The 55,779-nt window shown below is 61.2% G+C and carries 57 protein-coding genes and 2 tRNA genes (1 of these 59 only partly in view); 36 read left to right on the plus strand and 23 right to left on the minus strand.

All coding sequences use genetic code 11. From position 1 onward, the window contains the following. Window positions 1-125 precede the first annotated feature (125 nt). The 4 genes from SPR01S_RS08245 (at window position 126) to SPR01S_RS08260 (ending at window position 4,205) form a co-directional block, all read left to right on the plus strand. Window positions 126-1,130 (plus strand): alpha-ketoacid dehydrogenase subunit beta, encoded by a 1,005-nt coding sequence (locus SPR01S_RS08245; RefSeq protein WP_066587952.1) that lies wholly within the window; start codon window positions 126-128, stop codon window positions 1,128-1,130. Window positions 1,131-1,135: 5 nt separating this feature from the next. After that, window positions 1,136-2,458, plus strand: a complete 1,323-nt coding sequence (locus SPR01S_RS08250; protein WP_066587804.1) for a dihydrolipoamide acetyltransferase family protein — start codon at window positions 1,136-1,138, stop codon at window positions 2,456-2,458. Between the two features lie 61 nt (window positions 2,459-2,519). After that, complete coding sequence (locus SPR01S_RS08255) at window positions 2,520-3,170, plus strand: sulfotransferase family protein (RefSeq protein WP_066587955.1); 651 nt, start codon at window positions 2,520-2,522, stop codon at window positions 3,168-3,170. A gap of 198 nt (window positions 3,171-3,368) precedes the next feature. Further along, on the plus strand, window positions 3,369-4,205 hold the full coding sequence (locus SPR01S_RS08260) for an EF-hand domain-containing protein (protein ID WP_084251039.1): 837 nt from the start codon (window positions 3,369-3,371) through the stop codon (window positions 4,203-4,205). A gap of 28 nt (window positions 4,206-4,233) precedes the next feature. Here SPR01S_RS08260 and SPR01S_RS08265 read toward each other — a convergent pair whose 3' ends face one another. After that, entirely contained in the window at window positions 4,234-5,199 is a 966-nt protein-coding gene (locus SPR01S_RS08265; RefSeq protein ID WP_066587808.1) for a hypothetical protein, read from the minus strand. Window positions 5,200-5,318: 119 nt separating this feature from the next. On the opposite strand from SPR01S_RS08265, the gene dapF reads away from it, so the two are divergent. Continuing rightward, a complete protein-coding gene (dapF, locus tag SPR01S_RS08270; protein ID WP_066587958.1) occupies window positions 5,319-6,269 on the plus strand; it encodes a diaminopimelate epimerase in 951 nt (316 codons plus the stop codon). Between the two features lie 25 nt (window positions 6,270-6,294). On the opposite strand, the gene SPR01S_RS08275 is transcribed toward dapF, so the two are convergent. Continuing rightward, a complete protein-coding gene (locus SPR01S_RS08275; RefSeq protein ID WP_066587810.1) occupies window positions 6,295-7,131 on the minus strand; it encodes a DnaJ domain-containing protein in 837 nt (278 codons plus the stop codon). Window positions 7,132-7,419: 288 nt separating this feature from the next. Between SPR01S_RS08275 and SPR01S_RS08280 the strand changes: the two genes are divergently transcribed. Both SPR01S_RS08280 and SPR01S_RS08285 read left to right on the plus strand, forming a co-directional pair. Further along, window positions 7,420-8,550 carry an OmpA family protein gene (locus SPR01S_RS08280; RefSeq protein WP_066587811.1) on the plus strand — a complete coding sequence of 377 codons (1,131 nt, stop codon included), beginning with the start codon at window positions 7,420-7,422 and terminating at the stop codon, window positions 8,548-8,550. A gap of 482 nt (window positions 8,551-9,032) precedes the next feature. Then, window positions 9,033-10,334 carry a UDP-glucose dehydrogenase family protein gene (locus tag SPR01S_RS08285; RefSeq protein ID WP_066587812.1) on the plus strand — a complete coding sequence of 434 codons (1,302 nt, stop codon included), beginning with the start codon at window positions 9,033-9,035 and terminating at the stop codon, window positions 10,332-10,334. Between the two features lie 220 nt (window positions 10,335-10,554). Here the strand turns inward: SPR01S_RS08285 and ygfZ are convergent, their stop codons facing one another. Then, window positions 10,555-11,277: a CAF17-like 4Fe-4S cluster assembly/insertion protein YgfZ gene (ygfZ, locus tag SPR01S_RS08290; protein WP_066587813.1), complete on the minus strand. Its 723-nt coding sequence runs from the start codon at window positions 11,275-11,277 to the stop codon at window positions 10,555-10,557. 77 nt (window positions 11,278-11,354) lie between these two features. On the opposite strand from ygfZ, the gene pyrC reads away from it, so the two are divergent. Continuing rightward, a complete protein-coding gene (gene pyrC / locus SPR01S_RS08295) occupies window positions 11,355-12,380 on the plus strand; it encodes a dihydroorotase (RefSeq protein ID WP_066587815.1) in 1,026 nt (341 codons plus the stop codon). Window positions 12,381-12,532: 152 nt separating this feature from the next. Here the strand turns inward: pyrC and SPR01S_RS08300 are convergent, their stop codons facing one another. After that, window positions 12,533-13,282 (minus strand): DUF1134 domain-containing protein, encoded by a 750-nt coding sequence (locus SPR01S_RS08300; RefSeq protein WP_066587961.1) that lies wholly within the window; start codon window positions 13,280-13,282, stop codon window positions 12,533-12,535. 162 nt (window positions 13,283-13,444) lie between these two features. Between SPR01S_RS08300 and SPR01S_RS08305 the strand changes: the two genes are divergently transcribed. The 4 genes from SPR01S_RS08305 (at window position 13,445) to SPR01S_RS08320 (ending at window position 17,049) form a co-directional block, all read left to right on the plus strand. Further along, window positions 13,445-13,534, plus strand: a tRNA-Ser gene (locus tag SPR01S_RS08305). Window positions 13,535-13,686: 152 nt separating this feature from the next. Then, window positions 13,687-14,700 carry an HNH endonuclease gene (locus tag SPR01S_RS08310; RefSeq protein ID WP_245661920.1) on the plus strand — a complete coding sequence of 338 codons (1,014 nt, stop codon included), beginning with the start codon at window positions 13,687-13,689 and terminating at the stop codon, window positions 14,698-14,700. Beyond that, window positions 14,700-16,337: an RNA-directed DNA polymerase gene (locus SPR01S_RS21160; protein ID WP_084251041.1), complete on the plus strand. Its 1,638-nt coding sequence runs from the start codon at window positions 14,700-14,702 to the stop codon at window positions 16,335-16,337. The genes SPR01S_RS08310 and SPR01S_RS21160 overlap by 1 nt, the downstream gene beginning before the upstream one ends. 169 nt (window positions 16,338-16,506) lie before the next feature. Beyond that, complete coding sequence (locus tag SPR01S_RS08320) at window positions 16,507-17,049, plus strand: recombinase family protein (protein ID WP_066587819.1); 543 nt, start codon at window positions 16,507-16,509, stop codon at window positions 17,047-17,049. Here the strand turns inward: SPR01S_RS08320 and SPR01S_RS22165 are convergent. Next, window positions 17,046-17,300: a helix-turn-helix domain-containing protein gene (locus SPR01S_RS22165; RefSeq protein WP_066587824.1), complete on the minus strand. Its 255-nt coding sequence runs from the start codon at window positions 17,298-17,300 to the stop codon at window positions 17,046-17,048. The two genes, SPR01S_RS08320 and SPR01S_RS22165, sit on opposite strands and share 4 nt — an antisense overlap. 55 nt (window positions 17,301-17,355) lie before the next feature. On the opposite strand from SPR01S_RS22165, the gene SPR01S_RS08330 reads away from it, so the two are divergent. Then, window positions 17,356-17,769: a hypothetical protein gene (locus tag SPR01S_RS08330; protein WP_066587828.1), complete on the plus strand. Its 414-nt coding sequence runs from the start codon at window positions 17,356-17,358 to the stop codon at window positions 17,767-17,769. Window positions 17,770-17,879: 110 nt separating this feature from the next. Here SPR01S_RS08330 and SPR01S_RS08335 read toward each other — a convergent pair whose 3' ends face one another. Then, window positions 17,880-18,536 (minus strand): hypothetical protein, encoded by a 657-nt coding sequence (locus SPR01S_RS08335; protein WP_169803399.1) that lies wholly within the window; start codon window positions 18,534-18,536, stop codon window positions 17,880-17,882. Next, entirely contained in the window at window positions 18,475-18,753 is a 279-nt protein-coding gene (locus tag SPR01S_RS21495) for a hypothetical protein (RefSeq protein WP_157082068.1), read from the minus strand. Before SPR01S_RS21495 ends, SPR01S_RS08335 begins: the two co-directional genes overlap by 62 nt. A gap of 521 nt (window positions 18,754-19,274) precedes the next feature. Here SPR01S_RS21495 and SPR01S_RS21500 point away from each other — a divergent pair. The 5 genes from SPR01S_RS21500 to SPR01S_RS22215 all read left to right on the plus strand — a co-directional run bounded on the left by SPR01S_RS21500 (window position 19,275) and on the right by SPR01S_RS22215 (window position 24,972). Beyond that, window positions 19,275-19,502: a hypothetical protein gene (locus tag SPR01S_RS21500; RefSeq protein ID WP_157082069.1), complete on the plus strand. Its 228-nt coding sequence runs from the start codon at window positions 19,275-19,277 to the stop codon at window positions 19,500-19,502. A 50-nt stretch (window positions 19,503-19,552) separates the two neighbouring features. After that, window positions 19,553-21,310, plus strand: a complete 1,758-nt coding sequence (locus SPR01S_RS21505) for a hypothetical protein (protein ID WP_157082071.1) — start codon at window positions 19,553-19,555, stop codon at window positions 21,308-21,310. 218 nt (window positions 21,311-21,528) lie between these two features. Next, entirely contained in the window at window positions 21,529-24,039 is a 2,511-nt protein-coding gene (locus SPR01S_RS08340) for an RHS repeat-associated core domain-containing protein (protein WP_169803400.1), read from the plus strand. A 46-nt stretch (window positions 24,040-24,085) separates the two neighbouring features. Continuing rightward, entirely contained in the window at window positions 24,086-24,682 is a 597-nt protein-coding gene (locus tag SPR01S_RS21510) for a hypothetical protein (protein WP_157082073.1), read from the plus strand. A gap of 149 nt (window positions 24,683-24,831) precedes the next feature. Next, on the plus strand, window positions 24,832-24,972 hold the full coding sequence (locus SPR01S_RS22215) for a DUF6961 family protein (protein ID WP_439646729.1): 141 nt from the start codon (window positions 24,832-24,834) through the stop codon (window positions 24,970-24,972). A 14-nt stretch (window positions 24,973-24,986) separates the two neighbouring features. Here the strand turns inward: SPR01S_RS22215 and SPR01S_RS22170 are convergent, their stop codons facing one another. The 5 genes from SPR01S_RS22170 to SPR01S_RS08355 form a co-directional block, all read right to left on the minus strand. After that, entirely contained in the window at window positions 24,987-25,190 is a 204-nt protein-coding gene (locus tag SPR01S_RS22170) for a DUF2188 domain-containing protein (RefSeq protein WP_084251044.1), read from the minus strand. A 1,123-nt stretch (window positions 25,191-26,313) separates the two neighbouring features. Further along, on the minus strand, window positions 26,314-26,616 hold the full coding sequence (locus SPR01S_RS08345) for a hypothetical protein (RefSeq protein ID WP_066587840.1): 303 nt from the start codon (window positions 26,614-26,616) through the stop codon (window positions 26,314-26,316). Then, window positions 26,591-26,833 (minus strand): helix-turn-helix transcriptional regulator, encoded by a 243-nt coding sequence (locus SPR01S_RS21175; protein WP_084251046.1) that lies wholly within the window; start codon window positions 26,831-26,833, stop codon window positions 26,591-26,593. Before SPR01S_RS21175 ends, SPR01S_RS08345 begins: the two co-directional genes overlap by 26 nt. Before the next feature lie 144 nt (window positions 26,834-26,977). After that, window positions 26,978-28,153 (minus strand): tyrosine-type recombinase/integrase, encoded by a 1,176-nt coding sequence (locus SPR01S_RS08350; protein ID WP_066587842.1) that lies wholly within the window; start codon window positions 28,151-28,153, stop codon window positions 26,978-26,980. A gap of 230 nt (window positions 28,154-28,383) precedes the next feature. Next, window positions 28,384-29,307 (minus strand): LysR family transcriptional regulator, encoded by a 924-nt coding sequence (locus SPR01S_RS08355; protein ID WP_066587844.1) that lies wholly within the window; start codon window positions 29,305-29,307, stop codon window positions 28,384-28,386. Between the two features lie 105 nt (window positions 29,308-29,412). Between SPR01S_RS08355 and SPR01S_RS08360 the strand changes: the two genes are divergently transcribed. Further along, on the plus strand, window positions 29,413-30,111 hold the full coding sequence (locus SPR01S_RS08360; RefSeq protein ID WP_066587862.1) for a pirin family protein: 699 nt from the start codon (window positions 29,413-29,415) through the stop codon (window positions 30,109-30,111). Between the two features lie 50 nt (window positions 30,112-30,161). Then, entirely contained in the window at window positions 30,162-30,989 is an 828-nt protein-coding gene (locus SPR01S_RS08365) for an alpha/beta fold hydrolase (RefSeq protein WP_066587868.1), read from the plus strand. A 218-nt stretch (window positions 30,990-31,207) separates the two neighbouring features. On the opposite strand, the gene SPR01S_RS08370 is transcribed toward SPR01S_RS08365, so the two are convergent. Further along, window positions 31,208-31,627 (minus strand): response regulator, encoded by a 420-nt coding sequence (locus SPR01S_RS08370; RefSeq protein WP_084251052.1) that lies wholly within the window; start codon window positions 31,625-31,627, stop codon window positions 31,208-31,210. A gap of 363 nt (window positions 31,628-31,990) precedes the next feature. On the opposite strand from SPR01S_RS08370, the gene SPR01S_RS08375 reads away from it, so the two are divergent. Continuing rightward, complete coding sequence (locus SPR01S_RS08375) at window positions 31,991-32,221, plus strand: HIG1 domain-containing protein (protein ID WP_066587874.1); 231 nt, start codon at window positions 31,991-31,993, stop codon at window positions 32,219-32,221. A 130-nt stretch (window positions 32,222-32,351) separates the two neighbouring features. On the opposite strand, the gene SPR01S_RS08380 is transcribed toward SPR01S_RS08375, so the two are convergent. Continuing rightward, window positions 32,352-32,942: a LuxR C-terminal-related transcriptional regulator gene (locus SPR01S_RS08380; RefSeq protein WP_066587876.1), complete on the minus strand. Its 591-nt coding sequence runs from the start codon at window positions 32,940-32,942 to the stop codon at window positions 32,352-32,354. A 367-nt stretch (window positions 32,943-33,309) separates the two neighbouring features. Between SPR01S_RS08380 and SPR01S_RS08385 the strand changes: the two genes are divergently transcribed. The 3 genes from SPR01S_RS08385 to SPR01S_RS08395 all read left to right on the plus strand — a co-directional run bounded on the left by SPR01S_RS08385 (window position 33,310) and on the right by SPR01S_RS08395 (window position 35,499). Next, window positions 33,310-33,669 carry a thiol-disulfide oxidoreductase DCC family protein gene (locus SPR01S_RS08385; RefSeq protein ID WP_066587879.1) on the plus strand — a complete coding sequence of 120 codons (360 nt, stop codon included), beginning with the start codon at window positions 33,310-33,312 and terminating at the stop codon, window positions 33,667-33,669. Beyond that, complete coding sequence (locus SPR01S_RS08390) at window positions 33,666-34,160, plus strand: DUF427 domain-containing protein (protein ID WP_066587882.1); 495 nt, start codon at window positions 33,666-33,668, stop codon at window positions 34,158-34,160. The genes SPR01S_RS08385 and SPR01S_RS08390 overlap by 4 nt, the downstream gene beginning before the upstream one ends. Before the next feature lie 115 nt (window positions 34,161-34,275). Beyond that, window positions 34,276-35,499, plus strand: coding sequence for an ABC1 kinase family protein (locus SPR01S_RS08395; protein WP_157082075.1), 1,224 nt, complete (start codon window positions 34,276-34,278; stop codon window positions 35,497-35,499). Between the two features lie 99 nt (window positions 35,500-35,598). Here SPR01S_RS08395 and SPR01S_RS08400 read toward each other — a convergent pair whose 3' ends face one another. The 4 genes from SPR01S_RS08400 to SPR01S_RS08415 all read right to left on the minus strand — a co-directional run bounded on the left by SPR01S_RS08400 (window position 35,599) and on the right by SPR01S_RS08415 (window position 39,397). Continuing rightward, complete coding sequence (locus SPR01S_RS08400; protein WP_066587887.1) at window positions 35,599-36,324, minus strand: SDR family NAD(P)-dependent oxidoreductase; 726 nt, start codon at window positions 36,322-36,324, stop codon at window positions 35,599-35,601. Window positions 36,325-36,469: 145 nt separating this feature from the next. Next, on the minus strand, window positions 36,470-38,020 hold the full coding sequence (locus tag SPR01S_RS08405; protein WP_066587890.1) for a cryptochrome/photolyase family protein: 1,551 nt from the start codon (window positions 38,018-38,020) through the stop codon (window positions 36,470-36,472). After that, window positions 38,017-38,388 (minus strand): hypothetical protein, encoded by a 372-nt coding sequence (locus tag SPR01S_RS08410; RefSeq protein WP_157082077.1) that lies wholly within the window; start codon window positions 38,386-38,388, stop codon window positions 38,017-38,019. Before SPR01S_RS08410 ends, SPR01S_RS08405 begins: the two co-directional genes overlap by 4 nt. A 142-nt stretch (window positions 38,389-38,530) precedes the next feature. Further along, a complete protein-coding gene (locus tag SPR01S_RS08415; RefSeq protein WP_169803401.1) occupies window positions 38,531-39,397 on the minus strand; it encodes an SMP-30/gluconolactonase/LRE family protein in 867 nt (288 codons plus the stop codon). 124 nt (window positions 39,398-39,521) lie between these two features. Between SPR01S_RS08415 and SPR01S_RS08420 the strand changes: the two genes are divergently transcribed. The 5 genes from SPR01S_RS08420 to SPR01S_RS08440 all read left to right on the plus strand — a co-directional run bounded on the left by SPR01S_RS08420 (window position 39,522) and on the right by SPR01S_RS08440 (window position 46,283). Further along, window positions 39,522-40,778 (plus strand): MFS transporter, encoded by a 1,257-nt coding sequence (locus SPR01S_RS08420; protein ID WP_169803402.1) that lies wholly within the window; start codon window positions 39,522-39,524, stop codon window positions 40,776-40,778. Further along, window positions 40,775-41,689, plus strand: a complete 915-nt coding sequence (locus tag SPR01S_RS08425) for a 2-dehydro-3-deoxygalactonokinase (protein ID WP_066587901.1) — start codon at window positions 40,775-40,777, stop codon at window positions 41,687-41,689. The genes SPR01S_RS08420 and SPR01S_RS08425 overlap by 4 nt, the downstream gene beginning before the upstream one ends. Beyond that, window positions 41,686-42,423, plus strand: coding sequence for an SDR family NAD(P)-dependent oxidoreductase (locus SPR01S_RS08430; protein WP_066587907.1), 738 nt, complete (start codon window positions 41,686-41,688; stop codon window positions 42,421-42,423). Before SPR01S_RS08425 ends, SPR01S_RS08430 begins: the two co-directional genes overlap by 4 nt. 142 nt (window positions 42,424-42,565) lie before the next feature. Then, a complete protein-coding gene (locus SPR01S_RS08435; protein WP_169803403.1) occupies window positions 42,566-45,298 on the plus strand; it encodes a TonB-dependent receptor in 2,733 nt (910 codons plus the stop codon). Between the two features lie 79 nt (window positions 45,299-45,377). After that, a complete protein-coding gene (locus SPR01S_RS08440; protein WP_066587911.1) occupies window positions 45,378-46,283 on the plus strand; it encodes a dihydrodipicolinate synthase family protein in 906 nt (301 codons plus the stop codon). A gap of 9 nt (window positions 46,284-46,292) precedes the next feature. Here the strand turns inward: SPR01S_RS08440 and SPR01S_RS08445 are convergent, their stop codons facing one another. Continuing rightward, complete coding sequence (locus SPR01S_RS08445; protein WP_245661921.1) at window positions 46,293-47,132, minus strand: IclR family transcriptional regulator; 840 nt, start codon at window positions 47,130-47,132, stop codon at window positions 46,293-46,295. Window positions 47,133-47,254: 122 nt separating this feature from the next. Between SPR01S_RS08445 and SPR01S_RS08450 the strand changes: the two genes are divergently transcribed. Then, window positions 47,255-48,448, plus strand: coding sequence for a mandelate racemase/muconate lactonizing enzyme family protein (locus SPR01S_RS08450; RefSeq protein WP_066587913.1), 1,194 nt, complete (start codon window positions 47,255-47,257; stop codon window positions 48,446-48,448). A gap of 290 nt (window positions 48,449-48,738) precedes the next feature. Here SPR01S_RS08450 and SPR01S_RS08455 read toward each other — a convergent pair. The 3 genes from SPR01S_RS08455 to SPR01S_RS08465 all read right to left on the minus strand — a co-directional run bounded on the left by SPR01S_RS08455 (window position 48,739) and on the right by SPR01S_RS08465 (window position 50,142). Continuing rightward, window positions 48,739-48,812: transfer RNA gene (locus tag SPR01S_RS08455), tRNA-Gln, on the minus strand. A gap of 182 nt (window positions 48,813-48,994) precedes the next feature. Next, window positions 48,995-49,411 (minus strand): PIN-like domain-containing protein, encoded by a 417-nt coding sequence (locus SPR01S_RS22175; RefSeq protein WP_169803404.1) that lies wholly within the window; start codon window positions 49,409-49,411, stop codon window positions 48,995-48,997. Between the two features lie 35 nt (window positions 49,412-49,446). Beyond that, on the minus strand, window positions 49,447-50,142 hold the full coding sequence (locus tag SPR01S_RS08465; protein WP_066587917.1) for a hypothetical protein: 696 nt from the start codon (window positions 50,140-50,142) through the stop codon (window positions 49,447-49,449). A 361-nt stretch (window positions 50,143-50,503) separates the two neighbouring features. On the opposite strand from SPR01S_RS08465, the gene SPR01S_RS08470 reads away from it, so the two are divergent. Together SPR01S_RS08470 and SPR01S_RS08475 are read left to right on the plus strand one after the other, a co-directional pair. Continuing rightward, on the plus strand, window positions 50,504-51,556 hold the full coding sequence (locus SPR01S_RS08470; protein ID WP_245661922.1) for a Ppx/GppA phosphatase family protein: 1,053 nt from the start codon (window positions 50,504-50,506) through the stop codon (window positions 51,554-51,556). Further along, window positions 51,553-52,221 (plus strand): RlmE family RNA methyltransferase, encoded by a 669-nt coding sequence (locus tag SPR01S_RS08475; protein ID WP_066587919.1) that lies wholly within the window; start codon window positions 51,553-51,555, stop codon window positions 52,219-52,221. The genes SPR01S_RS08470 and SPR01S_RS08475 overlap by 4 nt, the downstream gene beginning before the upstream one ends. Before the next feature lie 159 nt (window positions 52,222-52,380). Here SPR01S_RS08475 and SPR01S_RS21180 read toward each other — a convergent pair whose 3' ends face one another. Continuing rightward, window positions 52,381-52,695: a YdeI/OmpD-associated family protein gene (locus SPR01S_RS21180; RefSeq protein ID WP_084251055.1), complete on the minus strand. Its 315-nt coding sequence runs from the start codon at window positions 52,693-52,695 to the stop codon at window positions 52,381-52,383. 279 nt (window positions 52,696-52,974) lie between these two features. Between SPR01S_RS21180 and SPR01S_RS08480 the strand changes: the two genes are divergently transcribed. The 4 genes from SPR01S_RS08480 to SPR01S_RS08495 all read left to right on the plus strand — a co-directional run. Further along, window positions 52,975-53,436: a hypothetical protein gene (locus tag SPR01S_RS08480; protein ID WP_245661923.1), complete on the plus strand. Its 462-nt coding sequence runs from the start codon at window positions 52,975-52,977 to the stop codon at window positions 53,434-53,436. Window positions 53,437-53,546: 110 nt separating this feature from the next. Continuing rightward, window positions 53,547-54,869, plus strand: coding sequence for a glutamate--tRNA ligase (locus tag SPR01S_RS08485; protein ID WP_066587921.1), 1,323 nt, complete (start codon window positions 53,547-53,549; stop codon window positions 54,867-54,869). Between the two features lie 81 nt (window positions 54,870-54,950). Beyond that, entirely contained in the window at window positions 54,951-55,622 is a 672-nt protein-coding gene (locus SPR01S_RS08490; protein ID WP_066587924.1) for an energy transducer TonB, read from the plus strand. After that, window positions 55,619-55,779, plus strand: the 5' portion of a protein-coding gene (locus SPR01S_RS08495) for a hypothetical protein (protein ID WP_157082082.1). 247 nt of this gene lie beyond the right edge of the window; only the first 161 of its 408 coding nucleotides appear in the window; its start codon is at window positions 55,619-55,621; its stop codon lies off the right edge, out of view. Before SPR01S_RS08490 ends, SPR01S_RS08495 begins: the two co-directional genes overlap by 4 nt.

Here is a 55,779-nt window from a genome sequence, read left to right on the forward strand (position 1 = left end):
AAGGGTGAGGGCGACGCGCCGACCTCGATCCTCACCCTTCCGGCGCTACGCGCCTCCCTCCCTCTCCCAAAGGGAGAGGGACTATGAGCGAGACCATGACGGCCGAATCCCAGACCACCACCCGCATGAACATGATCCAGGCGATCAACTCGGCGCTCGACGTTATGATGGCGCGCGACCCCGACGTGATCGTGATGGGCGAGGATGTCGGCTATTTCGGCGGCGTGTTCCGTGCGACCGCGGGGCTGCAGAAGAAATACGGCAAGACCCGCGTGTTCGACACGCCGATCACCGAATGCGGCATCGTCGGCGTCGCGGTCGGTATGGGCGCCTACGGGCTGCGGCCGGTCCCTGAGATCCAGTTCGCCGATTACATCTATCCCGCGCTCGACCAGCTGGTGTCCGAAGCCGCGAGGCTGCGTTATCGCTCGGCGGGCGAGTTCATCGCGCCGATGACGATCCGCTCGCCTTATGGCGGCGGCATTTTCGGCGGACAGACGCACTCGCAATCGCCCGAGGGCATCTTCACGCACGTCTCGGGCGTGAAGACGGTGATCCCGGCGACCCCCTACGACGCCAAGGGCCTGTTGATCGCGGCGATCGAGGACAACGACCCGACGATCTTCTTCGAGCCCAAGCGCATCTATAACGGCCCGTTCAACGGCCATTGGGATCGCCCGGCGGAGAATTGGTCGAAACATCCCGGCGGCGAGGTGCCGGAGGGCTATTACAAGGTGCCGCTCGGCAAGGCGAATTTGGTGCGCGCGGGCGAGGCGCTGACCATCCTGTGCTACGGCACGATGGTCCATGTCTGCCTGAAGGTGGTCGAGGAAGCCGGGGTCGATGCCGAGATTCTCGACCTGCGCACGCTCGTCCCGCTCGACATCGAGGCGATCGAGGAATCGGTCAAGAAGACCGGCCGCTGCATGATCGTGCACGAAGCGACGCGCACCTCGGGCTTCGGCGCCGAATTGTCGGCGCTCGTCCAGGAACGCTGTTTCTACCATCTCGAGGCGCCGATCGAACGCGTCACCGGGTTCGATACGCCATATCCCCACAGCCTCGAATGGGCCTATTTCCCGGGTCCCGTCCGCATCGGACAGGCGCTCAAAAAGATCTTGAAGGACTAATCCGCATGGCTCGGTTCGAATTCCGCTTGCCCGATATCGGCGAAGGCATTGCCGAGGCCGAAATCGTCGCCTGGCACGTGAAGGTCGGCGACACGGTCGAGGAGGACCAGCAGCTCGCAGACATGATGACCGACAAGGCCACGGTCGAGATGGAATCGCCGGTCGCTGGGACCGTCGTCAGCCTGGCGGGCGAGGTAGGCGATCAGGTTGCGATCGGGTCCACCTTGGTGGTGATCGAGGTCGAGGGGGAGGCGGGTGCCGAGCCCGAAACCAAGGCCGAGGAAGTCGCGGAAGAGATAGAGGCCGAGACGCCGGGCGCGGCGGATGCCGAGGGGGAAACGCTAGCGTATGAAGTCGACTCTCCCCTCCCGCTTGCGGGAGGGGCCGGGGGAGGGCGTGTCGCCACGCCCGCCGCCGCCATCGAAGAGACAAGCCCTCCCCTAACCCCTCCCGCAAGCGGGAGGGGAACTCCAATCCTCGCGTCTCCCGCCGTGCGCCAGCGCGCCAGAGAACTCGGTATCGACCTCGCCCAGGTAAAAGCCGACGGCGACCGTATCCGCCACGCCGATCTCGACGCCTTCCTGCGCTACGGCTCGGGCCAGGGTTACCACGCTCCGCATGCCAGCCGTGCCCGCGAAGACGAAACGATCAAGGTTATCGGCATGCGCCGCCGCATCGCCGAGAACATGCAGGCGGCCAAGCGCAACATCCCGCATTTCACCTATGTCGACGAGATCGACGTGACCGCGCTCGAGGAGATGCGTGCCGATCTCAACAACAATCGTGGCGGCCGCCCCAAGCTGACCATGTTGCCGTTCCTTATCGTCGCGATCTGCCGCACTTTGCCCGATTTTCCGATGCTCAACGCACGCTACGACGACGACGCCGGCGTGGTGACGCGTTCGGGCCGGGTCCATCTCGGCATGGCGACGCAGACCGATGCCGGGCTCACCGTGCCGGTGATTCGCGACGCGCAGGACAAGAACGTCTGGCAACTCGCGACCGAGATCACCCGGCTGGCCGAAGCCGCGCGCGCCAACAAGCTCAAGCCGGACGAGATGGGCGGCGGCACGATCACCGTGACTTCGCTCGGCCCGCTTGGTGGCATTGCTACCACCCCGGTCATCAACCGTCCCGAGGTCGCGATCATCGGTCCCAACAAGATCGTCGAGCGCCCGGTCTTCCGCGGCGACGATATCGTCCGCGCCAAGCTGATGAACCTGTCGATCAGCTGCGACCATCGCGTCGTCGATGGCTGGGATGCGGCGAGCTACGTCCAGCATTTGCGCAAATATCTCGAGACGCCCGTGCTGCTGTTCGCCGACTGAGGACTCGCCATTCCCCCGAAATGCGCGCATGCATGCCATGCGGGCATTGGAGGGGACGGCGATGGCGTTGCGGGTCATTGGCGCCGGGCTTGGACGCACCGGCACGCTCACGCTCAAGACGGCGCTCGAACAGCTAGGCTTCGCGCCGTGTCACCACATGGTCGAGGTGTTTGCGCACCCCGAACAACGGCATTTCTGGTTGCGCGCGGCGAAAGGCGAACAGGTCGACTGGGATGAGCTGTTCGGCGGCTATCGCGCGAGCGTCGATTGGCCTAGCGCGCATTTCTACGCCGAACTCGCCGAACGGTATCCGGACGCCAAAGTCATCCTGACGCGGCGCGATCCGGAGCGATGGTTCGAAAGCATGTCGGCGACGATCCTCAAGGCGATGGGCGCGTACGAAGGGGCCGCGCCCGACGATCACCCCATGCGCTTTGCCGACATCATCATCGCCGAAAAGACGTTCGGGCGCGATTTCAGCGCTGCCAACGTCATCGCCGCGTTCGAGCGGCACAATGCGGAGGTGCAGCGCGCAATCCCGCCCGAGCGGCTATTGGTGTTCGAAGCGGCGCAGGGTTGGGAACCGCTGTGCCGGTTTCTCGGCGTTGCCGCACCGGACGCGCCTTTTCCGCGAACCAATTCGCGCGAGGAGTTCTGGCAGCATACCGTGTCACCGGAGATGATCGCGCCGACCATCCCGGCCACCGGCTGATCGCCCATTGGCTTGTCGTCTACGACGTGGCACCCGATCATCTTCTGATGGGCTGGTCGTCGATTGGCGCGTGCGGCTCTGGTTCACGGTTGCCGGCGCCGACGCCGCCACGCCGGTAAGGCCGTAACGGACCGACACATTTGTGCGACAAACCCGGCCTAGCGTCGGACCCGCAGGGGTGCGGGCGGAGCGAGCGCGATGGGTTTCTTTCTCGGATTGATGTTGGTGGCCGGCGCGCAGGCGGCCGCGCCGCCTCCCGTGCGGCCCCTGGCTGGGAGCTTGCCCCCTGAGGACAAGCGTGCCGCCCCGCAAGAGCGTCCACGTGGGCGGTTGTTCATCAGTCCGATGGGCGAGCCCTTTCGCGGCCCCGATCCGGTGGGCATGTGGTTCGACGGCGCCGATGCCAATCACGACGGCGTGTTGACGCTCGCCGAGTTCACCGCCGACGCGGACCGGTTCTTCCAGCGGCTCGATCGCGGGCATGACGGTGAGATCGACCCCGACGATATCGACTATTACGAAACCGTGCTCGCGCCCGAGATTCGGACCGGCGGCGAGGGAGGCATGGCGGCCGGCCGGCCAGGCGGCGGTGCGCGTCGAGGCGGCGGCCGACGTGGCGGCGGCGGTGGCGGTGGCGGTGGGGGCCGCGGCGGCGGCCGCATGGGCGGCGGGGGTGGCGGCGAAGGCCCGTCGGGCAGCAGCGATTCGCAACCGCGTTATGCCGACGTCAAACGCGGCGCCGCGCGTTTCTCGTTCTTCGATTATCCCGAGCCGGTCACCGTCGCCGATACCAATTTCAATCGTGGCGTGGATTCCAGAGAGTTCCGCGACGCCGCGGCCGATCGCTTCGCGATGCTCGACGCCAACCATGACGGCAAGATCACCCGCGCCGAGCTTCCTAAATTGAGCGCGCCGGCGGTCGGCCAGTTCGGCGGCAAGGGCAAGAGGGGAACTGGCAAACGTGGCTGGCGCGGCGACGGCGCCGGCAATGACTCGCCCCCGGCGGACAAGGATGGCGGCGACTCCGCACCCTGATTTACCGAGCGGCGATAGGTCGGAAGCGCTAGCGGGCGTCGAGCAATCCGGTTTCGGTCATCTTGCGGCGCGCGTCGGCGACCAGGGCAGTCTGCTCCCTGGCCGCATCGTTCCAATCGGTGATCGTCCGGTTGAACATGCCGATATCGCCCTGATTGTAGAACATGAACTGGCTGCCCATCGCCTTCCAGCGATGGGTCGCGAGGAAGGTGCACAACCTGCCGCCGATCTCGAGTTGCCGGCGCTGCAATTCGCTCGACCGCCGCATGTTGCTCAGGTTGATGTTCAGGCCTTTGTCGAACGCCTTGACCAACTCTCTTCGCGTCGCTTCGTCCGCGACGAATACGCCGAGCCGCGTGTGCACCCGCGCGATCGCTGCGGTGACGCGGCGATCCGACTGGTCGATTTTCGGTTCGACGCGAACGAACCGCGCGCAATCCTTGAGCATCGCCGGCGTGTTGCTGACCATATATGCGTCGTGGAGCCGGTCCATGCCCATTACCTGGAACATCGCCTCGCGCTGGTGCCGCTCGGACGTCATGTCGCGGAGGAAGTCGAACATCGTTCGCGTGATCGGGCCGGCCGCCATGCCTGGTGGCAGGCGAGGCTCACCCGTCTCGTCGATGCGGATCCGCCGGACGTTGGCGGCGTCGATTCGCAACGCGATATTGGCAAAGGCGATCGCGCCGGCAACGATGAGCAGGGCGATGCCCCACAGGACCGCCGCCACGCCGATCTTCCAACCGGTCGTTGCGTGGCGAAGCGTCAGAAACCACGCGCCGCCCCAGACCAGCGCCGCCAAGATCGTCGCCGCCGCCAGCGCGCCCGCGCGGTGCGTGGACATATCGAACGGGGACAGGTTGATCGCGACGATCGCGATCAGCAGGATCGCGCCTGCGCCCGCCAGCATCGCGATCCACGGACGGCCATCGGATTGCTCGAGCGCCGCTTCCCACTCGTCGAGACCGTCGTCTCGCCATGCCGACGATATCATGTGCAGCCCCCTCTTTCCCCGTCGTCACCATGTCGTGCCTCGTGGCGGGCGACAAGGGCGCGCGCTGCCTGGGCAAGCGATGGTTTGAACCGCGCGCGCGACGGCGCTACAGCGCGGCGATGCGGTTCGCGTTCGTCAAATGCCATGGCTCGGGCAACGATTTCCCGATGATCGACGCGCGCGCCATCGACTTGCCGGACGCCGCCTGGGCCGGGATCGCGCAGGCGCTGGCCGATCGGCGGGGGCCCGTCGGCGGCGACGGATTGCTGCTGCTGACCGCGGGCGATGCGCGGCACGATTTCGGTTTCCGCATGTTCAACAGCGACGGATCGGAAGCCGAGACCTGCCTCAACGGGCTGCGCTGCGTCGCGCGTGCCGGGTTCGAAGCGCTGGGGATCGACCACGCGCACGTCCATCTCAAGACCTCGGTGGTCGAGGTGACGCGCGACCCTGATCTCGCGCCTGGCGTGGTGACGATTCGCGAGCTGGCCGGTCCGGCATCGCTCGACATCGCCCAATGGCCGATGGCGATCGGCCGGCAACAGAATGTCCAGATGGCGATTCCCGGACTGCCCAGCGCCCGGCCGTTCACTGCGGTCTCCATTCCCAACCCGCATCTGATCGCGTTCGTCGACGCGGTCGACGAACAGGAACTCGTGGGCGTCGGTCAGGTATGCGAATCGGCGCCCGCCTGGCTACCCAACCGCGCCAATGTCAGCTTCGTCGAAACGCGGCCGGGCGGGTTGTTCGTGCGCACCTTCGAACGCGGTGTCGGACTGACCGACAGTTGCGGCAGCGCGATGGCCGCGTCGACCTTCGCCGCCTGCCTGACCGATCGCGCGCGCTTCGATAGCGAAATCACCGTCTGGAATGCGGGCGGATTGATCAAGGCCTGTGCCGATCCCGACGGCATGGTCCGGCTATCGGGCAATGCCACCTACGAATGGGAAGGATCGGCGGAGGTCGATCTCGACCGCGCTTTGGCCGGCGAGCTCGTCGTGACCCGGCATTTCAACGACGAGATCGCGGCCTGGGCGAGCGTAGCCGACCACGCGATCGCGGCATCTTGATCCGTCTCAGGCGAGCGTTGACGGGTTAACGACCTTTGGAGTGTGAGGCGGTTCGGCGAATCTGCGCGCGAATTTGCCCGAGGCGTGCCGCCGCGGCGGCAGTCGGGATGCCGAGTCGGACGTAGCGCCCCGCCGATGCCGCCGTGTCGCGCCCGGCAGCGATATCGAACGCCGCACAGAAATCGTCCGATTCCCAACGCGACAGGTCGATCGCGCGCTGGGCGCAGGCTCGGCTGTAGGCCGCGACGCCGCTTCTGCCGTCACGCCGAACGACGCGGCCATATTGGCGGATGGCAAGGCGGACGGTCGCGCCGTCGATCCGCAGAGCGGCGACCGGTGCCGGGATGGGCGACGATGGCGATATCGGGACAGCCGGACTCGCGACAGCGCCGTTGGCGCCGAATCCGGCGGGCGTGAGCAGGCGCCGGACCTGATGGAAGCTCGACCGTGCGAAGCTCGCGGCTGACCCGCCGTCGCCGCCGGGCAACATCGCGGCGACCTGTCCGGGCACCCCGGGCAAGGTGATCGCGACCGCGGGCAAGCCGACAAAGGCGAGGATCAGCGCCAGCGTAGTGCCGGCGCCACGCCGTGGCGGCATCGGATAGGGCGATGCCCAACCGGGCCGCGTCTCGTCAGCGGGCGGTGCGGCCCGTTCCAGGTCATAGGCGATGCGGCGGTTGCTATTGCCCAGCACCGCCCAGGCCGCGTTGAACGCCCGCGTGCGCTCGGCGGCGTCGGGCACGTCATGCGCCGTGTCGGGATGGTATTTGCGCAACAATGCCTTCCACGCGGCGCGGATCACCGCCTGGTCCGCGTCGGGTGTTACGCCGAGCATCGCATAATAATCGGGCGCTGCCGCCATAACCGATATCTGCGCCTAAATGGCGACATCGGCAAGCGTGAGAAGAGCGGCCCATTCCGGCCCGATCGCGCCCTTGGTGCCGTCCGTTGCGAGCAACGAGCGAATGATGGCCGCGCTGCTCTTCCGACCTGCCGGTACATGGACGGCGAAGCCCCGAACCGGCGGAAAACCGGGTGAAAGTGTTGCTTCGCCGCCACAGCGGATCAGCTTTGTTTCGCTTGCGTGGAAACGAACCTTTGAGTAGGGAGTTTGCGCTGTCCGTAGTGACAACCGTGAAAGGGGATACAGATGCGCAAGCTTGCCATTGCCGTGGCGCTCGCTTCAACCGCACTTGCGACGCCCGCGCTTGCGCGCGATAAGGCGTGGTATGTTGGCGTCGAAGGCGGCGCGATGATTGTCGAAGACATTCACTTCGATATTGGTGCCACTCCAGACGCCATGAAGATCGACCATAACTACGGTTATGATGTCGGTGGTATGGTGGGTTACGATTTCGGCATGTTCCGGGTCGAAACCGAAGTTTCGTACAAGTCTGCCAATGTCGACGCGATCAGCTCGAGCCTTCGTATCCCGGCGTATAACAGCGCTGGCGCTCTGGTTCAGTCGAACGCCGGCAGCTATGGCTATGCCGGTGGCAAGACCACCGCGCTGAGCTTCATGCTGAACGGCATGCTCGACTTCGGCGACGATGATGGCCTGCAGGGCTTCGTCGGCGGCGGTGTCGGTGTCGCTCGCGTCAAGGCCGACAAGTACGCGCTCAACACGTACGGCTCGTTCCTCGACGATTCGGACACGGTGTTCGCATGGCAGGCGATCGCGGGTATCCGCGCTCCGCTGACCAGCCATATCGACGCGACGCTGAAGTATCGCTTCTTCAACGCCGAGAACGTCAAGCTGGTCGACGTGACCGGCCGCACGCTGGACGGACGTTTCCGTACGCACAGCATCCTGGGCGGCTTCACCTACAACTTCGGCGAACCGCCGGCTCCGCCGCCCCCGCCGCCTCCGCCGCCGCCGCCTCCGCCGCCGCCGGAACCGCCTGCGCCGCCGCCTCCGCCGGCCGTGGTCTGCTCGCCGGGACCGTTCATCGTGTTCTTCGAGTGGGACAAGTCGGATATCACGCCGGAAGCGGCGTCGATCCTCGACAACGCGATCAGCCAGTATGCGAACTGCGGCAACGCCCAGGTCATGCTCGCCGGTCACGCGGACCGTTCGGGTTCGGCCAAGTACAACGTGGGTCTCTCGCAGCGTCGTGCCGACTCGGTGAAGGCTTATATGGTCGCCCATTCGGTTCCGGATGGTGTCATCAGCGAGCAGGCGTTCGGCGAGAGCCGTCCGCGTGTCGAGACCGCCGATGGCGTCCGCGAGGTCCAGAACCGTCGCGTGGAGATCACTTACGGTCCCTCTTCGGGTCAGTAAGTCTCCAACGACTGAAAAGATTTGGGGAGGTCGGTTCGCCGGCCTCCCTTTTTCTTTGTGCGCAGTAGGCGGAAATAGCGCTGCTGTTTCCACCTGCCTGCGCACACGGCCGGCCGGCGTGAAAACGCCCGACCGACGAGGCGGCTTTGCCGCGGCGCAACTTCCGCGTTTTTGTTCGCGCGGAAGGCTCCTTGTTCATGCGAAGGCGCGAAGATGGTTCGCGTAGAGGCGCAGAGGACACGGAACAACGAGCTCCGGCGATCATCGCCAGCTATGTATGCTTGACCGAGGGCTATCCGCTAATCGGGGTCCCTTCGCGCCTCTGCGTGATGATCCCTTCTCTCCGCACCTTTGCGTGAATCATCGTTCCGACCGACGCCGGCGCTCTTCGATCGTACTGGAAAAACCCCGTCCTTGCGGTAGAGCGGACGGATCACGATCTGGCGGTCTGCCGGACATGTCGTCAGCACCGAGGGACTAGAATGAAAATCACGATGATCGGATCGGGCTATGTCGGCCTGGTATCGGGAGCCTGTTTTTCCGATTTCGGCCACGACGTGGTCTGCGTCGACAAGGATGCGAGCAAGATCGAGGCGCTCCATGCCGGCCGCATGCCGATCTACGAGCCCGGCCTCGACCAGCTCGTCGCGACCAATGTCGCCGCCGGACGCCTGACCTTCACGACCGATCTCGCCGCCGCGGTGGCAGGCGCCGATGCCATCTTTATCGCGGTGGGGACGCCGTCGCGTCGCGGCGATGGCCATGCCGATCTTACTTATGTGTTCGAGGCGACCAAGGAGATCGCCGCCGCTGTCACCGGTCCCACCGTCGTCGTCACCAAGTCGACCGTGCCGGTCGGCACCGGCGACCGCGTCGAGGAGATCCTGCGCGAGGAACGCCCGGACATCGACATCGCGGTCGTCTCCAATCCCGAATTCCTGCGCGAGGGCGCGGCGATCGGCGACTTCAAACGTCCCGACCGTATCGTCATCGGCAGCGAGGATGCGCGCGCGCGCGAAGTGATGCGCGAGGTCTATCGTCCGCTCTATCTCAACGAGAGTCCGATCCTGTTCGTCAGCCGGCGCACGTCCGAGCTGATCAAATACGCGGCGAATGCGTTCCTCGCGACCAAGATCACCTTCATCAACGAGATCGCCGATCTGTGCGAAGCGGTGGGCGCGAACGTCCAGGACGTGTCGCGCGGCATCGGGCTCGACAATCGTATCGGCGCCAAGTTCCTCCATGCCGGCCCGGGCTATGGCGGGTCGTGCTTCCCCAAGGACACGCTGGCGCTGCTCAAGACCGCCGAGGATCATGAGAGCCCGGTGTACATCGTCGAGGCGGTGGTGAAGGTCAACGACAGCCGCAAGCGCGCGATGGGGCGCAAGGTGCTGCACGCGCTGGGCGACGAGCCGCGCGGCAAGACGGTCGCGGTGCTGGGGCTGACGTTCAAGCCCAATACCGACGACATGCGCGACGCGCCCAGCCTGGCGGTGGTGCAGAGCCTGCAGGACGCCGGCGTCACCGTCCGTGCGTTCGACCCGGAAGGGATGGAGGCGGCCAAGGCGATGATGCCCGACGTCGTCTTCTGCAAGGACGCCTATGAGGCCGCGGCGGGCGCCGATGCGGTGACGATCGTGACCGAATGGGACACGTTCCGCGCGCTCGATCTGCGACGGCTGGCAAGCGTGATGACCGCGCCGGTGATGGTCGATCTACGCAACGTCTATCGGCCTGATGATGTTCGCAAACTCGGCTTCGCTTATTCGTCGGTCGGTCGCTGAATGGCGGGCGGGGCTCGCCAATCAAATATTTTCACGCGAAGGCGCTAAGGCGCAAAGAGGTTTCGCGCAGAGGCGCAGAGAACGCAGAAATTTTTATGGAGCCTCGCATCGCGAGGCTCAACAATCTGCCGCTGCAACGGTCCCTTGCCCGCGCTCCAGAGCGAAAACACCTATGCGCTCTTCGCGCCTTAGCGCCTTAGCGTGAACCAAATCTATCGCGTCACGCGGCAGCCAGCGCCGTTGCCAGCCAAGGCGGCACGGTCGCATCTCCCAGCGCCTCGACCCGGCGCAGCTCGACCATCAGGCCGAGATCGGGATAGACCGCGCGCGTCCGCTCGCCCGCGGGTGCGATCGGCGCGACCACCAGCCGCCGGTTGACCTTGGCGCGATAATGCATCCGCGCGGTGTTCTCCTGCCCGACATAACAGCCCTTGGCGAAGCTGACGCCGTTGAGCTCGGCGGCATTCGCCTCCAGCCACAGGGTCTTGTCCTGGCCAAGTTCGGCGACACCCTCGGTCACGCCGAGCGACAAGCGATGCTCGCGCCATCCACGCGCCGGCTCGCCCGGCATTCCCAGCCAGCGCCGGCCCAGTTCCGGCAGGCGCGAGTCGGGTACACCAAGAGCGCCGTCGCGCGCCCAGTGCACCGCGCCCGCGACGCGCTCGATCGTGATCGGCCGCCGCAGCCGGTACATCGTCAGCCGCCGCATCAGCGCGTCGGCTTCGGCCGCCTCGCAATCGATCAGCACCGATTCGCCGTCCGCCCAGAGCAGGAAGTCGAACAGCGCCTTGCCCTGGGGCGTCAGCAGACCCGACCAGCGCGGCGCGGCGGCGTCGAGGGTCAGCACGTCCTGCGTCACCAGTCCTTGCAGGAAATCGCGCACGCCGTCGCCGGCCAGACGGATCAGTGCGCGGTCGTCCAGCATGGTTCCAGTGTCGCTCATGAAGCCAAACTAGTGCGCGTGCGGTCGAATCCAAGCCATGCTGGCGGATCGCGGCGCACGATTGTAGGGCGGTCGCCATGACCGATCGCCTGACCATCCGCCGCCCCGACGACTGGCATGTCCATCTGCGCGACGGCGCAATGCTGGAGGCGGTAGTCTCGCAGACCGCGCGCCAGTTCGCGCGCGCCATCGTGATGCCCAACCTCACGCCTCCGGTCACGACGGTCGCCGCGGCCGAAGCCTATCGCGCGCGCATCCTCGCCGCCTTGCCCGCCGACGGCGACTTCAGGCCGTTGATGACCTGTTATCTGACCGACGGCGCCGATCCGACGGAGATCGCGCGCGGGCACGAATCGGGCGCGTTCACCGCGTGCAAGCTCTATCCCGCGCACGCGACGACCAATTCCGCGCATGGCGTCACCGATATTCGCGCGCTCGGCCCAGTGCTCGATACGATGCAGCGGATCGGCATGCCGCTGCTGATCCATGGCGAGGTCACCGATCGCGACGTCGACATCTTCGATCGCGAGGCGGTGTTCATCGAGCGCACGCTGGCGCCCTTGGTGCGCGATTTCCCGGATCTAAAGATCGTGCTCGAACACATCACCACCGCGGAGGCCGCCGCGTTCGTCGCCGATGCCGGTCCGCTGGTGGCGGCGACGATCACGCCCCAGCACCTCCACCTCAACCGCAACGCGCTGTTCGACGGCGGACTACGGCCGCATGCCTACTGCCTGCCGGTGATCAAGCGCGAGCGCCATCGCCTCGCGGTGCGCGCGGCCGCGGTGTCGGGCTCGCCCAAATTCTTCCTCGGCACCGACAGCGCGCCGCACGCGGTCGAGCGCAAGGAAATGGATTGCGGCTGCGCAGGCATTTTCAACGCGCCGTTCGCGCTCGAAAGCTATGTCGCGGTGTTCGAGGAGGAAGGCGCGCTCGATAAGTTCGAAGGCTTTGCGTCCGAGCATGGCCCGCGGTTTTACGGATTACCGCTCAACGAGGGGACGGTCACCTTGGAGCGCAAGCCAGTCGAGGTACCGGCGCGGGTGGCGGGGCTGGTGCCGTTCCATGCCGGCGAGACGCTGGGCTGGCGGTTGGCGGAATAAATTCCTCCCCGTTCCGGGGAGGATTTGCTGGGGCGAGGTTGGGTCTTTTCGCGCCTGACGCGGGCAAAGCCCGCGTCGTCGGTCGGCGCGTCTGCGCCGCCGGCCGGGCCGATGCGAGTCTGCGGGCGAGGCGCCCGCAGCCGCATTCGGACTTAAAACGGCATCCACTTCGATTTGTGGGTGAACTTCATGTACCCGGCATTGATCCCGGCGCGCCAGCCGACGCCGAGCCGGATCGGGATCAGCACGATGTTGCCGCGCCTGAGGTACGTCGCCGAGAAACCGCCGACGAAATAGAGCCGACCTTCGCCGCCCGGGAAGCGCTTGTAGATGTCCTCGGTGTCGTAGAGATTATAGACCAGCACGAACACCTTGGTGGCGTCGCCGCCGACGTCGAACCCGACCGAGGGCCCCGTCCAATAGATTTTCTGGCTGCCCGCTACCTTGTGGCTGAGCGTGCCCGAGCCGTAGCGCAGCCCGACGACGAACGCGCCCGATGCCTCGCGCCCTGCGATATAGGCGTTGGGTCGGCCCTGACTCTTCAGGGTCTTTTCTACGATCTCCGCCAGGCCCTTGGCACCCTTGCCGAACACGCCTTCGGCAGCGTCGAGCACGTCGTCGTCGGCGTAGGTCGGACCGGTGGTCGGCGGAACCGGCGGTGGGGTAGTGTTGGCGGTGGTCGTGGCCGTCTCGTCCTGCGGAGCCGGAGCTTCGTCATAGGCCGGCACGCTCGGACTGGCGGGCGGTGGCGTGTAGGGCGCGGGCTGTGGCGCTGGCGACGGCGATCGTTGCAGGTCGCCATCGATCGCCTTGTTGGGATCGATCGTGGTCACCTGCGCGGCGACCGGCGCGGTGATCGTCAGCATCGCCGACGAAAGAATAGTCAATAAACGGCGCATCATCGCCCCCGACCCCAACCCATACATGCCGCACGCTAAGCCCGGCGAAGATTGCCCGGCAATGAACGCAGCGGCGATCCGAGTCTATTCCGCGCTCGGCCGAGTCGAAACCCCCGGTTGATCACCTAGGGGACGCTCGCTATAGGCCCCCATTCTGCTGCAGCCGGAGACGTGGGTGAGTGGCTGAAACCAACGCTTTGCTAAAGCGTCATACGGGAAACCGTATCGAGGGTTCGAATCCCTCCGTCTCCGCCAGGGTGTTCCATAAGCCTTTGTTTATAAAGACAAAATGGAAGATGCCACGCGCTCGACCAACATTTAAACCCACATTCTTTTGAGCCATTTTGAACAGGGTTGTGCTGGCCTTGGGCACAGCCACTGCCCATAACCGGTAATTCGGAGGGGCTATGGCGCTACGTGACATTACACGCGAGGGCGTACTGACCGCGATTCGTGAGTATGATCGAATTGGAGAGAAGCGCTTTTTCGAAAAGTACGGCTTCGAATCTGCGACTAAATATTGGCTGATACGCAACGGACAGCGCTATGCCTCCAAAGCGGTAGCGAACGTCGCTCAGGCGCTGGGTATGGGGCGGCCTTATTCCCACGATATCCGTATCGGGGGCGGCGAACAGACTGTCGTACGCCGCCTTCGGGAGCTGGGATTTGAAGTGCCCAGCCCGGACAATATTCCGAGCCGAAACCCGACCTGGAGCCGCGACGAACTTATACTCGCGCTCGACCTCTACATGACCAGCCCGGCAAGCCCACCGGGCAAAGGTAGCAAAGCCGTTGCGGAGCTTTCCGACCTCCTAAACCGATTGCACCGGCTGAACGGGAGTTCGGCTAACGAGACGCTGCGGAACACAAATGGTGTCTATCTGAAAATGATGAACCTCCGTTCCTTAGACCCTCAATTCACCACGCAGGGCAAGGTGGGAATGACGGCAGGAGGTAAGCTCGAAAAGGTAGTTTGGGCAGAATATTTCGGCCGTCGCGCGTTGCTTGCGGCTGATGCTGATGCGATCCGTCAGGCGATCGTGAGCGCGGAGGGGCTATCAGGGACGCAATCAGGCGATGAAGAATATGAAGGCGCAGAGGGAGGGATCATTCTCCGCCTCCACAGGTCGCGCGAGCGAGACGCAAAGCTGATTGCCAAGAAAAAACAGCAAGCGAAGGCAGCGGGTAATCTCGCGTGCGAGGTATGCGATTTTGATTTTGCCGAGAAATACGGCGAATTAGGCTTGGGCTATATCGAAGTGCATCACATCAACCAAGTAGCATTGATGATGCCGGGGGCTATCACGAAGCTATCTGATTTGGTGTTACTATGCGCCAATTGTCACCGTATGGCCCACCGGAGGCGTTTGCCGCTTTCTTTGGATGACCTACGGCTGGCGTTGTTATCGAAGGCTATCTGATGGCAGATATTAAGATTGGTGAGCCGTTTGGCATGGAGGCCAGCGCGCTCGCGAACATCGACTTCGATCTTTCGATCAAGCGCATTCTTAACGATGTGAAGACAGACTTCATTTATGCGCCGCATCTAAACCTAATATATTCGCGCGCGGCGGATGCCCTCAAGGCTGCCGTCATTGAAGACATTAAGGCAGGGCAGTTCGCGCCTGGCATCCCCTTGTCGATAGAAGTGCCGAAATCATTTCGAATTCCCGTGGAATCCACAAAGCGGCTCGGTCCAGCGTATTCCCGGCCCGGCAGCATTCTTCTGCCAAAAGATCGGGTACTTTATCAGGCCCTCGCTGACAAATCGACAGATGTGATCGGGAAGGCTCTAGATGGAACCCGTTCGTTCAGCCACCAGTTGGCCGAAGATGGTAGTGCTGCGATGTTCATCCCAACTCGGACATGCTGGAATGATCTTCAAAATTCACTAGCCACAAATACGCAAGTTGAAACGGTAAATTACGTTCTAAAAATTGATATCGCTAATTATTTTGGGTCGATAAATCTCCATACCCTTATAAACGTTCTTAATGACTCCGGTTTTCAGAAAGCTTATTCGTCGAGGCTTGAAGCGTTGCTTACAAGTTTTACTGGAGAACGAAGTTCAAGGGGAATTCTACAGGGAGTATATTCGTCGGATTTGTTTGGTAACTTCTACATGGCCCCGATAGATCGCATTCTAAAGGACATGGGCGTTCCTTCTTCGCGATATGTAGACGATTTGTACATATTTGTTGATTCTGTCGATCATGCAGATAGAATTCTACGCGATCTAATACCGGCACTTCGTAGTTATGATCTTTCATTGAATGAAAACAAATGCAAGATCATGCCCAAAAACGTTCTCCATGCAATGGAGCCGGACTTGGATTCTCTTTTTCAAGCCGCTGTTGAGGAAATAGCGGCACAGATCGATGACGAAGATTTTGATGCTGACTACGGCTTCCAATCCGAGTGGGAATCCGAAGACGACGAAGATGGTGAGGGCAGCGAGGAAGACGAAGAAGCCACGCCAATCGAACTGGCGGCCACAATTTCGCTCTTTAATTCGCTCGATCAGTATCCTGGCCAAGAGGAAAACGTCGAGCGGTTTTGCCTTCCTCTCTTCTCGAAGGCTGGTTCCGATCACGCCGTTGACCACGTTAAAGATGCTTTTCGAAAGCGTCCTGCGATGGCGCAGATATATTCGTCCTATCTGGCTAAATTCCTGTACGATAGCGACCTTCGGGCATTCGTAGGTTCCTTAGTGGCGGACGCCGCCTTGGCCGACTGGCAGAAGATGTGGACCGTCGCCGCGCTTATGCAAGCTCCGGACCCAACCGATGACGAAGTGAAAATCGTTTTAGATATTGCTCGCGATGGAACCCGCCACGATGCGTTGCGCGCAGTTGCAGCGTATTTCGTGGGCCGATTCGGCGATCACGCTAGGCGACAGAGCCTTCGCGCGCTTTATCCTCAAGTATCGAACTACGTTCAGGTGGCAATATACGCCACTTCGAGATTCTGGCAGGGCGTAGAGCGGGCGAACGCGAAGGCGACGTGGGCAGGGCATGGGCCGCTACACTCACTCCTGACGATTGCGATGAAGAAATAGGCGGAGCCCCCTTCCTGGCTCACTAGACCCGAGACTCTGCTAAATATGTCCAATACAGTATACCCATAAGGAACAGCAGCAAGAGTCAGAATAAGTGTTCCAATAGGGTTGACTCGTGATATTTGGGACGGTAGTCGGGAAAGGTCTAGAGGCTATTGGGACAGAATCGATGGCAATGGTTATCGGCTACGCTCGGGTGAGCAGCGACGATCAAGATTGTTCGGTACAGGAAGCGGCACTAGCGGCGGCGGGTTGCACTATCATCCGATCTGAAAAGAAGTCGGGCACAACCACTGCCGGACGTGACGAACTCGAAACCGTGCTTTCGTTCGTTCGCGAAGGCGATACCTTAATGGTGACCCGTATCGACCGCCTTGCGCGTTCGGTCGGCGATCTAGAACGGATCGTGGCTGTCCTAAAGTCGAAGGGTGCTTTCCTTCGTGCAACGGAACAACCGATCGATACCTCGACTCCCGCTGGCGTGGCGTTCCTTCAAATGCTTGGCGTATTTGCTCAGTTCGAAACGGCAATCCGGCGGGAACGGCAAATGGAAGGCATCGTCCGGGCGAAGGCGGCGGGCGTTTACAAGGGGCGCAAGCCATCCGTGCCGGTTGACGAGGTTAGGCGGCTCCATGGGGAAGGTGTGCGACCGACCGATATTGCCAAGCAGTTGAAGATTGGTCGGGGGAGCGTCTACCGAGCGCTGGCCTAGTCCGGGACATTCGTAATTAGGATCGCTGGATCGAGTCCAAGTGCCCGGGCAACGTCCACAAACTCGACAGCATCAAGCCTACGCTCGCCCAATTCGTATCGTGAAACGAATTGTTGGTGGCGACCGAGTTTGTTCGCCAACCCGTCCTGGCTCCAACCCAACGCCTTTCGAGTAGCGACTAGGATGCCGACGAGCGCCCTATAGCGTTGGTCTCCAAAGCCCTTGTCTGTCGCTGTCTTTCGGGCCGCCATAGCCCGCCTGTTCGGCTGGCTTGCATTTTACACAAAAACTGTGTGAACTGACCCGATGGCCGCCTTGCTCATCGTCGCACTTCTAATGGCCCCGGTCGCCAATCCGGCGGACGGTCCAACTGACTCAAAGGCCGGGATGAAAGAGTGCCTAGCTCGCCTCAGCCTTGATGACCTCATTTCCGACGGCGACGGCGTGACGAAATGCTTGCGCGAGTACGGTGGGAACGGCCCGAAAGATGATTTGGAGAACGTTGACCCCATCGCCAAAAAGGTGGCCGATGACGAGGCCGAAAAATATTCAATTGCCTCTACAGCCGATAATTACGATCCCAATGCCGTTTGCGTACAAGCCGCGCTAACGGCACGCGCCTACCTCGATGCGAAGATGCCGGTTGCCTACGATCGATGGAAGGCGACCGAACGGCGAAGGTGCGCGGAGGCTGACCGCACCGCACGGGCTCGAAACTGACACCCGAAGTCTTAGAAAATTCGAGTCGTTGCCATACCATCCGATTCACAGTGCAAGACCGGATTTCAGCTAAGCTCACACGTGACTTGGGCGCACGTCGCCGATGATGGTCACAGCTTTATAGTCGCGCTTGCTTTGTCCCTAGGACCGCGATTCACCTGCGCATCGTCTCGCCACATGATCCGGAAATCGATCATTTTTATATTTAACGTGACGCCATCAGGTCCGGACTCGACATTCGCCGAGGTCCAGTTTGTCTCGAAGGGCAGCGTTTCGCCGCCAGTGCGCTTAACAGGCTCGATCAACGACCAATTATATGCCCCCGCAGACCCTTCGGTCGGTTTGCCATATTTGGCGGTGAGCTTCGACTCTAGCGACCGCAGAAACACATCATCCACGGCAAACTTGCCAAGCGGTTGGGAGGAATCGACCCGATAGATGTGGCCAAGCTTGGTGAGCCCGAAGTCGTAATCGATGCCATCTTTCTTGGTTTGATAATCATCCCAAGCAATGCGCGTCAAAGGAGACAACTTTTTCGCGTCACGAATGTCCATCCCAAGAGCAAAGCCGCCAATGTCGCGGGCCTTCGTCGCCGACCTAACGCCTGTTGGCTCGCCCTGAACGCTCGCGATGGCGCCCCATTCCACGAACGCAATTGAGGCGATTGCAAAGGTGGTTGCTATTGTTCGCAACTTCCCGGCCCTCTTATCGTGGATCGCCGCCGTCAGAGCGAGCCTCCACAGCCCTTTCGTCGTCAATCTCTTCAATGGCTCCCTGTAAGCAGTCGGCAACATTGGGATAGCCTTTGGTGCGATAAGATTGCTCGCATCCACGAGTGGTTTTGACGGCCCAATCGAGCGCTGCTTTCTCTTTTCGATCCCCACCAAATCCCCATCCAAAAAGTAGGCCTAAGCCGAGGAAAAGAATGCCAACCCATGTGGCGGAGCCGTTATCCGGCTCGGTGTCACCCATGTCGGTATTCATTGACCACCCCTCCCGGCATGCTGCTTAGCAGAGAGCGCGATATTTCAGAATGAACTTGCGCCGGTCATTCGTCGGTAGCAGCCTTCGCGCTCCAATAAGGAGGAAGGCCGATGTATCGTTTCGCTCTTGTCCTAGCTGCCGTCGCTTTGGTCGCGTCACCCTCAATCGCCGCGAACCGTTGCCGTGATGCCAAGGGTCATTTCATCAAATGCCCGCCACCCAAGGCGGCACCCATTGCGAAGAAGTGTCGGGGCGCCGGGGGCAAGTTCGTAAAATGTGGAGCGCCAGGAGCTAAGCCCGCGTAGGGCGTAGGGAGCCGGTGGCGCGGTCCCCCAACACCCGCGTCACCGGTGTTCTTGTGTCAGCATCTGAACCGGCTCAACGACTGCTTCCCACACCGTTGATTGGGCATCGCAAATGCACCGAAATGAACCTAAATCTCCCGCCAACCAAATGATCGTCATTGCAATGTTGGGATCTGAGGAACACTTTGACCCTGTATAGAGTCAAAGGGATATATCATGAGTCGATTGATAACGGCGCTGGCTGTCTGTGCCGGTTCGTCCGTACTCGCGATAGTGGCTTCAGGAATGGCGAGCGCGTCCGAGACGGTGAACTACACCTATGACGCCAAAGGACGGCTGATACAGGTCGCGCATTCTGGCACCGTTAACAACAACGTTGTGGCCAATTACAGCTTTGATAAGGCAGATAATCGCGTCAATGTAAATGTTGCAGGCGCTCCGTGAATTGTGAAGGCTTGGTTATCCTTTTAGAGCTCTGATAATTGAGGTCTTAGATGTCCATAATTCGTTTATACGGTACTTCATCTTTCTTGTCTCTATTCTTGGCGTTTCTGCCTGCTACAGCTTATGCGCAAATTGCGGTGCCGGAATTCAAAATGGTGAACAGCGAGCACGCAAACATTCTCACTTCGGCTGATTTTAACCTTTACGCTCCGACGATGGATATAACAGAGACCGTTCTCACGATTGATGGTAGTGAGGGTCAGGTTGTGTTTACTAGGTATCTGCCAAAAATCGCTCCTTGGAGAAATAATTACAAAGATGACCTCAATTCTTCCGACGTATCTAATGTGTGGGTCATATTGGACAATAAGCTGCATATCTTCTCCGGAATGTACCCTTCCTTAGTTATAAATGGAGTAAGTTATATAGGTGACGGGAAAGGGAACGGCCTAACCGTATATAATGATAACGGTATTGGTATTTGGAAATACGTTGATAAGGACGGAGCAGTTACTTTATTTCCTGCAAATACAGGAACTTCAGATAACTATCCCACATCTACGCAATATCCGTCCGGATTAATAAGATCCTATTACTATAAAACAACCGGAGCTGGAATTCGTCTACAGTCGGTGACGCAGAATGACGGGACGATCGTGAAGTTTGTATATGACACTGATGACGCATCAAATGTTGCGAGTTGGCAGCACGTGGCGTCGGTCTCCCTGATAAACCAAGCGTACGCCTATTGTGATCCTACCGCAGACCATTGCTCATTTCCCCAGAGCGACTGGCCGACAGCAACATTTAGCGGGCCTTCAACGGATGTTGCGCCTAGTGGTCAAACGGTTATCGAGACCTCTACGACCAACACTGGTTTTTCCCGGAGCTATAAGGTCGACTCTTCTGGTAGGGTAATCGGCACATCTAATGTCACACCTTATGCGGAGCATTACACCATTTCGTATGTCGGACCTTACTATAAGGTTTCTAGCATTAGCAATAATAAGGGTGACACCAGAACGTTTACAGTCAATACTGCTAACCCCAACGACACGGTAGCAGCTGTTGCGTCGAACTTTCTTGGTGCCAGTGAGTATTATCACTTCGAAAGTAGTGGCGGCGGAGAGATGCCGACCAAGGTCATTGATGCCTTAGGTCGTACCACATTATACCAGTGGCAGTTTCCAGACAATCATATTACCAAAATTACTTATCCTGAAAACAGCGCCGTTTCGTACCAATATGATACGCGATTTAACGTGATATCTAAAACAACTTCGCCTAAGCCGGGCATGACGGCGGCTAGCATCTTGGAAACGGCGAACTACGACACGAACTGTGTCAATATAAACACGTGTAATAAGCCGAACTTCTACGTCGACGCTAAGGGTGCGAGGACTGACTGGACTTATACTTCTTATGGCATGAAGGCGAGCGAGCTCGATCCTCCAGCTACGGCGGGCGGTCCTCGGCGCTTAAAGCTATATTCGTATGCACAAAAATCAGCCTACGTATTGAACGCGCAAGGTGTGATAGTTTCGACCGGGCAACCCATATGGAAGCTAACCGGCGAAACCGATTGTCAAACGGTCGCCGGTAGTAACGCGTTATCCTGCGATGCTAACGGTCCTCGTGAAGATGTGACCTATCTGTATGGCGCTGATGGCACGCCAGACAATTTAATGCTGCATGGCAAACAAGTTTCCGCTGGCGGCGAAAGTCATCTGACTTGCTATAAATATGACCGGTGGCGACGCGTGATTAGTGAGACTTCTCCCAACGCCCAACTCTCGGTGTGCTCATGATCGGCCCGCTCCACGTGCGAGCTTGCGCTGGTGCTCTCGCTCTGCTCATGGTGCTGCCCGCAGCGGCGGTCGCCCAAACTTCGCCAGCCCCTTTCACTACCGGTCATCGCTACGATATGCAGGGCCGAGAAACCGGGACGATATGGGCGGATCCAGACGGGGCCACCGGGCCGATACACTACCGCGCAGTCCGCAAAACCTACAATACGGCTGGTTTCTTGATCAAGATTGAGAACGGCGAGCTAGCGAACTGGCAATCCGAAACGGTCGTTCCCTCCGCGTGGCCCGGGTATACCGTGTTCGATCAAACAGACGTTCAATATGATGATATCGGCCACGAGACGCTCGAAATAACGTCTGCGGCGGGCACTGCCTATAAAGCTACGCAATATAGTTACGATGCTGTTGGTCGGCGAGTCTGCACTGCGGTACGGATGAATCCCGCCACCTTTGGCGCCCTTCCCGATGCTTGTAGCCTTGCCGCGCAAGGATCTCAGGGGCCTGATCGCATCACGAAGAATTTTTACGACGCGGCTGGGCAACTGCTCACCGTTCAAAAGGCAGTTGGGACAACCGATCAATCGAATGAGGTGGCCTACACGTATACGCCCAACGGCAAAGTATGGACCGTCACTGATGCTAATGGAAACAAAGCGACTTTTTCATATGACGGGTTCGACAGATTAGTTGCTTGGGCCTTTCCATCTAAAACGTCTGTTGGGAGTTCGGCATTTTGCACGCTAGGGACCGTCAGCGAAACCACGGAGGCTTTTGCAGCTGTCGGTGGCGGGACCGTAAATGTCGCTGTCGTCGGGCCATCGGAGGCACGAACAGCTGGAGACGATTGCGAGAAGTACGCTTACGATCGCAATGGAAACCGCGCGAAACTGATGAAGCGCGACGGCAATGTCCTTCGCTACACCTATGACAGCCGCAACGAGCTCACCGTTAAGGATATCCCGGGTGGTACCACCGGGGACGTCGATTATGGTTACGATGCGCGTGGATTGGAAACTTCGGCGCGCTTCGTTTCGACCGGCTTAGGGATCGCCAATGTATACGACGGATTCGAGCGGCTCACGAGCACGACGAACGATATGGGGCTTAATCCGCTTACGTTGAGCTATAAGTACGATGCTGATGGCAACCGTATCCGCATAACGCATCCCGATGGCACGTATTTTACGTACGATTACGACGGGATCGATCGAGCAACGACGATCAAGGCGAATGGCGCCTCGACAATCGCAACGATCAGCTATGACAATCAGGGCCGCCGTCTGGGTGATACGCGGAGTGGGGCTAGCACGTCCTACGGTTATGATTCGGTATCGCGACTCGCTAGCCTATCGAACGACCTGGCGGGCACGGCCGGCGATCTGACGAGCACATTTGGCTACAATCCTGCCGGCCAGATCGTGACGAAGACAAGATCGAACGATGCCTACGCATTCACGGGATATGTCAGTGTTTCTCGGCCCTACACCGTCAACGGCCTCAATCAATATGCTACAGCCGGCAGCGCGACCTTCACCTATGACGATAACGGCAACCTAACTGGCGACGGCACTAACACCTACACCTATGATGTCGAGAATAGGATGGTCAGCGCGACGGTGGCCGCCGGCACGGCGCAGCTGATCTACGATCCGCTGGGGCGCCTTTGGCACTTCGTTCGACCGGCTGCCACCAACGGCTCAGCGTGGGAGTACCTTTATGACGGTGACAAAATTGTTACGCGCTATAACGCCGCGTTCAGCGCGTCCGGTGCCCCAGTATTGGGGCTGCACGATCGCTTTGTCTTCGGACCGAACCCCGACGAACCGCTGATTTGGTATCTTACCGGTGACATTAGCAACCCAATAGGGCTGCAGAGTGACTATCAAGGTTCGATCGTCTCAGCCGCAGATCCCGCTGGCAACCTCAAAGGCACTTTTGGCTATGACGAATACGGCATCCAGAGCTCGACGTTCCCCATTAATCCGCCGATATTTGGTTATACCGGCCAGTTATATCTAAACGCGATCGGGCTCAATTATTACAAGGCCCGAATGTACTCTCCGACGCTCGGACGATTCATGCAGACCGATCCGATCGGCTACAAAGATCAGACCAATCTCTATGAATATGTGGGGAATGATCCGATCGACGGACGAGACCCTAGCGGACTGATGGAGGGCGATGCCGATCAGACGGGCGGTCCCAAGCCCGTGCCGGTCGACCAGATCCAAGAATATTTACCACCTGGCGCGCTTGCCGGCGCACCGGCTGCCAATACCGCTTCTAAAGATACTAGCTTGTGGCAAAAGATTGCTACTCGCGCGTTCATACGAAATGCTGCCAGAAGAGGGGTGGCTCGAGCTTGGGCCATAGAGCGGAAGCTCGTAATGGCTAGGGGTTTTGGCACCCGTAACTGGACCCGTGCGCAGATAAAGGAATTGATTGCAACCGGCCGAGTCAAAGGCTTTGAAGCGCACCATATCAACACCGTGAACGGGAACCCGATCGAGAGCGCCGAGAACCCCAACAACATCAGATTCGTGTCGGAAGAAGAGCATGTTGATATTCATAGAGCAAATGGGGGTACGCGTGTTCCTATTACGGGGGAGCCGCCAATCAATCGCACCGGGATGCTAGAGGCAGCCGAGGCGGCCGAAGCGGCCGAGATGGAAGCTCAAGAGATGAGCCTCTTAACAGCTGCAGTGTCGCTCATGGAAGAGGAAGAGTAGCAGAGTTGGGTGCTACTCCTGCACCGTATAGATTTTGGAATTAGACATGACTTCGGCAATTGTTACTAAAATCGAGTCATTGATTAAAGGCCATTCGCCAGATTTCTCGGGTGAAGGCCGGAGATTTTACGGAAAATTGCCGACGGGCATCCTCGCATATTATCACTATCTATTTCCACCAGCCGAAACCATATTTTTGGAATCATATAAAGGCTTGCGGGATATGTTGAGGAATTACCTTCCTGTTCTGGAATTTTCCAATGGGGTATCGCTGTACGATAAGTGTCTATCCATTTATGGAATTGGGGATCTGCTCTCTAGGAGTTTAAATCCAGCTGAAATGGTAGCATTCAGCTTCGAGCGAGAGAACATTCTCTTTTTAAATGGCAATAAGGCGGCTCCAAATGCTACGGTCGGCACTATAGATTTGTCGATAAGATATCAAATCGAATTGGATGAGAATGCTTGCTGTATACTGCGGGGGGAGGACGGATTTTCAAGACTCTTCGTTGATCTTGATGAGGGTATAACGACAGTATTGTCCTATTTCGAACGACAGCTTTCCTTTTGTACGGACGTGACCGATCAGCGAATTGCTCGGATCGAGGGGATGCTACGAGAACACGCCGAATCGGTTAATTGAGCAAAACGCTCAATGAGCGTCTTAATATTTCGCCGCTATTTTATTTCAAAGATCCTGTTTTGGCGGTTCGGCACACGCTAGTGGACATAACGATATTTACAAGCAAGATACTGCCGGACATCTTATAGGCAATTGGTACTGGGCCGGCGTTGGTCGTCTATGGTGCGGGCGGCCAGTACATCGGCGAACGCATTGGTGAACTTGCCCTACAAGGCGATTTGGAGGGCGTAGAAGCCTGGAAACAGATCGCGGCTAGGTTCGATAGGCTACAACGCGGCGAACGCTCCTAGGGCCGTTTAAAGCCTCAGGGCTTCCGCCATTTGTCGCGTCCCGGTCCGACGTTGCGCACCCTCTCCACGCGGATGGAGCTAGGCTTCAACTCCCGCGCCCGAGCTATCGCTTCCTTTTGCGTGTCGCAAATATCGCTAGCGCGGGCAGCTCCCTCGCGAAGTACGCGATATTTCCCGTCATCACGTTGCTCGATATATATTTCGTCGCTTCCTGACATTGTAACGCTCCCTATATTCCGACCTGAACGCTATCGGAGTCGGATGGTTGCGCCGACACGAAGTGATAACTTTGGCAAGCGTTGCGATGACAGAAATATTAAAACACAAGTGTTGACCTAGCTTTCGCAAGCTGGTCCATATCCCAAAGGGATCGCCCTCCAACGCATTTTTTTGCTGAGTGGAGGGCCAAATGACCCAACGACATGACGACCGCGAAACGGAGCAAATCGGCAAGCTCATTGATGCCGGTCATCCGAAGCTTGCGGCAGCGACATTTCGATCACGGTGGCGATATCGGCTTCTTGGCCGAGCGCTTCCGGCATTAATCCCTTTTGCGGGTGCGGTGGTATGGCATTTCGCCAAAATCTGGACGTAACAAACTAATCAAGTTTAGGTATATTTATACAGAAACAGGATTTCCGGCAGTTTCTAAATTAAGTGGAGTTTATAAAAGTTAATGGATTTCGTGTATTATAGCAATAATACGCCATTTAGTACGCATTGCATACCAAAAAACGGGTTGATACCCTTTTGCACTCGGAGTTGCCACCAAGATTCTCAATCTTCACTCGGCTATTGAGGTTTTGGCCGCGTTCTGGTATTATTATTTAAAGACGACCCTTACCTTGGCTGGAACGTCGCTAATAAGTCCAAGCCAAATGCCACCTGACAGGCTTAAACGTCAGAGCTACTAACATCGATAGCAATCTAGCTGGCGAAGGCATCAATGCCGATGAGCAACAGACCTACTTTGTACCTAGCTTCCGTCATTATACCCTTAGAAGAGACGGCTAAGGTGAATACCGGGGGAACTTTTAAGCTCCGTGCTGCCTCCGACCCTCCTGTAGAGCGAAGCCATAGGCTCAAGGGAAAAATCTAACGAATGGGGTTTGATATTGCTGTCCTAGTGCATTCACTAGGTATCACCGGGCTTGGTCTCCCTCTAACCTTTCAAGGGTAGGAAAATAGACAGTTAGACTATACGGTATTCGTAAATCGCTTTTATCAAGGTAAAAGGCTGTAAGAGGGAAGCATAAAAACCATTGCTGTTATCACCCCTTACGGAGGCGGAGGTATATCTAAAAAGGAAGGGCGCACCTTACGCGCACCCCTCCATAGCTATTATATTTCTTCTATAATCGTATTTGGGCTACGCTGACGAATAACGACGTCTTCTATCATTCCAACGCCGCCACCCTTATAAAACAGTTGGTTTATTGCCTTGCCGAGCGACAGAATCGCAGCACCATCTATGCCGCTATGTCCGTCACCGCCGTTGGCCGTCAACAGCCTGTCCGTATAGATGACGAGAGTCGCGTGCTCGCTACCGTCGTGAAGCGAAAAGCGACGTTCTAGCTGGACGTTGCCGATGATCGATCGATCAATTCCGGGAAGCAATTCAATTAGGTCGTCCGTGGTAGGCATGCTTGTTTTCCTTACGGGTTAGAGGCTGCCTCAGGCCCGATAATCGGGACGGCAGTTTTTCCAGCCAGTCGGAGATATCTTTCGAGCGCCATCCCACTGCTCGACGGCCAAGCCGTATCGGTCGCGGGAACGTGCCCGATGCCATCCAATCATACAGCGTCGATCGGGAAATCCCGATGATAGACAACAGTTCTTTGCGTCGAATAACGCGATCCATCTGCTAGCTCCTTTCGATTCGGGCGAGCTAGGCAGCGTTATCGAAGTCGTCAAGAACTATTACTTAGTGCAATACTTATAAATTGCCCAATCCAAACCATTTATTTCGCGTCACTATCGTATTTTCCCGCCATTTAATTTGATATTATTTGACGTATCTCGACCAATCGCGCATCAGAATGCGCCTCTTTTCAAAAAGATCGGACCTTGCATACGCGGCTTCGGCTTTATCTTTTATGACATGCGCCAGTGCGAACTCGACAACCTCCCGAGCGTGGTTCGTCTGCTCGCCAGCCCAATCCCGGAACGATGACCGGAAGCCGTGGGGGACGGCCGCGATGCCTAGCTCCTTGGTCAACTTGGACAGAGTCATGTCCGACAGCGGCTTGCCGGTGACAGCGCCGGGAAACACCAAATCGCTATCGTCTGTCTTTAGCTTTTCGGCTTCCTTCAAGATCGCGATGGCACGATCCGACAAGGGGACTCGGTGGGGCCGCTTGGCCTTCATGCGACCGGCGGGGATCGTCCATTCTCGCTTAGTCAGGTCGATTTCCGACCATTTCGCTTCGCGCGTTTCGCCGGATCGGGTTGCTGTTAGCACCAGGAACTCGAATGCGAGCTTTGTGCTGATAGCCGCATCGCTAGCACGGACCTTCGCAATAGAGTCGGCGACTAGATCATAGGGAAGAGCCTTGCGATGCTCGACCTTTGACCGATCATGCTTCGGCAACGCCTTGCTTATGACGTCGGCGGGATTGTCGGTTCGCCAGCCCTTCGCCATCGCCCATTTCATGACCGTGCCAATGCGCTGTTTTACGCGGCGGGCGGTTTCGGGCTTGGCGTTCCATAATGGCGTGAGAGCGTCCAAAACGTCAGCGCTGGTTATCGCATCAATGCGCTTCGAACCGATCGCCGGGAACACGAATGTCTCAAGCGTGCTGATCCATTGCTTGCCATGCTTATCGTTGCGCCAGGTAGGCGCGTATTGCTCGTGGACCTTCCGGGCCGCTTCCTCGAACGTCAGGATGCCCTTGGAACGCCTTTTTAGTGCGATGGGGTCTTCACCTGCCCGCGCTAGCTTTCGGTGCTGTAGGGCCGTCTCACGGGCTTCTGCGAGGCTTACAAGCGAAGCCGACCCCAAACCGATATCCCGGCGCTTCCGATTGACTACAATGCGTTGCACCCAGCGCTTGCTGTCGGGACCGGTGACCTTGAGATAAAGCCCGTGACCGTCACCGTAAAAGCCGGGTTTGGCCACGGTACGAACGAACGCGGCGCTAAGGCGCTTTTCCTTATGCCCGCCTGTCGATTTTCCTGTCATGGAACCAACATATCGACCAACATTTTGGTTGGGAATAGGCTGGATCGTACCGGACCTCCTCGGACACTAAATAAGGTATGATATTAATAAATAAGCGTTTCTGGAATTTACAGGAACTTGTCGCAATGGCGGAGTGCGGACTCCGTCTCCGCCACCTAGCTGTCCAGCCCGATCTCATTGCTGATCGCTGCTGGTGATTCTCGCCGGTCAGTATCTGCCCAACCGATTCGTCAGCCGTGCGCCATGGCCCAAGGCGGCGCCGCAAGTGCTTTGGCGAGATAATCGATAAGCAACTGCACGCGTTGCGGCCGCAGCGGATTGGGCGGCATGACCAGATGCAGTCCCAATGGCCGCGGCGGCCAATCAGGCATTGCGATTTCAAGGAGTCCATCGCGCAATTCGCGCCACACCAGAAATTCCGGCTGCAGCGCCAACCCGTGCCCGGCGAGCAACAGCGGGTTGAACATGTCGGCGTTGTCGGCCCAGACGCGAACCGGCGGCTCAACCATTTCTTCGCCAAACAGCGGATGGCTAAATCTCCACACGCCCTTCTGAGCGCTTCCGGTGTAAGCGAGCGCATGATGACGTCGAAGCTCGCCCGGATGGGTGGGACGTCCGCGCGCGGCCAGATATTCAGGCGCGCCGACCAGCAGGAGGCGCACGGTGCACAATCGGCGCGACAAGAGCGACGAATCTTCCAGCGCGGCGATCCGTAGCGCGAAATCGAAGCCTTCCGCGACCAGATCGATGCGGCGGTCGCTCAACTCGAGCTCGAGCGTGATTTCGGGATACGCCGTGAGGAAGTCGGATAACGCCGCTCCGAGATAGGCCGTCCCGAACGATAAAGGCGCACTGACCCGAACCAGCCCGCGCGGCGCACTCGATTGATCGGCCGCCTCGTCTTCAACCGCTTCGCCTTCGCTCAGGATGCGCGCAGCCCGTTCGAGTGAGGCCCGACCCGCCTCGGTCAGTGACAGTCGCCGGGACGTTCGCGCGAGAAGGGCAAAGCCTAGCCGAGCCTCGAGCCGCCCGATCGCCTTGGATACCGTCGGGTTCGAGAGCCCAAGCTCGTTCGCGGCACCAGAGAATGAGCCACGTTCGGCGACCTTTGCGAAGATCGCCCATGCTTCAAGGTCAGGCAAGCGTCTAGTCATTTTTGGAAATGATATGATGCCATCATTTCTATTTCGTCAAGTCAGCAATGGCCGCATCTGTGCGCCATCGGAGCAACCCGCTCCTGCCAAGATGAGGACAATACGATGATCGAACGCCGTCCGTTCGCTGAGCTCGGTGGTGCCAATCACGGTTGGCTCGATGCCAAGCACCACTTCTCATTCGCTAGCTATTACGATCCGTCGCGGATGGGCTGGGGCCCGATCCGCGTGTGGAACGATGACACGATCGCCGCCGGCACAGGTTTTCCACCGCATGGTCACGCGGACATGGAGATCATCACCTATGTCCGCGAAGGCGCGATTACTCACCAGGATAGTTTGGGCAACACCGGCCGTACCGAAGCCGGGGATGTGCAGGTGATGAGCGCCGGGTCCGGCGTTCGCCATTCGGAGTATAACCGCGAGGACGAAACGACCAAGATCTTCCAGATCTGGATCGAACCCAAGACGCGCGGTGAAGCACCGTCCTGGGGTGCCAAACCATTCCCGAAGGGTGAGCGCTCGGGCCGGTTCGTCACGCTGGCCAGCGGTTTTGCCGACGACGACGATGCGCTTCCGATCCGGACAGACGCTCGTGTCATCGGGGCGACGCTCAAGGCTGGAGAAACCGCCGAATACGCTCTGGGCGAGGAACATCACCTTTATCTCGTGCCCGCCAGCGGAACGGTCGACGTCAATGGCGTCCGTCTGGAGGCCGGTGACGGCGCAGCGATCGCGAACGAACCGACTCTGCGCGTCACCGCGATCGAAGATGCTGAACTCGTCCTCGTCGACGCCGCCTGAACAACCTTCGTACAGCGTATTTTACCAACCGAATTCCAGGGAGAAGACCAATGCCATTCATCACCACCGCCGACGGAACCGAGATCTTTTACAAGGATTGGGGACCCAAGGACGTTCAGCCTGTCGTGTTCCACCATGGCTGGCCACTCAGCTCCGACGATTGGGACGGGCAGATGATGTTCTTCCTCAGCAAGGGCTATCGCGTCATTGCCCATGATCGCCGCGGCCATGGTCGCTCCAGCCAATCGGCAACCGGGCATGACATGGCCACCTATGTTCAGGACGCCGCCGCGGTCGCTGACGCGCTCGATCTGAAGAATGCCATCCATGTCGGTCACTCGACCGGCGGCGGTGAGGTCGCGAGCTATGTCGCCAAGGCAGCACCAGGTCGCGTAGCCAAGGCGGTCCTGATCAGCGCTGTGCCGCCGCAGATGGTGCAAACGCCGACCAATCCCAATGGCGTTCCGATGTCGGTATTCGACGACATCCGTGCTCAAACCGCAGCCAATCGCGCCCAATATTTCTGGGACTTCACCTTGCCCTTTTATGGCTTCAACCGTGATGGCGCGGACGTGAAAGAGGGCGTGCGCATGAACTGGTGGCGGCAGGGGATGATGGGCGGGGCGCTGGCGCACTATGCCGGCATCGCCGCCTTCTCGGAAACCGACTTCACCGAGGATTTGAAAGCCATCGCCGTGCCGACCCTGGTGCTGCATGGCGAAGATGATCAGATCGTGCCGATCGCAATTTCAGGCGATCTCTCGTCGAAGTTGATCCCCGGCGCCCAGTACAAGACGTATCCGGGCTACCCGCATGGCATGCCGGCGACGCACGCTGATCAGATCAACGCCGATATCCTGGCCTTCATTCAGGCCTGACTTTTCCGGAGGACAAGTGCGCGTGGTGCCGGTGGCGCCACGCGCTTTTTCTTGCTCGCGAACCACTCTCCATTCCTGCCATCGGAAATCGACAGAAAACCGGGCGTGGAGGGCAACGCGCTTCACTATTTGGGCTGTTCGGCGACATCGAAGCTGACCTGTTGTCCGAACGAGTTCTGGCAGCATGCCTCGATCTCGCACCAGGTCACGAAGTGATGCTAAGCAAACTGACTGGGCCGCGGCTTATGGTCGTGCTCGGCGCTGTCGCGTCGCTGCAACAGACTGGTAATGGCGGAGACGATCTGCGCTGCAGCGAGCGGTTTGTTCACCAGAAGGCTGTACGCCACCCCCTGCACGTCCAATTCCCAAGCGCTGTCGCCGGTCATGTATACGATCGGCATCGTGCTCGACAATGCACGCGCATGGCGGGCCACGTCCCAGCCGTTCGGCCCCTGTCCGAGGCGTATATCCGTCACCAGACCGACTATATCGTTCCAGCATGCGTCGAGGATTGCCATCGCTTCCCGGCCGTTGGCGGCTGCAAGGGTATCGAACCCCGCAGCCGCTAGATCCTCTTCCAGCATTTCCCGGATCATCGGCTCGTCGTCGACAAGCAGCAGCGTCATGGTGGCGGTCACGACCGTGTCTCGCAAATATCTTTACTTCTTAGACTAATGGTCGCCGCAGCGATCTCCGGTTTCCGGCTATTGGAAACGGCTTCACCATCTCGGGGGATAGGCGATGGCTCAGGCGGTCGCCACGACGGCCTCGCATGAGATAGCCCCGGCCCAGCGGTGCGCCCACATGGCCTTTGTGCCGTATCGGACTTGCCGATTATCCCGGGACATGTGCCCGGCACGTCGCGAGTAGCCATGGTTCATAGCGCAGGGGCGACTGACCTTTTGACCATGTTGGAACCCGCCGTCTCAACCGCGAAAAAGGTCCACCAGCTGTTGCTCTAGCGCGCCTTGTCTGGCCGCGTTCGCCTTGGGGTCCGATCGATGTTTGTCGTCCTGGTTCTGGTTGTCATCCTTTTTGCGGTTGGTGCCGCTGTGGCGCTCGTGCGCGGGCTGCTCGCCTTTGCGCGAGAGGGAGATCTGATCAAAGGCGGGGGCGATCCGTTCCTGAGGCGATCCGAACAACAGAATCGAATGATGACACAGCGCGTGCTGTTTCAGGCGCTGGCGGTCGCCGCCATCGTGGTGATTGGTTTTTTATTCGCGGCCCGATAATCCGGCGGGGCTGAACTTCTACCGACCTGCTCCGCAGTCATAGCCGCGCGGGTGGCATAACCGGGGCGGGGTACGGGGTTCAGGTTGTTTTTAGACGGTCGACTGCCGACAATAAAGCCGGCAGCCGCAGTTAATACCCTGCCTCGATCGCCAGCCGGATCGCCTCGGCACCGCTCCTGATATTAAGCGCGCGCAACATCGCTGCCCGGTGCATCTTGATGGTGCGCTCTGTCAGCCCCAGCTCATAGGCGATCTGCTTGTTGAGCTTGCCGGCGGCCATCCCCATCAGGACCTGCTTTTGTCGGGGAGAAAGACCGTCGATCAGATATCGGGCGTTGTGCTGCCTGATAGTACCCGCGTCGGTCTTCCCGCCATCCACCTCCATTTGCGATCCGAGAAAATATTCTAGTTGCCCGTCGATGCCGAATACCGGTGCCACCATGACCGCATTGCGAAACGCCGTGCCGTCCTTCTTGTAATTCAGGATATCGACCAGAACCGGCCGCTGTTCCCGGATGCCCTGCCGGATCATCTCGGTCAGCGCCGCTTCGGTCCCCGGTCCCGACATGAACCGGCAGTTTCGGCCGATGATCTCGTCGCGCGTATAGCCAGTCAGCGCAATGAAGGCGTCGTTGCATTCGACGATAGGGTTGTCCGGAAGGCGCGGATTGCTGATCACCGCCGCAATTGCACTTCCGGCGATCATTTCGGAAAGCGACATGCCCCTCCTTACGCGTCTTGGCTGCCTGTAACCACCATCCGATTATCGGCTATGTAACGGCGGAACTCCCGGCGCACAAAAAGGTCGCTTCTCGCCGAGCCCGAGCCGCATCGCTGCCGTTTGGCCTGATGCGGCAAATGGGGCCGTGCCCTTACGCCCGCTCCAGCGCAGCCGCGATATGCTGGGCAAAGCGGTGCGCCGTTAGCGACGCTCCTTGTGCTTCGAAGGGCCGATCGCGGAGTGCCGCAAATTCGCTCGGTGCAAGATGCTGGCACCAGAGGCGATCAAGACAGCGCGGGCAAACCGGGCCGGACGCTGAACGAAAGGCCAGCTGGAACGCCCTCGGGACCCACCCCATATCGGCGCCATGCGGAAGCTCATCATATGGTATGACGGCGGCTGCCCGTTATGTCGCCGCGAGATCGCATTCATGCGCCGACTGGATGCAGGGCGGAGGATCGATTTCATCGACGTGGCCGACCAAGCGGCCGCGTGTCCGATCGATCGCCGGGCATTGCTGGATCGATTTCATGCCAGCGAAAACGGCGTCCTGTTGTCGGGCGCCGCCGCCTTCGCCGCGATGTGGCGCGCGATTCCGGTGCTTCGGCCGCTCGGTCTCCTCGCCAGGTCGCGGACGGTGCTTACTATCCTCGAACGCGCGTATTTGGCGTTCTTGAAGGCGCGACCCCGCCTGCAGCGGCTCGCAGGCGGAAGGGCGGCGGCATGAGGCCGCGTCGCGATCCCGTCGCACCGGGCCAAGTGAGCGTCTGGGATTTTCCGCGTCCCGCTGTCGCCGAGCCCGTCGGTGTCCACATCGTCATTCAACACCGTGGCGTAACGATTGCCGACACCCGCCGCTCGGTGCGAACGCTCGAAACCAGCCATCCTCCCAGCTATTACATTCCGAAAGATGACATAGCCCCGGATATCCTTCGAGAGGCGGGCGGCGGCTCGTTTTGCGAGTGGAAGGGTGCGGCCACCTATTGGGACGTCGTCGTCGATGGCGTCACATTACCGCGCGTAGGCTGGAGCTACCCATCGCCGACGCCGGGGTTCGCATGTCTTCGCGACCATGTCGCTTTTTACGCTGCGCCGTTCGATCGCTGCACGGTGGATGGAGAAACCGTGACGCCGCAGGCGGGCGGCTTCTACGGGGGCTGGATCACGAGCGGTTTTGCCGGCCCGTTCAAGGGCGGTCCGGGCACGATGGGATGGTGAGGCATTGAGCGGTCATGACGGCGATCGGCCCGATCGGCCCGACCGGAGTATCCCTAGCGGGCGCCTTTCGCGCCTCGGCCATATCGGTCGGCTGGCGGGCGAGGTCGCGGGCGGCATGGCTGCGGAAGGCGTGCGCCGACTTGCCGCTGGCGAGCGCCCGCGGCTCGGCGACCTGTTGCTTACGCCCGGCAATGCGAAGCGGATCGCGGATCGCTTGTCTCATCTCCGCGGCGCGGCGCTCAAGCTCGGGCAAATGATCTCGATGGACGCAGGCGACCTGCTGCCGCCGGAACTCGCGACGATCCTCGCGACTGTCCGCAACCAAGCCTATCGCATGCCGCCCCAACAGCTCGACGGCGTGCTGAAACGGGAGTGGGGCGCGGACTGGCGCAGGCGGTTCGCTCGGTTCGACGCCACGCCGATCGCCGCCGCGTCGATCGGCCAGGTACACCGGGCGGTGCTCCCGGACGGGCAGGTACTCGCGGTGAAGGTCCAGTATCCGGGTGTGCGGGCGAGCATCGACGCCGACGTCGACAACGTTGCGGCCCTGCTGCGCATCTCGAACCTGCTGCCATCCACGCTGGATTTGTCGCCGCTGCTTGCCGAGGCCAAGCGGCAGCTGGCGGAAGAAGCGGACTATCTGCGCGAGGGACAGCAGATGCGCGCATATCGCGATCGCTTGCGGGATGACGCGCGCTACGTTGTTCCGGCGCTGCACTCCGAACTGACCACGCCAGAGGTACTGGCGATGCAGTTCGTGGAGGGCCGGCCGATCGAGACGCTCGCCGACGCGGCGCAGGACGTCCGCGACGGTGCGGTGACGGCGCTGATAGAGCTCGTCCTGCGCGAGCTCTTCGACTTTGGCGTCATGCAGACCGATCCCAATTTCGCGAACTTTCGCTGGCAGCCCGACACCGGCAAAATCGTGTTGCTCGACTTCGGCGCGACGAGAGCGGTGCCCGCGCAAACGGCCGCGTCCTACCGTGCGCTGATCGCCGCGGGGCTGGCGCATGACCGCGACCGCATCCGCGACATCGCCGTCGAGACCGGCTTCCTGGGGGCCGACGCAGTCGCCGCACACCGGGACACCGTGGATCGCATTATCGCGGCGATCGATGAGGCGCTCGGTAAACCCGGGCCATTCGATTTCGGCGACCGGGCGTTCGTGCCTGTGGTGCGCGAGGAAGCATCGTCGCTGATCAGCGACCGATCCACGTGGCACGTGCCCGATGTCGAAAAGCTGTTCGTCCAGCGCAAGGTGAGCGGAACAGCCCTGCTCGGCGCGCGGCTTAAGGCGCGCGTCGACATCCTCGGCCTCGCGCAGGCGGCGATTGCCTAAGACTTGCCGTGCCATCGCGAAGAGGAACGCGTGGTTGGCTCCGTCTTCATATGCCTCTTGTCGCCACCTTTGGGAGCCCGAGCTGCTCGGTATGACCTTTCAGGGCAGGATTTCGCTGCCATCCCATGACAACACCTTGCCCGAGCTCGACTCGTCCAACCTCGCGATGACCGCCATCAGGCGTCGCACGCTCTCGGCCGGCGAGGCAAGTTGACCGCTGGACAAGTTCCTCCGGAAAGGCGCTGACAAGCGGGTATCGACGGTGCCCGGATGCAGTCCGATCGCGATGGCGTGCGGGCGCGTGCGGCGGAGCTCGATCGCCAGGTTCGCGAGCACCATGTTCATCGCCGCTTTCGAAGCGCGGTAGCTATGCCACCCGCCCAGCCGATTGTCGCCGATCGACCCGACGCGCGCGGAGAGCGCTGCGACGACGCTACGGCGGGCCCTGGGGAGCGCGTCGATCATATGCTTTGCGATGAGGGCCGGGCCAACGGCGTTGATGCGATAGGCGGCGACCATGGCGTCGGCAGTGAGCGCGGCGAAGCTCTTTTCGGGGCGCACCATCTGTCCGTCGTGCAGCATTCCCGTGGCGATTACGGTCAGATCGATAGGTCCGCCCGCCGCAATCGACCGCGCTCCCGCGGCGATCGACGCTTCGTCGAGCAGGTCGAAGGCGAACGGCCGAACGGTCCCTTCCGCCTCGTCGCCGGGAGATCGACTGCCGGCATAAATGGTCCCGAATTCACCCGAGGCGACCAGCGCCTCGACGAACGCCCGGCCGACGCCGCCCGACGCCCCCCACACGACAGCGCGACGGTTGGTCATGAGCGCTCTCCAACCGCATGATATCGAAGCCGCCAATGGTGCTGATGTCCGGAATCGGAGATATCGCGGCCAAGTTTCTTCATGCACCACCCTCAACAAATATCGGCGTCGCTGATGCTCGGCCTTGCCGCTCCACGCGGCGATGTCAGCGCGCCCAGCCTGCCGCCGCAGGTTCAAGCTGCGCGAGGAACGCCGCTGCGCTCGCTCGGTATGCGTCGCGCATTTCCGGCGTCATGCGATCCCAGCTCGAATACATCTGGACCATGCGCCGATTGCGACGAAACCGGCGTTCGTGCCGGGCGAGAAAGTCCCAATAGAGCGCGTTGAACGGACAGGCGTCGGGTCCGGTCTTCTTCTTTACGTCGTAGCGGCAGCGCGCGCAGTGATCCGACATGCGATTGATATAGGCGCCCCCGCCGGCATAGGGTTTGGTCGCTAGCCGGCCGGCATCGGCGTGTTGGCTCATGCCGATCACATTGGGCAGCTCGACCCATTCATATGCGTCGAGATAGACTATCAGAAACCAGTCGGCGACCTCCTGCGGCCGCACCCCGGCCAGCATGGCGAAGTTGCCGAGCACCATCAGTCGCTGAATGTGATGGGCGTAGCCATGGTCGCGCGTATTGCGGATCGCCTCTGCCAGGCAGACCATGTCCGTGTCGCCGGTCCAGTAGAATTCGGGCAGAGGGCGGGTCGCGTTCAAGGCGTTGGCCTCTGCGACCTCGGGCATCTCCAGCCAATAATAGCCGCGGACATATTCGCGCCAGCCGATGATCTGCCTGATGAAGCCTTCCGCGGAATTCAGCGGCACGAGCCCTGCGGCGTAGGGGTCGGCGGCAGCATTGGCCACCTCGAGCGGGGTCAGCAGGCCTAGATTGATGGCTGGGCTGAGCCAGCTGTGAAAGAGCCAGTCCTGTCCGGTGACCATCGCGTCTTGATAGGTGCCGAATTCCGGCAACGCGGTGCGGACAAAATGCCCAAGCGCGCGCCGCGCCTGCCCGGCGGTTACCGGTAGAGCGAAGCCATCGAGGCGGCCGAAATGACTGCCAAAGCGGTCGGCCACCATCGACACCACGTCATTCGTGATCTTGTCGGGAGTGAAGTGCATCGGCTCGGGGTAATTCACGCCCCGCTTGGGCGGCGCGCGGTTGTCCTTGTCGAAGTTCCACTGACCGCCTTCGGGCTTGCCATCGGAGGTCATCAGCAGACCGGTCTTGCGGCGCATCTCTCGATAGAAGAACTCCATCGTCAGTTCGTTGCGCGCCTGAGCCCAGGTCTGGAACTCCAAGGTCGAACAGATGAAGCGGTCGTCAGGCAGGATCTGGACCGGGACACCGAAAGCTTTGGCCCAGCCGTCGATGGCAATCTTCACCCGCCATTCGCCGGCTTCGACTATCCGGATCGCGGTCGCGCGATGTCGTTCGATCGCGCGTTTCGTCTCGCCGGTGAAGCTGCCCGAGTTGCCGGCATCATCGAGGGCAACGTAGTCGACACGCCAGCCGGCGGACCTCAACTCCTCGGCGAAGTGACGCATCGCCGATAATATCAGCGCAATCTTACGCTTATGATGACGGACGTAGGTCGTCTCGTCGGCGACCTCCATCATCAACACCACTGCGTCGGCCTTGGCGATTCCGCGCAGCGAGGCGAGATCGTGGCACAGCTGGTCGCCGAGCACCGGGATGAGTGTGGTCATTGCAAGCTATGCCCTGCTTCCGCCAGGCGAAAGTGCGGCGGCATCAAGAATATGCCGGGCGCGCGCGGCCCGTCGAACGCCGTATGCGTGCCGCCCGTTGGGGCTTTGATCGCAGCCATGCCGATGCGCGATTGACCGCCAGCAATTGCCGTGTCGATGGTCCTGAATCTTCGTTGTTTCGCCTCGCGGCGGTCGACGCCCGCCTGGTTGTGAATGATATGCCGTACGAGAACGGGCGGCCGGTAATAGTCGATGGCGTGTTCCATGGCGGCAATGGCGTGCTCGACGCCGGCGCAACATCCTCGAGGGTTCGCCAGGATCAGCCGCTTGTGCACCGGCGCGGCGCTCCCGGATGTCGGCGGCGCCATGCGTGTTCGTCTCCCGCTTCTTGTTGACTTGCGCTGATCTACGGACGAGCGTTGTTCACGATCATCCGAGCCCCGCAGGCACGCAACATGTACTTTGGGGCGCAATTACCCGCCAAACGGCTGCCTTAAGGGCAACGCCAATCTATAGGTTAGTGGACGCGAACCCTCGTCCAGGGACGCTTCTGGGTTCGGTACCAAATACGAGAATGTTGCCGGCTTCGCCGAACCGCGCATCGATCGGATCGAGGCCGTGAGCGGCCGTGGTGACGAATAAGGTGCGTAGGTCACCGCCGCCGAAGGCACAACTCGTCGGCCGCTGGCAAGGCGTGGGGAACCAGCCGACTTGCGCTCCGTCCGGCGAAAGGACCGCAATGCCGCCACCGTCCCACATCGAACACCAGATGTCGCCGTTGCTGCCCACCGCAATGCCATCCGGCTTGCCGGGAAGGTTTTCGAACCGGTGCAATATCACCCGGTTGGAAATCGTGCCGCTCGCGAGATCGAAATCGTAGCGATAGAGCAGCCGTGGCACCGTATCGACCAGATAAAAATATCGTCCGTTCGCGCTCCAGCCCATGCCGTTCGGAACGTCGAAGTCCGCGTCCATACGGGTGACGCGGCCCTCTTGATCGACGCGATACAAGGCGCCGCCTCCGGGTGATCCATCGGTCGCGCGCGTGCCTACCCAGAACCGCCCGGCCGGATCGCGCTTCCCGTCGTTGAAATGCACGTCCGTCATGTCGGGCGATGGCAATGGATCGAGGGTCCGGCCTTGGCGGAAAAGCCACAGACCGTCTTCGAGCGCCAGGATCGCCTCTTCCGCGCCGAACGGTGCCGCCGAGCCGATTTTCGCATGGACGGGGAAGGAGCGATTGATACCGGTGGTCGGGTCCAGCAAATTATAGGTCGGACCGAGAATATCGACCCACGCGAGCAGCCGCGCTTCCGGGATCCAGACGGGGCATTCGGCGAGCGAGGCGCCGACGGGCCATGATATGTATGCGGCCATCCTTTGTACCATATGCACCGCGCGTCTCCCTGCTTTGACTAAATATGTTGCTATAAAGGATACACGGCTCTAGCTATCGAGCAGATAAAGCCTTGGCAATGATGGGCCGGCGCGGGGAGAGATGATGGCAGCAACGCCGGGACAGCGCTGGCCGCGTTTTCGCTGGTTTGTGGTAGCAATGCTCGCGGCTGCAGCCGTGCTCAATTATGTCGACCGCCAAACGCTGGCGCTGATGGCGGGTACCATCCAGGGTCAGCTGCGGATCAGCGATGTCGGCTACGCCACCCTCGTGAACGCCTTTCTTGCTGCCTATACGATCGGCGGATTGATCTCCGCGCTGATCGTCGACCGGCTGGGCGCCCGGCGCTCGATGGTGTTGTTCGTCGGCTGGTGGTCGCTTGCCAGCGCGCTGTCGGGCATGGCGGGAAACATATGGCAGCTTGCCGCCACGCGTTTCGCGCTCGGGATCGCAGAGGCCGGCGGCTGGATCGCGTCGCCCAAGCTCGTCCAGGAATGGTTTCCGAATCGCGAGCGTGCGCTGGCGATCGGCATCTATTCGTCCGCCGCGCATTTCGGGGCGGCGCTGGCGCCGATTCTGGTCACGACTCTATTGATCACGGTGGGATGGCGAGCGACGTTCGTCGTGACGGGAGCGATCGGGCTGACCTGGCTCGGCGTCTGGCAGATTATCTATCGTCCCCATCGTATCGGCCCGGTCGACATGCTTGCGATGCCGGAGCAGCGCGCCGGTCCCGCGCCGGCGGAATGGGGCGCGGTCCTTCGCACCCGCGGGGTGTGGCTGATCGCGATCGGCAACGCACTCACCAACCCGGTCTGGTTCTTCTACCTGTTCTGGTTTCCCAAATATCTGACCGAGGAACGAGGGCTGACCGTCGCCGAAATGGGCCGGTTGAGCTGGGTCGTCTACGCGTCGGCGGGGATCGGTTCGGTGCTCGGCGGAATGGTTTCGGGCGCATTGGTGAGGCGCGGCATGCGACCGGCTCGCGCTCGGGTCGCTACGATGGCGCTCGTCGCCGTGATCGCGCCGATCGGCGCTTTCAATGCGTTGGCGCCCGCCGTCTGGATCAGCCTCGCGCTCGGCGCATTGGTGGCGCTGGTTCATACCGCCTGGGTAACCAACCAGACCGCTTTGTGCGTGGATTTGTACCCGGGGCGGCATATCGGGAAAGTGATGGCGGTGAACGGGATCATCGGCGGCCTGGCCACGATCGTCACGACGCAACTCGTCGGCGCATTGGTAGCGACCATGACCTATCGGCCGATGTTCCTGGTGATCGCGATCGCTTATCCGCTGGGGTTGCTGGCGGCCTTTCTGGCGACGACCGGCCGGTCGATGCTCGACCGCGAGACTGCAACATGAGCCACGACCTGATCGCTGTCGAATGGGGCACCGCACAATTGCGAGCCCGCCTGCTTGGGCGCGATGGGGACACGCTCGATACGTATGTCGAAGCCGTGCGGCTGGCGGATTTGGGTCGAGACCGAATCATCGAGCATGTCGACCGACTGCGGGCGCGTTGGCCCCATCCTCGCGGTCCTTTGCTGGTGAGCGGCATGATCGGATCGGCGATGGGGTGGGAGGAGATCGCGCGGGTCGATTGCCCCGCCGGTCTCGGAGCGATTGCCGATGGCGCGGTGGCTGGCCTGATCGGCAATAATGCCGTCATCTTTTTGCCCGGCCTGGCGTGCGAGCAACGCTTCGGCGATCCCGACGTGCTGCGCGGCGAAGAAGTGGCGGCAAGCGGGGCGTTGGAGCAATCCGGGGGCCGGGCAGGGCTGTTCCTGTCGGTGCCGGGCATGCACGGTAAATGGCTGGCGCATGATGGCAAGCAGATCACGCAATTCCACACCTCGATGACGGTCGAGCTGTATAGCGTGCTCGCCGAACGCAGCGTGCTCGCGCCTCTGATGGCGGCGGACCCCAACGAGGGAGCGGCGTTCCGCGAGGGCGTTGTGCGCGGCGCCGAGGGAGGCGGGCTTGGCCGGCTGCTGTTCGCGGCGCGATCGAATGTGCAGGCCGGTCGCATGCCAGCCGACGACGCCGCATCTTTCCTTTGGGGAATAGTGATCGGATCGGATGTGCGGGAGAATATGCCGCTGGCCCCGCGCGCGGCGTGCCTCGTAGCCGGCGCCCCGGCGGTGGCCCCCCTATTCGCTGCGGCGATCCGCCATCTCGGCGGCGCCGCGGAGGTGCGCGACGGGGACCAATTGACCGCGGCGGGCTTCTTGCGCCTGGCCGCTCTTCTCCGAGCAAAGGGAATGTTCGCATGACACAGCGACTCGCCGGGCAAGTCGCGATGATAACCGGGGCCGCGGGCGGCATCGGCGGCGCGATCGCGGCGCGGTTTGCGAACGAGGGATGTCGGATCATCGCGATAGATCGGGTAGAGGCGCCGTCGGGTGACCTGACTTTGCTGTGCGATCTTGGTGACGAGACGTCGCTGGCGCATGCGGTCGAGGCGGTCGGGGCCTCTGGCCTGGAACCCGACATCGTCGTACATGCAGCCGCGATGGGCGACGCCTGCCCGACGATGGATACCAACGCGGCTTTCCTCGCGCGGATGTTCGCGGTGAACGTCGGCGCCGCATTGCGCTTGGTGCAAGCATTTGCGCCGGGCATGCAGGCGCGGCGGCGCGGCTGTTTCCTGTTCGTGTCGTCGATCAATTCGACCTACGCCACACCTGGACTGGCAGCCTATGCGGCATCCAAGGCTGCGCTCGACAGCCTGATGCGCACACTCGCGCTGGAACTCGCACCGGATAACGTCCGGGTGAACTCGGTGCGCCCGGCATCGATCGATACGCCGCTCTGGCGCCGCGGGATGGATGCGCAACCGAACCCGGAAGCGGCGATCGCCGCCAACATCAAGCGCCATCCGCTTGGCCGTATCGGGCGACCGGAGGACGTCGCGGCGCTGGCGCTGTTCCTGTGCTCCGACGATGCGGACTGGATTACCGGCGTCGACTACCAGGTCGACGGCGGCGCATCGGTAACGCGCCGTTGAGCCTTTATAGCAACATATTTAGCCGTTCACTGGACGCCTCCGCTCAGAGATGCCGGGATGCAGTGGAATAAATCAGTTGACGTGTAGCTAAATGTGCAACATTAATTCCTCACTAGACGATAAAATCGCAGGGAGAGGAACGATGAGGGCAGGCTTTTTGCTTGGCGGGGTGTGTCTCGGCGCGATCGTTGCCGGTAGTCCGGCGTTGGCGCAGGACGCGGCGAACGTGCCAAATGTCGCGGCTTCCGCCGAAAGCGGGCAGGCGGCGGGCGATACCGCGGGCGGTGGCGACAAGGAGATCGTCGTCACCGGCTATCGCAAAAGCCTGGCCGAAGCGCTCCAGGTCAAGCGCAACACCGATCAGTTCCAGGACTCGGTCGTCGCCACCGACGTCGCGAAACTGCCGGACAACAACATCGCGGAATCGCTCCAGCGCATATCGGGCGTCCAGATCCGCCGCGCGCTGGGCGAGGGGACGAGCGTGTCGATCCGCGGCCTTCGCCAGAATCGCAGCGAGATCAACGGACGCACGCTGATCAATCCCAACGGCCGCGGCGCGGGCATCGCGTCGGTGCTCGATTCCGATTACGGACCGCTCTCGCTCTTTCCCTCCGAGCTGATCGGCCGACTCGACGTCATCAAGCTGCAGGGCGCGGACCGCACGGACGGCTCGTTGAGCGGTACGGTCGACATCATCACGCGCAAACCGTTCGACAAGCCGGGGCAACTCATCTCGGTGTCGGGGTCCACGGTCTATTCCGACCAGGACAAGAGATGGGGCTATGACGGTTCGGCGCTCTATTCGAACACGTTCGCCAACGACACCTTCGGCATCCTGCTCAACGCCACCTATTCGAACAAGCCGGTGAACGAGGATTCGTTCAATTCCTTCACCGGTTACACGCCGTTGACTTCCGCGTTCAACACGCCCGCCCATCCAAAGGCCAACGATCCGAATGGCGACGGGATACCCGGCACCTATATCGCCGATTTCCGCTTCCAGCGTCTGCTCGAAAAGCGCGAGAAGATCGGCGGCAACGGGGCCTTTCAATGGCGGCCCAGCCCCAATTTCGAGCTGTACGGCGACGCGGCCTACTCGCACCTCAAGACCTCGCGCACGCGCGATTGGTTCTCGGTGCCGCTGAGCAGCAATGCCGGCGACTATACCTCCTACACGCTTTCGTCGAACGAGATCCTGACCTCAGGCGTCATCAACCAGGTGGCGCAAGGCAATGCCGAAGCGCTCAGGGTCAAGAGCGACACCTTCACGAGCGCCCTGGGCTTCAAGTGGAGCACGAATGACGGGCGCTTCTCGGTCAGGCCGGAGGTGAATTATTCGCGCGCTACGATGAACGTCACCCAGGAGTTCGTCCGGGTCCAGAGCGTCAGCAAATATCCTTTCACCTTCGACGTCAACGAAGGCGGCATTCCCAGCCTGACTGGCCCCGCGAGTCTCGACACGACCAATCCGGCCTCGTTCCGCTATTCGAACGTCTTCGACAATTTCAACCGCAACACCGCTCAGGAAACGGCCGGCAAAGTCGACTTTTCCTTCAAGCCGGAAAACTCGTTCATTTCCGAGATCGACGCCGGCCTTCGCTACTCGGCGCTGACCACGACGCGTCAGACGGTCCAGAACCAGATCGCCTTTGCCGGTACCACGCCCGCCAACACTTTCCTGCTATCGTCGGGTCCGTCCATCTATAACGTTCGCGACTATGCCGACCTGCTGGGCGGCAACGCCCCGTCGATCGCGACCAAATATCTCGCGGCGAACGCGTGGGCGCTGCCGATCGGAGGAGCCTGCAACACGATCGCGCCCAATAGCGGCTTGTGCCCCGCCGGATTCGTCGATCCGCTGCAATCCTTCCGCATCGGCGAGAAGACGATGGCCGCTTATGCCAAGGTCAATTTCGCGACGCGGCTCGGATCGATGCCGCTGACGGGCAATGTCGGGCTGCGCTATACCGACACGGCGCGCGAGGCCAATGGCGCCATCAAGCGCGCGAGCGGTCTGGCCGATCCGTTGACGGTGAAGACGCAGTCGGTCGATTGGCTGCCCAGCGCGGTCGCCAAGCTGGAGATCACCAACAAGCTCCTGTTCCGTGCGGGCTATGCCAAGGTTCTGGGGCTACCGGACTCGATCGATCTGTCGCCGAACCTGACGCTCAACCGGTTGACGCCCTATAATGGCAGCGCCGGCAACCCTCGGCTCCAGCCGTTGCGCGCCGATCAGTTCGACGCCTCGTTGGAATGGTATTTCGCCCAGGGTTCGGCGTTGACCGTCGGCGCGTTCTACAAGGATGTGAAGACCTTCATCTACAGCAAGGCAAGCTACGAGATTCCGCCGGGCGAAGTCGCGCCGCCGGGCCAGCCCGAAGGCTATCTGATCACCCGGCCCTATAATGGTGCCGGCGGCAAGGTGAAGGGCGTCGAGGTCCTGTTCCAGACGCCATTCTATTTCCTTCCCTCGCCGCTCGACGGGTTCGGCGTCGTTGCCAATTTCTCGTATATCGACAGCTCGACCAGCCTGCTCGATCGCAAGGGGCAATCTTTGCCCTTCCAGGGCCTGTCGAAGGTCAATTACAATCTGGTCGCCTATTACGAGAAATACGGTTTCGGCGCGCGCGTCGCGTACAACTATCGCGACAAATTCTTCGACAGCGTCGGGCCAGGCAGCACGGCGATCTATTATGCGCCGTTCCGGACGGTCGACGCATCGATCCGCTATGAATTCGGCCATTTCACGATCTTCGCCGACGGTTCGAACCTGACCAACGAAATCCAGCGCCGCTATGTGGAATCGCCCGAGGCGACTTCCTTCTACGGCCTGCAGGGGCGTCGCTTCTCACTCGGGTTCAACGCCAAGTTCTGAGGCGTACCGTTGCACCCGTTTTGGTTCGCTCGGGGAGAGTAGGTTCGGCCACCTCCCCGCCTTTTTCGATAGGATTTCAATGAGCCAGTCTTCCCTCGGCGGCGTTTTTCCGGTGCTGCCGACCATTTTCGACGACCATGGCGAGATCGATCGCGACGGCATGCGGTCGGTCGTCGATTATGTTGTTGCCTCCGGCGCCGACGGCCTCGTCTTTCCCGGTCTCGCGAGTGAATATGACCTGCTGACGCTCGACGAGCGCGAAGATCTCATCGGTCTGATCGGCGACGCGGTCGCCGGTCGCGTGCGGTTTGTCGTCGGCGCCAGCAGCGATCAGGTCGGCGATAGTGCACGACTGGCCGCGGCCGGGGCGGCGGCAGGTGCCAGCGCCGCGATGGTGATGACTCCACGCGCGCTGGGGCCGGATGTCGACGCGCTGTCTCGCTTCTATCAAGATCTGGGTGCGCAGGCCGGATTGCCGATCATGCTGCAGAATGCGCCGACGCCGATGGGGCTAGGGCTTGCCGCCGACGCTGTCGCGCGCATCGTCGCGGCTTCCGACGCGGTTCGCTGGGTCAAGGAAGAGAACATGCCGTGCGGCCAGCGCATCAGCGCATTGCTGGCGAGCGACGTGCCCCATCTCACGGGCGTTTTCGGCGGCGCTGGCGGGCGGTACATCACCGATGAACTCGCGCGCGGTGCGATCGGCAGCATGCCCGCCGCCGAAACTCCGGAAGTCCATGTCGCGTTGATGCGCGCGCACCTGGCCGGCGACCGCGCCGAGGTCTGGCGCTTATACGAAGCGTTGCTACCGATCCTGATGATCCAGGCGGTCTATCGCTGGCGTCTGACCAAGGAAGTGTTGCGGCGGCGTAGCGTGATCGCCTCCGCCTATACGCGCGCCGCTGGCCCCGAATTCGACGAAACCGACCAGCTCGAGCTTGGGACGGTGCTCGACCGCCTGCAGGACGCCTATGCCGCGCGCTAGGTTGGAACGTTAAACAGCGAGGCGGTAATCGAGCGCCGGGTCCACTGGCGCGATCTCGTCGCCGCGTTCCAAACCCCTCGCCTGGATTTCCGCCGCGGCGACGCGCAGCGCTTCGAGCATGGTCGGCATGGCGGCCTCGGGAATCCATCCCGACAGGCCGATCGCCGCATAGGCTGTCTCGCCCACGGTGATCGCCACCGTATGCTGCTCGCGCTCGTCCTTGACCCGCAACCGGGCGTACCCCTTGCGGCGGATATCGGTCAGCGCCAGCAGCAGGGCGTCGATGTCGGCATAGCCGGGTATCTCGCCCTGGCCGTAGATTTCGTGAATCTCGTCATCTTCCAACGTAGCGAGCAACGCCATGCCGATGCCGCCGCGCGTCGCGGGGTAGAGGCCGATACGACCCAGCGCATCGGTTGCCGGCATGTTGGGCGGCGCGTGGAACAGATAACTGACATTGTCGCGCCAGCGAACGCCCATGGCGACGGTATGACCGAAGTGACGCAATTCCTCGAGCGCAGGCAGAGCACGCCGCAGCAGGCCGGAGGCGAACAAACTCTGGGCAGCCAGCACGGTCATGCCGGCGCCGGCCCGATATTTGCGATCCGGCGTCTGTCGCGCGATGCCGAGATAGGTCAGCGTCTTGAGCAGCCGGTTGACCCGCGTCGTTTCCAGCCCGACGCGACGCGCGACCTCGCGGCAGCCCACCGGCTCGGTCGAGATCGCCAAGGCCTGGAGTACGGTAATGCCGTCGATCAGGCTTTGATTGGGCTGTGCGCCCGCCTTGTCGCTGCGTATCCGGGTTCCACGGCCAGCCGGTGCTGGTGATTGCGTTGCTACCATCGCCATCGACGCTACCGCAGCGCCGACGGCCCGTCTACACTTCCAGCGCGATTATGGACTGGCGTCGCTTGATATTGTTGCTAATAAAGATATGAAAATGAATTAGAGCTGCGCTGGAGGGGCATTTGATGGTTGATGACGCGATCAAGGCGATCGACATATTCTCGGTCCGCATTCCGCAGGACGCCAGCTATCTCGGCGGGTTGGGACCAGGCGAAACGGTCAACGAGCGCGGCTATGTGGTCCGGCGCGGCAATCGCACGATCTACCCGCAGACGATGCGTTCGGCAGTCATCCGTGTGACGCTGGAATCCGGCGCCGAAGGCTGGGGCGAAACCTATGGCCTGGTGGCGCCCAACGCTATCCATGCCTTTGTCGACGACATCATCGCTCCGATCATCGCCGGCCGTTCGCCGTTCGACGTCCAGGCGATCTGGGACGACCTTTACGACCTGATGCGCGTGCGCGGCTATACCGGCGGCTTCTGGCTCGACGCGATGGCCGGAGTCGATATCGCCTTGTGGGACCTGATGGGCAAGCTCACCGGCCTGTCACTCCCACAACTGCTCGGCGGCCGGCATCGGGATCGCATTCCGGCCTACGTGTCCGGACTGCCGAAGCCGACGATCGCGGAAAAGGTCGATTTGGCCAAGAGCTTCGTCGATCGTGGCTATCGCGCGGTGAAGATCGCTGCGGTGGTGAGCTATGAGGGCGTGGAGCGGGAAATCGCAGCCCTGCGCGAAGGCTTGGGTCCGGAGATCGGGATCATGCTCGATTGCCATTGGATCTATTCGCCCGCCGAGACGATCGCGCTTATCGACAAGCTGGCGCGCTACGACCTCACGTTCGTCGAAGCGCCGTGCAAGACCGAGGATGTCCAGGGTCTAGCGGAAATCGCGCGCCACTCGGTAATCCCCATTGCCGCTGGCGAGGAATGGCGAACTGTATTCGATGCGCGCAGCAGGCTGGACGCCCGCGCGGTATCGATCGTCCAGCCGGAAATGGGTCATACCGGCATCACCCAGTTCATGCGCATCGCGCAATTGGCGCAGGCGCATCACGCCCAAATCATCCCCCACGCAACCATCGGCGCCGGGATTTTCGCGGCAGCAAGCTTGCTGGCGTCGTCCACGGTCCTCAATCTGCGCTGGCATGAATACCAGCACTCGATCTTTCATCACTCGGCATCACTCATGGATGGCCGGCTGGACTGTTCCGACGGCCATTTCGTTCTTCCGCAAGGGCCAGGGCTTGGCGTCACGCCTAATGCACGTTTCTGGGAGAACGCGACGCGCTTGGGTGGAGCAAAGGTGCCGTTATAACTCCGGGCTAGGTCACCCGCAGGGCCATTCGGCAGGGATATTTCTCGCGACCGCCGCCTGGTGGCGGCGGTTGGCCGGCTCAATCACTTTATCGCGTTCCGCGAGATCGGCGGGGACGTCAGCGCGAGCGTGCCGGGCGTTTTTCCGAATTCTGGTCCGAGCCGGTGGAGCTCGATAGCTGTTCGCCGGTAAAGGGCTGTTAGCTCGAATCTTCAGGCCGCTTTTCGGCCTCATCAGCCAACCCTGGATATGGGTCTACTTAGGTTCGTGTTCGACAGTGCATAAAAAGCTGGATGCCCCGTGAGGATTCGAACCTCAATTGACGGAGTCAGAGTCCGTAGTCTTACCTTTAGACGACGGGGCAACAGGCGGTGGGCCCTAAGCCGCGGAAATGCTGGGGTCAAGGCGGGTTGAGAGGCCTGAGAATTTTTTGTCGCACTGCGACAAGATGTCGCACGAGTCGTTAGACGGGAATGGAGCGCAAAAAACCGGCGGTCGATATTACCGATCTGAGTACATTTTTCGCGATGGGTGTGGCGCAGGCGGTTAGGGCTTCTTGGCCTTTTTAAGCTTCCTGTGGGCTGACTGAAAATCTAACGGAATTTTCTTCAGCGCACCCTCTTCAGACAGATTGTAAGGCGGCGAATAGCACTCGCGGGCCTTCATTGCTGTGAGTTGAGCCTCGATTCTGCGCCACCAACATAGTAGGTGCCCTGCCTGCATGGCGAGCGTGGCATTTGCCCACCCGGACGGAAGGTGGATCAGCTTTATCCCAGTCCTATCGATCGCTACAATCTGCGGCGGCTCTTTGAGAAAGTCAGTATCTGCCGAAAGGATGGCAGCGCCACCGTCTTGAGCGAACGCCGTAATCCAATGGACGTCGGTGGATCCCTTGAAACCAGTTTTCAGGACAGAGGTGAGCTCGAATCCATCGCCCAAGGCGACGGCATTTATCGCGTCCACGATCGCTGGGGCGATGTGCTCGTCGGCCCGTATCCTCAAGGCGCAGACTTGATCTCGTAATCTACCGCTTCGCGCGCAGCACTTTCGGAAATGGCAAACGCGGCGGCCACTCTCGCAATATTACCGCGTTCCGCCTTCCACATTCTGTGAATGGCAGCGGTTGGAACACGCTGCTCGTGGAGAGCTGGCTTACCGAACGCGACAGCGGGGTCCAGCCACACCTCCGGAAATTCATCCGGGTGAGGAGCCCATCGGCGCGCAAGGTCTGACTGAGGGTCGAAAATCACCCCTTTTTCGATTGTAGCCTCGATCACGTCCCACATTTCGTGTTGGCCAGACGCCAAATCCCAGGTCACCCGATCATTCTCGGCCTCAGCGACTTGTGCAAATACAGTGCGACGATCAGTGAGATAGCGTGCGCGCGACAGGGCAAAAGGATGATCGGCCGACCATTCGACGCGGGCCTTGGCAGCTGCCTTACGAAGGGTTGGCATGGTCACGCCCTGGCGACGGAATGCTTCAATAAATCTCAACTCCATCAAGTCCAAGAAGCTGATGGTCCTGGAATTCTGGAAGTCTCGATCGATGATTGGTCCGCTGGAGCTATTCGGCCAGCCATTCAACCAGCCACGAAGTTTCGCTGTACCCACGACCCCAATAAGGCGAGCGGCATCGCTGGGGCTGTAAAAGCCTGCGAGCAATGGGTCCGCCTCTAGTCGCTTATGCTCCACTCGGCCTCCCTTCGCCGGTCGGGATTGTGGGAATCGGAGATCAGGAGTCCGCAGTCAAGCAGTTCTGGCCAATTTGGATCATCATGCCGTGCGACAAAATACCACGGCAACCGCAATGTCGCACAAAGTCTGCAACTTAAGTAGTTGAAATTGCTGGATCGCCCAAAAACTTACCTCTAGACGACGGGGCAACAGGCGGCGGGCTCTAGGCGGGCTCGCGCGACCGGTCAAGGCCTTGCGGAGGGTGCGGGATCGCCCGGCGTGGCGGCTCGCTTGTCGCATCGCGCCAGTTCGGTTAGGCTCGGCATCAAGCAGCGGAGGGCTATGGGCCGGACCGCAAGAACATAAGAGTTTCGACGGCATGGGGGACGTTCCCGCCAATATGCCGCACCGGCAGCGCGCCGCCCCGAAGGGCAAGCCCGCCGCCCGTCCGGCCCCAATCCCGACCAAGCGCTGGGGCGATGCGCCGCATTACGCCGCGCTCGATCTCGGCACCAACAATTGCCGCCTGCTGATCGCGCGGCCGCAGGGTAACGGCTTTGCCGTGGTCGACGCCTTTTCGCGCATCGTGCGGCTGGGCGAGGGACTCGCCTCGAGCGGGCGGCTGTCCGACGCCGCGATCGACCGCACCATCGCCGCCTTGAGGATCTGCGCCGACAAGCTGCGCCGCCGCAACGTCCTCGTCGCGCGCTCGGTCGCGACCGAGGCGTGCCGCCAGGCGGCCAACGGCGCCGAATTCATCGAGCGCGCCTATCGCGAGACCGGTATCCGGCTCGACATCATCTCGCCCGAGGAAGAGGCGCGGCTGGCGGTGCTCGGCTGCCATGCGCTGATGGAGCCGGGCGAGGGACCGGCGCTGATCTTCGACATTGGCGGCGGATCGACCGAATTGGTGCTGATCGACCTGTCGGGCGATCATCCGCGCGTGCTCGACTGGCATTCGGCGCGCTGGGGCGTGGTGTCGCTGACCGAACATGCCGGCGGCGGCGACACCGCCGAGGCGCTGGGCGAATCCTACGCGCGGATGCGGGCGCTCGCGACCGAGAGCTTCGCAGCCTTTGCCAAGCGCGTCCCAGCGAATTTGGAGGCGCCGCGGCTGCTCGGCACCAGCGGTACCGTCACTACTTTGGCCAGCGTGTTCCTCGAACTCGACCATTATGACCGCGCCAAGGTCGACGGGCTGATCGTCCCGACCGAATCGATGCGCCGCATCTCGGCCGAATTGTCGAGCATGTCGGTGGCCGAGCGGTCGCGCTTCCCGTGCATCGGCGGCGAGCGCGCCGATTTGGTCGTGGCAGGCTGCGCGATCCTCGAATCGATCCTCGATCTGTGGCCGGCCGAGCGATTGGGAGTCGCCGATCGCGGCATCCGCGAAGGCATCTTGCGCCGCCTGATGGGAGCGCAACGGCCATGAGAGGCGGCGGTGGCGGCCATACCCGCGTGCGCACCTCGCGCAATCGCACTCCGCAATCGACGCGCTGGCTCGAGCGGCAGTTGAACGACCCGTACGTCAAGCGCGCCAAGGCCGAGGGCTATCGCAGCCGCGCGGCGTACAAATTGCTCGAACTCGACGAGAAGTTCGGGTTCCTGAAGGGTGCGAGCCGCGTGGTCGACCTCGGGCTCGCGCCGGGCGGCTGGTCGCAAGTGATCCGGCGCAAGGTGCCCAAGGCGGCGATCGTCGGGATCGACCTGTTGCCGGTCGATCCGATCGAGGGCGTCACGATCCTGCAGATGGATTTCATGGACGATGCGGCGCCCGGACGGCTGATCGAGGAACTGGGCGGCGCGCCCGACCTGGTGATCTCGGACATGGCGGCGAACACGGTCGGCCATCCGCAGACCGATGCGTTACGGACGATGGCGCTGGTCGAAACCGCCTTGGCCTTCGCGATCGACGTGCTCAAGCCCGGCGGCACCTTCGTCTCGAAGGTCTTCGCCGGTGGTGCCGATTCGGCGCTGGTCGCCGAGATGAAGCGCAATTTCGCGACGGTGAAACACGCCAAGCCGCCGTCGAGCCGCAAAGGCTCGGTCGAGTGGTTCGTGGTGGCGCAGGGGTTCAAGGGTCGCGCAGCGGAATAGCCGCGCTATTCCGCGAGTCAGCGCGACCCCGGCCGGCGGAGCCGAAGGCCTCCGACCGACGGCGCGGCTCCGCCGCGACGGGGTTGCCCGTTTTGCTTCGGGCGGTGTCAACTGATCGAATGCGGTCTGGCTCCGGGGAACGTGCCAACCGGACATCGCTTATCCACCGTTCTTTCCCTTCTGATCGATCGAGACGGCTTGTTGCCATCGGCTTGGCGCCTTGTCGGTGCGATGAATACAACCCACCCAGCAGCAGGGTCGCTTCTTCCCCTCCAATAGTTCTTCACAGGTTCTTTGAATGCGGCGTTGGCGCGTCGTTGGCTGCTTCGCGTCATCAACCCAGCAGATGAACTCATTTCGACCGAGCGGTGTCAGGCTTTGCCAAAGCGCAAGGACCTTCGGATCCGAGCTCACCGCCGCTTGAAGGTCGTCCCCTGCTTCGTGAACAATGCCGTGCGAAAAAGCGTTCGCCATGAGGACTCCAGATCGCGACCCGACCGTCGAATTCATCAACGCACCCCCAAGTGCGGCCACTTCCGAACTTGCCCGCCGCATAACGCAATGTCCATGATCGGGTCGGAAGCAGATCAACCCGTGTGGGTCGGCAATTGCGCTTCAGAGTGACGCCCCGCGGGTCCCGGTTCGATCTGCCGTTTTGGGTAAGTTGCCGAAACCGATTGAACATATTTTCAGTATCATAGTGGAACTATCGACGCGGCCAATCCTGGCCTGCCGCAACGGAGCCCGACGAGCGTGAGCTATGCCTTGCCCTTGACCCATAGCTGGCCCCTGTTCGAGCAGCATCAGCGTTTCGACCTCGGATGCCTGCTTGACGAGCCAGGCGATACGCTGGTTGCATCCGACCTTCATCCCGAGTTCCTGGCGGCGCATGGCATAGGGCTATGGGACTGCAATCTCGACGGAAATACGTTGAGCTGGACGGACGGCGTGTTCGACCTGTTCGGCCTGCCGCGCGGCGCCGCTCTCGAGCGGGACGAGATCGCCGCCTTGTACGCGGAGCCATCACGCAGCGCGATGGAGGGGCTGCGCGCTTATGCCATCAAGCACCGGCGCGGCTTCACGCTCGATGCCGAAATCATGCCGGTGAACGGGCCGCCGAAATGGATGCGCCTGATCGCCGCGCCGGTCTGTGTCGGGCGCCAGGTCGTTCGGCTCCACGGCATCAAGCAGGATGTCAGCGCCGCTTATGACTGACGCCAGCCCGACGCGATAGCGCCGGGTCGGGGAAGACGGATCGGCGCGGGGACGTCCGCTATCCTGCACGCGCATTGCCGCTTACTCTTACTCGCCCTAAGTCGCGGGGCATGACTGTCACCCGTTTCGCGCCGAGCCCGACCGGCAAGCTCCATATCGGCAATATTCGCACTGCGATCCTCAACTGGCTGTTCGCGCGGTCGACCGGCGGCCGGTTCGTGCTCCGGATCGACGATACGGATGTCGAGCGGAGCGAGGAGCGCTATGTCGACTCGATCCGCGCCGACCTCGACTGGCTCGGCCTGACGCCGGATCACGAGGAGCGCCAGTCCGAGCGGTTCGCGCTCTACGAACGCCGCTTCGACGATCTGCGCGCGGCGGGACGGATCTATCCGGCGTACGAAACGCAGCAGGAGCTCGAGCTCAAGCGCAAGATCCTGCTCGGGCGTGGTCTGCCGCCGGTCTATGACCGCGCCGCCTTGTCGCTCAGCGACGCCGATCGCGCGAAGCTGGAGGTCGAGGGCGTGCGGCCGCATTGGCGGTTCAAGCTCGATCCGGGCGCGATCGAATGGCACGATCTGATTCGCGGTCCCCAGCATTTCGACGCCGCGACGATGAGCGATCCGGTCATCCGCCGTGCCGACGGGTCGTGGCTCTATATGCTGCCTTCGGTCATCGACGATGTCGAGATGGGCATCAGTCATGTCGTGCGCGGCGAGGATCACGTCTCCAACACCGCGCTCCAGTTGCAGATGTTCGCGGCGATGAACGCGCCGCTGCCGACCTTCGCGCACGCCGCTTTGCTGACGGGGGCGGAAGGCAAATTGTCGAAGCGGCTCGGTTCGCTCGGCGTCGAGCATTTCCGCGAGGAGGGGATCGAGCCGCAGGCGATCGTCGCCTTGCTCGCGCGGATCGGCACCAGCGATCCGGTCGAGCCGTTCGTCGATCCGTCCCCATTGATCGCCGCGTTTGATTTTGCGCGCTTCGGCCGCGCCCCGGCGCGGTTCGACGAAGGCGAGCTTGCCCAGCTCAATGCGCGGATCGTCCATCAGCTAGACTTCGCCGCCGTCGCCGATCGCCTGCCCGCCGGGATGGATCGTGCTGCCTGGGAAGCGATCCAGCCCAATTTGACGACCATCGCCGGCGCCGCCGATTGGTGGCACGTGGTTGAAGGGCCGATCTCTGCCACCGCCGATCCCGAGGATCGCGATTTCCTGGCCAGCGCCCACCGCATCGCCGGCGAGATCGACTGGACCGGCGATCCCTGGCACGCACTGACCAATGCGCTCAAGGACGCGACCGGCCGCAAGGGCAAACCGTTGTTCCTGCCGCTGCGCCGCGCGCTGACCGGCATGGATCACGGCCCTGACATGGCCGCATTGCTGCCGCTGATCGGCCGCGACCGCGCGCTGGAGCGTCTCCCGTCCGGCTGACCGATGATATCTTGTATCATAAAATGTAATGTTGTATCGTATCCGAGTCGCGGCATCCGAGACCGTGAAAGGAGAGACGATATGGCGACTTATGGCGACCGTTATGGCGCAGGCCCGGCGTTCAAGCCGGGCAGCATGGCGCTGGCTTTGGGACTGACCGTGGGGCCCATCGCGGCGTTGGTGATGGGGCTGCAAATTACCAACGTCATCCCAAAGACGATAATCTTGGAAGCCTATCCTGTTCCACCCGATCAGCCGCCACCTCCGCCTGATCCCAAGCCGCAGCCTAAGACCGACGCGCCGGTTGAGCTGGTCTATACTCCACCCCATCCGCCCGTCCCAGTGATACCGACGGACACGTTTGCAACGACCGAGACACCGCCGCCGCCGCTGACCGAACCAACCGTTGGCAAGGCGCCCGATCCCGGCCCTGTGCTCACGCCGGTCGTGGTCGCCAAGCCGGTCATGGTCGATGCGTTCATCGATCCGCGCTACCAGAACCTGCTCCAGCCGCCTTATCCGCCCGAGGAGCAGCGCGCCGGCAATAGCGGCCGAGTCGTGCTCCGCGTGCTGGTCGGCACCGACGGCCGGGTGAAGCAGGTCGAGAAGGTGTCGGCGGCATCGGACGCCTTCTTCGCCGCGGCGCAGCGCCAGGCGCTGGGAAAATGGCGATTCAAGCCAGCGACCAAGGACGGCGTGCCGATCGAGCAATGGAAGACGATGAGCCTGCGCTTCGTGCTCAACGAGCAATGACCGTTACGGGCGCGGGGCTGGCCTGTTCGCCGTCCCGCGCCTATCTTGCGGTAATGGGAAATTTCCTGGGCCGTTTTAATCCGTTTCGCGCGTTGCTCGACCTGCGCCGCTATCTCGGCACGCGCAAGAAATACGAGATCCTGTTCCTGTTCGGCTC

The organism is Sphingomonas pruni NBRC 15498, assembly GCF_001598455.1.
Lineage (GTDB): Bacteria > Pseudomonadota > Alphaproteobacteria > Sphingomonadales > Sphingomonadaceae > Sphingomonas > Sphingomonas pruni.

Coding starts and splice junctions, on each gene's coding strand:
- SPR01S_RS08390 (WP_066587882.1), top strand. CDS start 33,666: ATGAGGCCGCGTCGCGATCCCGTCGCACCGGGCCAAGTGAGCGTCTGG.
- SPR01S_RS08360 (WP_066587862.1), top strand. CDS start 29,413: ATGATCGAACGCCGTCCGTTCGCTGAGCTCGGTGGTGCCAATCACGGT.
- SPR01S_RS08350 (WP_066587842.1), bottom strand. CDS start 28,153: ATGACAGGAAAATCGACAGGCGGGCATAAGGAAAAGCGCCTTAGCGCC.
- SPR01S_RS08330 (WP_066587828.1), top strand. CDS start 17,356: ATGGCCGCCTTGCTCATCGTCGCACTTCTAATGGCCCCGGTCGCCAAT.
- SPR01S_RS08415 (WP_169803401.1), bottom strand. CDS start 39,397: ATGGCCGCATACATATCATGGCCCGTCGGCGCCTCGCTCGCCGAATGC.
- SPR01S_RS08345 (WP_066587840.1), bottom strand. CDS start 26,616: ATGCCTACCACGGACGACCTAATTGAATTGCTTCCCGGAATTGATCGA.
- SPR01S_RS21510 (WP_157082073.1), top strand. CDS start 24,086: ATGACTTCGGCAATTGTTACTAAAATCGAGTCATTGATTAAAGGCCAT.
- SPR01S_RS08275 (WP_066587810.1), bottom strand. CDS start 7,131: ATGGCGGCAGCGCCCGATTATTATGCGATGCTCGGCGTAACACCCGAC.
- SPR01S_RS08445 (WP_245661921.1), bottom strand. CDS start 47,132: ATGGCGATGGTAGCAACGCAATCACCAGCACCGGCTGGCCGTGGAACC.
- SPR01S_RS08400 (WP_066587887.1), bottom strand. CDS start 36,324: ATGACCAACCGTCGCGCTGTCGTGTGGGGGGCGTCGGGCGGCGTCGGC.
- SPR01S_RS08405 (WP_066587890.1), bottom strand. CDS start 38,020: ATGACCACACTCATCCCGGTGCTCGGCGACCAGCTGTGCCACGATCTC.
- SPR01S_RS08490 (WP_066587924.1), top strand. CDS start 54,951: ATGGCGACTTATGGCGACCGTTATGGCGCAGGCCCGGCGTTCAAGCCG.
- SPR01S_RS08250 (WP_066587804.1), top strand. CDS start 1,136: ATGGCTCGGTTCGAATTCCGCTTGCCCGATATCGGCGAAGGCATTGCC.
- SPR01S_RS08410 (WP_157082077.1), bottom strand. CDS start 38,388: ATGGCGCCGCCGACATCCGGGAGCGCCGCGCCGGTGCACAAGCGGCTG.
- SPR01S_RS08300 (WP_066587961.1), bottom strand. CDS start 13,282: ATGATGCGCCGTTTATTGACTATTCTTTCGTCGGCGATGCTGACGATC.
- SPR01S_RS08285 (WP_066587812.1), top strand. CDS start 9,033: ATGAAAATCACGATGATCGGATCGGGCTATGTCGGCCTGGTATCGGGA.
- pyrC (WP_066587815.1), top strand. CDS start 11,355: ATGACCGATCGCCTGACCATCCGCCGCCCCGACGACTGGCATGTCCAT.
- SPR01S_RS08485 (WP_066587921.1), top strand. CDS start 53,547: ATGACTGTCACCCGTTTCGCGCCGAGCCCGACCGGCAAGCTCCATATC.
- SPR01S_RS08320 (WP_066587819.1), top strand. CDS start 16,507: ATGGCAATGGTTATCGGCTACGCTCGGGTGAGCAGCGACGATCAAGAT.
- SPR01S_RS08475 (WP_066587919.1), top strand. CDS start 51,553: ATGAGAGGCGGCGGTGGCGGCCATACCCGCGTGCGCACCTCGCGCAAT.
- SPR01S_RS08255 (WP_066587955.1), top strand. CDS start 2,520: ATGGCGTTGCGGGTCATTGGCGCCGGGCTTGGACGCACCGGCACGCTC.
- ygfZ (WP_066587813.1), bottom strand. CDS start 11,277: ATGAGCGACACTGGAACCATGCTGGACGACCGCGCACTGATCCGTCTG.
- SPR01S_RS08385 (WP_066587879.1), top strand. CDS start 33,310: ATGCGGAAGCTCATCATATGGTATGACGGCGGCTGCCCGTTATGTCGC.
- SPR01S_RS21175 (WP_084251046.1), bottom strand. CDS start 26,833: ATGGATCGCGTTATTCGACGCAAAGAACTGTTGTCTATCATCGGGATT.
- SPR01S_RS21505 (WP_157082071.1), top strand. CDS start 19,553: ATGTCCATAATTCGTTTATACGGTACTTCATCTTTCTTGTCTCTATTC.
- SPR01S_RS08365 (WP_066587868.1), top strand. CDS start 30,162: ATGCCATTCATCACCACCGCCGACGGAACCGAGATCTTTTACAAGGAT.
- SPR01S_RS08470 (WP_245661922.1), top strand. CDS start 50,504: ATGGGGGACGTTCCCGCCAATATGCCGCACCGGCAGCGCGCCGCCCCG.
- SPR01S_RS22165 (WP_066587824.1), bottom strand. CDS start 17,300: ATGGCGGCCCGAAAGACAGCGACAGACAAGGGCTTTGGAGACCAACGC.
- SPR01S_RS08310 (WP_245661920.1), top strand. CDS start 13,687: ATGGCGCTACGTGACATTACACGCGAGGGCGTACTGACCGCGATTCGT.
- SPR01S_RS08375 (WP_066587874.1), top strand. CDS start 31,991: ATGTTTGTCGTCCTGGTTCTGGTTGTCATCCTTTTTGCGGTTGGTGCC.
- SPR01S_RS08245 (WP_066587952.1), top strand. CDS start 126: ATGAACATGATCCAGGCGATCAACTCGGCGCTCGACGTTATGATGGCG.
- SPR01S_RS08355 (WP_066587844.1), bottom strand. CDS start 29,307: ATGACTAGACGCTTGCCTGACCTTGAAGCATGGGCGATCTTCGCAAAG.
- SPR01S_RS21500 (WP_157082069.1), top strand. CDS start 19,275: ATGAGTCGATTGATAACGGCGCTGGCTGTCTGTGCCGGTTCGTCCGTA.
- SPR01S_RS08430 (WP_066587907.1), top strand. CDS start 41,686: ATGACACAGCGACTCGCCGGGCAAGTCGCGATGATAACCGGGGCCGCG.
- SPR01S_RS08420 (WP_169803402.1), top strand. CDS start 39,522: ATGGCAGCAACGCCGGGACAGCGCTGGCCGCGTTTTCGCTGGTTTGTG.
- SPR01S_RS21180 (WP_084251055.1), bottom strand. CDS start 52,695: ATGGCGAACGCTTTTTCGCACGGCATTGTTCACGAAGCAGGGGACGAC.
- SPR01S_RS08440 (WP_066587911.1), top strand. CDS start 45,378: ATGAGCCAGTCTTCCCTCGGCGGCGTTTTTCCGGTGCTGCCGACCATT.
- SPR01S_RS08260 (WP_084251039.1), top strand. CDS start 3,369: ATGGGTTTCTTTCTCGGATTGATGTTGGTGGCCGGCGCGCAGGCGGCC.
- SPR01S_RS08280 (WP_066587811.1), top strand. CDS start 7,420: ATGCGCAAGCTTGCCATTGCCGTGGCGCTCGCTTCAACCGCACTTGCG.
- SPR01S_RS21160 (WP_084251041.1), top strand. CDS start 14,700: ATGGCAGATATTAAGATTGGTGAGCCGTTTGGCATGGAGGCCAGCGCG.
- SPR01S_RS08380 (WP_066587876.1), bottom strand. CDS start 32,942: ATGTCGCTTTCCGAAATGATCGCCGGAAGTGCAATTGCGGCGGTGATC.
- SPR01S_RS21495 (WP_157082068.1), bottom strand. CDS start 18,753: ATGAATACCGACATGGGTGACACCGAGCCGGATAACGGCTCCGCCACA.
- SPR01S_RS08395 (WP_157082075.1), top strand. CDS start 34,276: ATGGCTGCGGAAGGCGTGCGCCGACTTGCCGCTGGCGAGCGCCCGCGG.
- SPR01S_RS08425 (WP_066587901.1), top strand. CDS start 40,775: ATGAGCCACGACCTGATCGCTGTCGAATGGGGCACCGCACAATTGCGA.
- SPR01S_RS08435 (WP_169803403.1), top strand. CDS start 42,566: ATGAGGGCAGGCTTTTTGCTTGGCGGGGTGTGTCTCGGCGCGATCGTT.
- SPR01S_RS08265 (WP_066587808.1), bottom strand. CDS start 5,199: ATGATATCGTCGGCATGGCGAGACGACGGTCTCGACGAGTGGGAAGCG.
- SPR01S_RS22170 (WP_084251044.1), bottom strand. CDS start 25,190: ATGTCAGGAAGCGACGAAATATATATCGAGCAACGTGATGACGGGAAA.
- dapF (WP_066587958.1), top strand. CDS start 5,319: ATGCGGTTCGCGTTCGTCAAATGCCATGGCTCGGGCAACGATTTCCCG.
- SPR01S_RS08450 (WP_066587913.1), top strand. CDS start 47,255: ATGGTTGATGACGCGATCAAGGCGATCGACATATTCTCGGTCCGCATT.